This is a genomic window from Paracoccus sp. NSM (assembly GCF_052379855.1).
In the GTDB taxonomy this organism is placed as follows: domain Bacteria; phylum Pseudomonadota; class Alphaproteobacteria; order Rhodobacterales; family Rhodobacteraceae; genus Paracoccus.
The window spans coordinates 330,422-386,039 of sequence record NZ_JBQTCG010000002.1 but is presented as its reverse complement, the minus strand read 5'-3'; the positions used below and the strand labels follow the sequence as shown (position 1 = coordinate 386,039).

General features: G+C 67.8%; 51 protein-coding genes (1 of these 51 only partly in view). 18 read left to right on the top strand and 33 right to left on the bottom strand.

Translation table 11 applies throughout. The annotated features are described in order from the left end of the window. Positions 1–77: 77 nt before the first annotated feature. Positions 78–2,357, top strand: a complete 2,280-nt coding sequence (locus ACTZWU_RS05010; RefSeq protein ID WP_444736252.1) for an NADP-dependent malic enzyme — start codon at positions 78–80, stop codon at positions 2,355–2,357. Positions 2,358–2,586: 229 nt separating this feature from the next. Further along, positions 2,587–4,482, top strand: coding sequence for a propionyl-CoA synthetase (locus ACTZWU_RS05005; protein ID WP_444736251.1), 1,896 nt, complete (start codon positions 2,587–2,589; stop codon positions 4,480–4,482). Positions 4,483–4,555: 73 nt separating this feature from the next. Here the strand turns inward: ACTZWU_RS05005 and aroA are convergent, their stop codons facing one another. After that, a complete protein-coding gene (aroA, locus tag ACTZWU_RS05000; protein ID WP_444736250.1) occupies positions 4,556–5,893 on the bottom strand; it encodes a 3-phosphoshikimate 1-carboxyvinyltransferase in 1,338 nt (445 codons plus the stop codon). Between the two features lie 124 nt (positions 5,894–6,017). On the opposite strand from aroA, the gene ACTZWU_RS04995 reads away from it, so the two are divergent. Then, the gene (locus tag ACTZWU_RS04995) at positions 6,018–6,713 is read left to right on the top strand and encodes a DNA alkylation repair protein (protein ID WP_444736249.1); all 696 of its coding nucleotides are present in this window, start codon (positions 6,018–6,020) and stop codon (positions 6,711–6,713) included. Here ACTZWU_RS04995 and ACTZWU_RS04990 read toward each other — a convergent pair. Continuing rightward, on the bottom strand, positions 6,701–7,195 hold the full coding sequence (locus tag ACTZWU_RS04990; protein ID WP_444736248.1) for a hypothetical protein: 495 nt from the start codon (positions 7,193–7,195) through the stop codon (positions 6,701–6,703). The genes ACTZWU_RS04995 and ACTZWU_RS04990 overlap by 13 nt on opposite strands. Before the next feature lie 149 nt (positions 7,196–7,344). Here ACTZWU_RS04990 and moaA point away from each other — a divergent pair, with 149 nt between their 5' ends. Then, positions 7,345–8,376, top strand: coding sequence for a GTP 3',8-cyclase MoaA (gene moaA, locus ACTZWU_RS04985; protein WP_444736247.1), 1,032 nt, complete (start codon positions 7,345–7,347; stop codon positions 8,374–8,376). Between the two features lie 64 nt (positions 8,377–8,440). On the opposite strand, the gene ispG is transcribed toward moaA, so the two are convergent. The 5 genes from ispG to ACTZWU_RS04960 all read right to left on the bottom strand — a co-directional run bounded on the left by ispG (position 8,441) and on the right by ACTZWU_RS04960 (position 12,256). After that, positions 8,441–9,571: a flavodoxin-dependent (E)-4-hydroxy-3-methylbut-2-enyl-diphosphate synthase gene (gene ispG / locus ACTZWU_RS04980; protein WP_444736246.1), complete on the bottom strand. Its 1,131-nt coding sequence runs from the start codon at positions 9,569–9,571 to the stop codon at positions 8,441–8,443. A 65-nt stretch (positions 9,572–9,636) separates the two neighbouring features. Next, positions 9,637–10,302, bottom strand: a complete 666-nt coding sequence (locus ACTZWU_RS04975) for a thiamine diphosphokinase (protein ID WP_444736245.1) — start codon at positions 10,300–10,302, stop codon at positions 9,637–9,639. After that, the gene (locus ACTZWU_RS04970) at positions 10,299–10,511 is read right to left on the bottom strand and encodes a DUF2842 domain-containing protein (RefSeq protein WP_304617607.1); all 213 of its coding nucleotides are present in this window, start codon (positions 10,509–10,511) and stop codon (positions 10,299–10,301) included. Before ACTZWU_RS04970 ends, ACTZWU_RS04975 begins: the two co-directional genes overlap by 4 nt. 79 nt (positions 10,512–10,590) lie before the next feature. Beyond that, positions 10,591–11,883, bottom strand: coding sequence for an adenylosuccinate synthase (locus tag ACTZWU_RS04965; RefSeq protein WP_444736244.1), 1,293 nt, complete (start codon positions 11,881–11,883; stop codon positions 10,591–10,593). Between the two features lie 157 nt (positions 11,884–12,040). Then, on the bottom strand, positions 12,041–12,256 hold the full coding sequence (locus ACTZWU_RS04960; RefSeq protein ID WP_444736243.1) for a SlyX family protein: 216 nt from the start codon (positions 12,254–12,256) through the stop codon (positions 12,041–12,043). Between the two features lie 56 nt (positions 12,257–12,312). Here ACTZWU_RS04960 and hisS point away from each other — a divergent pair, with 56 nt between their 5' ends. From hisS to hisG, 3 genes are read left to right on the top strand one after another with little or no spacing between them, the layout of a single operon-like run. Continuing rightward, the gene (gene hisS, locus ACTZWU_RS04955; RefSeq protein ID WP_444736242.1) at positions 12,313–13,794 is read left to right on the top strand and encodes a histidine--tRNA ligase; all 1,482 of its coding nucleotides are present in this window, start codon (positions 12,313–12,315) and stop codon (positions 13,792–13,794) included. Continuing rightward, positions 13,791–14,852 carry an ATP phosphoribosyltransferase regulatory subunit gene (locus ACTZWU_RS04950; protein ID WP_444736241.1) on the top strand — a complete coding sequence of 354 codons (1,062 nt, stop codon included), beginning with the start codon at positions 13,791–13,793 and terminating at the stop codon, positions 14,850–14,852. The genes hisS and ACTZWU_RS04950 overlap by 4 nt, the downstream gene beginning before the upstream one ends. After that, the gene (hisG, locus tag ACTZWU_RS04945) at positions 14,849–15,529 is read left to right on the top strand and encodes an ATP phosphoribosyltransferase (RefSeq protein ID WP_444736240.1); all 681 of its coding nucleotides are present in this window, start codon (positions 14,849–14,851) and stop codon (positions 15,527–15,529) included. Before ACTZWU_RS04950 ends, hisG begins: the two co-directional genes overlap by 4 nt. A gap of 9 nt (positions 15,530–15,538) precedes the next feature. Here hisG and ccoS read toward each other — a convergent pair whose 3' ends face one another. The 7 genes from ccoS to ppk2 form a co-directional block, all read right to left on the bottom strand. Continuing rightward, positions 15,539–15,700: a cbb3-type cytochrome oxidase assembly protein CcoS gene (gene ccoS / locus ACTZWU_RS04940; protein WP_444736239.1), complete on the bottom strand. Its 162-nt coding sequence runs from the start codon at positions 15,698–15,700 to the stop codon at positions 15,539–15,541. Between the two features lie 11 nt (positions 15,701–15,711). Beyond that, entirely contained in the window at positions 15,712–17,910 is a 2,199-nt protein-coding gene (locus ACTZWU_RS04935) for a heavy metal translocating P-type ATPase (protein ID WP_444736238.1), read from the bottom strand. Position 17,911: 1 nt separating this feature from the next. Next, entirely contained in the window at positions 17,912–18,376 is a 465-nt protein-coding gene (locus ACTZWU_RS04930; protein WP_444736237.1) for a FixH family protein, read from the bottom strand. A 2-nt stretch (positions 18,377–18,378) separates the two neighbouring features. Further along, positions 18,379–19,809, bottom strand: coding sequence for a cytochrome c oxidase accessory protein CcoG (ccoG, locus tag ACTZWU_RS04925; protein WP_444736236.1), 1,431 nt, complete (start codon positions 19,807–19,809; stop codon positions 18,379–18,381). A gap of 114 nt (positions 19,810–19,923) precedes the next feature. Next, a complete protein-coding gene (locus ACTZWU_RS04920) occupies positions 19,924–20,862 on the bottom strand; it encodes a nickel/cobalt transporter (protein ID WP_444736235.1) in 939 nt (312 codons plus the stop codon). Beyond that, positions 20,859–21,545, bottom strand: coding sequence for a DUF1007 family protein (locus ACTZWU_RS04915; RefSeq protein ID WP_444736234.1), 687 nt, complete (start codon positions 21,543–21,545; stop codon positions 20,859–20,861). The genes ACTZWU_RS04920 and ACTZWU_RS04915 overlap by 4 nt, the downstream gene beginning before the upstream one ends. Before the next feature lie 102 nt (positions 21,546–21,647). Continuing rightward, on the bottom strand, positions 21,648–22,610 hold the full coding sequence (gene ppk2, locus ACTZWU_RS04910) for a polyphosphate kinase 2 (RefSeq protein ID WP_444736233.1): 963 nt from the start codon (positions 22,608–22,610) through the stop codon (positions 21,648–21,650). A 117-nt stretch (positions 22,611–22,727) separates the two neighbouring features. On the opposite strand from ppk2, the gene ACTZWU_RS04905 reads away from it, so the two are divergent. Together ACTZWU_RS04905 and parE are read left to right on the top strand one after the other, a co-directional pair. Further along, positions 22,728–23,384: a glutathione S-transferase family protein gene (locus ACTZWU_RS04905; protein ID WP_444736232.1), complete on the top strand. Its 657-nt coding sequence runs from the start codon at positions 22,728–22,730 to the stop codon at positions 23,382–23,384. A 108-nt stretch (positions 23,385–23,492) separates the two neighbouring features. Next, a complete protein-coding gene (gene parE / locus ACTZWU_RS04900; protein ID WP_444736231.1) occupies positions 23,493–25,451 on the top strand; it encodes a DNA topoisomerase IV subunit B in 1,959 nt (652 codons plus the stop codon). Between the two features lie 67 nt (positions 25,452–25,518). On the opposite strand, the gene ACTZWU_RS04895 is transcribed toward parE, so the two are convergent. Beyond that, on the bottom strand, positions 25,519–25,833 hold the full coding sequence (locus ACTZWU_RS04895; protein ID WP_444736230.1) for a hypothetical protein: 315 nt from the start codon (positions 25,831–25,833) through the stop codon (positions 25,519–25,521). Continuing rightward, on the bottom strand, positions 25,833–26,699 hold the full coding sequence (hemF, locus tag ACTZWU_RS04890; RefSeq protein WP_444736229.1) for an oxygen-dependent coproporphyrinogen oxidase: 867 nt from the start codon (positions 26,697–26,699) through the stop codon (positions 25,833–25,835). The genes ACTZWU_RS04895 and hemF overlap by 1 nt, the downstream gene beginning before the upstream one ends. A 63-nt stretch (positions 26,700–26,762) precedes the next feature. Here hemF and ACTZWU_RS04885 point away from each other — a divergent pair, with 63 nt between their 5' ends. Beyond that, the gene (locus ACTZWU_RS04885; protein WP_444736228.1) at positions 26,763–27,176 is read left to right on the top strand and encodes a hypothetical protein; all 414 of its coding nucleotides are present in this window, start codon (positions 26,763–26,765) and stop codon (positions 27,174–27,176) included. Here ACTZWU_RS04885 and ACTZWU_RS04880 read toward each other — a convergent pair. From ACTZWU_RS04880 to clpS, 3 genes are read right to left on the bottom strand one after another with little or no spacing between them, the layout of a single operon-like run. Beyond that, the gene (locus ACTZWU_RS04880; protein WP_444736227.1) at positions 27,173–27,976 is read right to left on the bottom strand and encodes an SDR family NAD(P)-dependent oxidoreductase; all 804 of its coding nucleotides are present in this window, start codon (positions 27,974–27,976) and stop codon (positions 27,173–27,175) included. The genes ACTZWU_RS04885 and ACTZWU_RS04880 overlap by 4 nt on opposite strands. Then, positions 27,973–29,007, bottom strand: a complete 1,035-nt coding sequence (locus ACTZWU_RS04875) for a class I SAM-dependent methyltransferase (RefSeq protein ID WP_444736226.1) — start codon at positions 29,005–29,007, stop codon at positions 27,973–27,975. The genes ACTZWU_RS04880 and ACTZWU_RS04875 overlap by 4 nt, the downstream gene beginning before the upstream one ends. Before the next feature lie 3 nt (positions 29,008–29,010). Further along, entirely contained in the window at positions 29,011–29,328 is a 318-nt protein-coding gene (clpS, locus tag ACTZWU_RS04870) for an ATP-dependent Clp protease adapter ClpS (RefSeq protein ID WP_304617546.1), read from the bottom strand. A 363-nt stretch (positions 29,329–29,691) separates the two neighbouring features. Between clpS and ACTZWU_RS04865 the strand changes: the two genes are divergently transcribed. Continuing rightward, positions 29,692–31,320, top strand: a complete 1,629-nt coding sequence (locus ACTZWU_RS04865) for a D-alanyl-D-alanine carboxypeptidase family protein (protein ID WP_444736225.1) — start codon at positions 29,692–29,694, stop codon at positions 31,318–31,320. 287 nt (positions 31,321–31,607) lie between these two features. On the opposite strand, the gene ACTZWU_RS04860 is transcribed toward ACTZWU_RS04865, so the two are convergent. The 9 genes from ACTZWU_RS04860 to ACTZWU_RS04820 all read right to left on the bottom strand — a co-directional run bounded on the left by ACTZWU_RS04860 (position 31,608) and on the right by ACTZWU_RS04820 (position 43,364). Next, on the bottom strand, positions 31,608–33,785 hold the full coding sequence (locus tag ACTZWU_RS04860; protein WP_444736224.1) for a TRAP transporter permease: 2,178 nt from the start codon (positions 33,783–33,785) through the stop codon (positions 31,608–31,610). 113 nt (positions 33,786–33,898) lie between these two features. Further along, complete coding sequence (locus ACTZWU_RS04855) at positions 33,899–34,873, bottom strand: TAXI family TRAP transporter solute-binding subunit (RefSeq protein WP_444736223.1); 975 nt, start codon at positions 34,871–34,873, stop codon at positions 33,899–33,901. A 186-nt stretch (positions 34,874–35,059) separates the two neighbouring features. Continuing rightward, positions 35,060–36,415, bottom strand: coding sequence for a sigma-54-dependent transcriptional regulator (locus ACTZWU_RS04850; RefSeq protein WP_444736222.1), 1,356 nt, complete (start codon positions 36,413–36,415; stop codon positions 35,060–35,062). Continuing rightward, positions 36,412–38,253, bottom strand: coding sequence for a sensor histidine kinase (locus ACTZWU_RS04845; RefSeq protein WP_444736221.1), 1,842 nt, complete (start codon positions 38,251–38,253; stop codon positions 36,412–36,414). The genes ACTZWU_RS04850 and ACTZWU_RS04845 overlap by 4 nt, the downstream gene beginning before the upstream one ends. 57 nt (positions 38,254–38,310) lie before the next feature. Further along, positions 38,311–39,114: an ABC transporter permease gene (locus ACTZWU_RS04840; RefSeq protein ID WP_444736220.1), complete on the bottom strand. Its 804-nt coding sequence runs from the start codon at positions 39,112–39,114 to the stop codon at positions 38,311–38,313. Further along, entirely contained in the window at positions 39,111–39,992 is an 882-nt protein-coding gene (locus ACTZWU_RS04835) for an ABC transporter permease (RefSeq protein WP_444736219.1), read from the bottom strand. The genes ACTZWU_RS04840 and ACTZWU_RS04835 overlap by 4 nt, the downstream gene beginning before the upstream one ends. Further along, positions 39,985–41,049 (bottom strand): ABC transporter ATP-binding protein, encoded by a 1,065-nt coding sequence (locus ACTZWU_RS04830; protein WP_444736218.1) that lies wholly within the window; start codon positions 41,047–41,049, stop codon positions 39,985–39,987. The genes ACTZWU_RS04835 and ACTZWU_RS04830 overlap by 8 nt, the downstream gene beginning before the upstream one ends. A 61-nt stretch (positions 41,050–41,110) precedes the next feature. Further along, positions 41,111–42,229, bottom strand: a complete 1,119-nt coding sequence (locus ACTZWU_RS04825; RefSeq protein ID WP_444736217.1) for an extracellular solute-binding protein — start codon at positions 42,227–42,229, stop codon at positions 41,111–41,113. A 202-nt stretch (positions 42,230–42,431) separates the two neighbouring features. Continuing rightward, entirely contained in the window at positions 42,432–43,364 is a 933-nt protein-coding gene (locus tag ACTZWU_RS04820) for a hypothetical protein (RefSeq protein ID WP_444736216.1), read from the bottom strand. A gap of 134 nt (positions 43,365–43,498) precedes the next feature. On the opposite strand from ACTZWU_RS04820, the gene ACTZWU_RS04815 reads away from it, so the two are divergent. The 5 genes from ACTZWU_RS04815 (at position 43,499) to preA (ending at position 48,665) form a co-directional block, all read left to right on the top strand. Continuing rightward, positions 43,499–43,903 carry a PepSY domain-containing protein gene (locus tag ACTZWU_RS04815; RefSeq protein ID WP_444736215.1) on the top strand — a complete coding sequence of 135 codons (405 nt, stop codon included), beginning with the start codon at positions 43,499–43,501 and terminating at the stop codon, positions 43,901–43,903. A gap of 15 nt (positions 43,904–43,918) precedes the next feature. Continuing rightward, a complete protein-coding gene (locus ACTZWU_RS04810; RefSeq protein ID WP_444736214.1) occupies positions 43,919–44,599 on the top strand; it encodes a response regulator transcription factor in 681 nt (226 codons plus the stop codon). Continuing rightward, on the top strand, positions 44,596–45,897 hold the full coding sequence (locus ACTZWU_RS04805; protein ID WP_444736213.1) for a sensor histidine kinase: 1,302 nt from the start codon (positions 44,596–44,598) through the stop codon (positions 45,895–45,897). The genes ACTZWU_RS04810 and ACTZWU_RS04805 overlap by 4 nt, the downstream gene beginning before the upstream one ends. Positions 45,898–45,995: 98 nt before the next feature. Further along, entirely contained in the window at positions 45,996–47,351 is a 1,356-nt protein-coding gene (locus ACTZWU_RS04800; protein WP_444736212.1) for an NAD(P)-dependent oxidoreductase, read from the top strand. Positions 47,352–47,366: 15 nt separating this feature from the next. Then, positions 47,367–48,665, top strand: a complete 1,299-nt coding sequence (gene preA, locus ACTZWU_RS04795) for an NAD-dependent dihydropyrimidine dehydrogenase subunit PreA (protein WP_444736211.1) — start codon at positions 47,367–47,369, stop codon at positions 48,663–48,665. 124 nt (positions 48,666–48,789) lie between these two features. Here preA and ACTZWU_RS04790 read toward each other — a convergent pair whose 3' ends face one another. From ACTZWU_RS04790 to ACTZWU_RS04780, 3 genes are read right to left on the bottom strand one after another with little or no spacing between them, the layout of a single operon-like run. Further along, positions 48,790–50,262 carry a carboxypeptidase M32 gene (locus ACTZWU_RS04790; RefSeq protein ID WP_444736210.1) on the bottom strand — a complete coding sequence of 491 codons (1,473 nt, stop codon included), beginning with the start codon at positions 50,260–50,262 and terminating at the stop codon, positions 48,790–48,792. Further along, positions 50,259–51,404, bottom strand: coding sequence for a heme A synthase (gene ctaA / locus ACTZWU_RS04785; RefSeq protein ID WP_444736209.1), 1,146 nt, complete (start codon positions 51,402–51,404; stop codon positions 50,259–50,261). The genes ACTZWU_RS04790 and ctaA overlap by 4 nt, the downstream gene beginning before the upstream one ends. A gap of 24 nt (positions 51,405–51,428) precedes the next feature. Beyond that, positions 51,429–52,169, bottom strand: a complete 741-nt coding sequence (locus ACTZWU_RS04780; protein WP_444736208.1) for an RNA methyltransferase — start codon at positions 52,167–52,169, stop codon at positions 51,429–51,431. 69 nt (positions 52,170–52,238) lie between these two features. On the opposite strand from ACTZWU_RS04780, the gene ACTZWU_RS04775 reads away from it, so the two are divergent. After that, on the top strand, positions 52,239–52,844 hold the full coding sequence (locus tag ACTZWU_RS04775; protein ID WP_444736207.1) for a thiamine phosphate synthase: 606 nt from the start codon (positions 52,239–52,241) through the stop codon (positions 52,842–52,844). Positions 52,845–52,850: 6 nt separating this feature from the next. On the opposite strand, the gene ACTZWU_RS04770 is transcribed toward ACTZWU_RS04775, so the two are convergent. After that, entirely contained in the window at positions 52,851–53,993 is a 1,143-nt protein-coding gene (locus ACTZWU_RS04770) for an MFS transporter (protein WP_444736206.1), read from the bottom strand. A 1-nt stretch (position 53,994) separates the two neighbouring features. Further along, a complete protein-coding gene (locus ACTZWU_RS04765) occupies positions 53,995–54,999 on the bottom strand; it encodes a 2-hydroxyacid dehydrogenase (RefSeq protein WP_444736205.1) in 1,005 nt (334 codons plus the stop codon). Between the two features lie 248 nt (positions 55,000–55,247). Between ACTZWU_RS04765 and ACTZWU_RS04760 the strand changes: the two genes are divergently transcribed. Further along, on the top strand, positions 55,248–55,618 hold the 5' portion of the coding sequence (locus tag ACTZWU_RS04760) for an SH3 domain-containing protein (RefSeq protein ID WP_444736426.1). The gene runs 118 nt beyond the window's last position; only the first 371 of its 489 coding nucleotides appear in the window; it begins with the start codon at positions 55,248–55,250; the stop codon falls past the right edge of the window.

Here is a 55,618-nt window from a genome sequence, read left to right as displayed (position 1 = left end):
AGCCTGCGACATCGCGTCTGTTCGAGGCCGCGCAAATGGTTTAACGGTAAACCAATTCCGAAACCGGAGGGGCAGAGATGGAAGAACGCAGGCAGGACAGCGCCAGACAGGCGGCCTTGGATTATCACGAATTCCCGCGTCCCGGGAAGCTCGAGATCCGCGCCACCAAGCCCCTTGCCAATGGCCGCGACCTGTCGCGCGCCTATTCGCCCGGCGTGGCCGAGGCCTGCCTGGAAATCAAGGCCGATCCGACGAATGCGGCGCGCTATACCTCGCGCGGGAACCTTGTCGCGGTCGTCTCGAACGGCACGGCGGTTCTGGGCTTGGGCAACATCGGCGCGCTGGCCTCGAAGCCGGTGATGGAGGGCAAGGCGGTCCTGTTCAAGAAATTTGCGAACATCGACTGTTTCGACATCGAGCTGAACGAGCCCGACCCCGAGAAACTGGCCGAGATCGTCTGCGCGCTGGAGCCGACCTTCGGCGCCATCAACCTTGAGGATATCAAGGCCCCCGACTGCTTCATCGTGGAAAGGATCTGTCGCGAGCGGATGAACATTCCGGTCTTTCACGACGATCAGCACGGCACCGCCATCGTGGTGGGTGCGGCGGCCACGAACGCGCTGCGGATTGCCGGCAAGCGGTTCGAGGACATCAAGATCGTCTCGACCGGCGGCGGGGCGGCGGGGATCGCCTGTCTGGACATGCTGCTGAAGCTGGGCGTGAAACGCGAGAATGTCTGGCTCTGCGACATTCACGGGCTGGTCCATGAGGGCCGGGCCGAGGACATGAATCCGCAAAAGGCCGCCTATGCGCAACCCTCGGACAAGCGGACCCTGGCCGAGGTGATCGACGGGGCCGACCTCTTCCTGGGCCTGTCGGGTCCGGGCGTCCTGAAGCCCGAGATGGTCGCCCGCATGGCCCCGCGCCCGATCGTCTTCGCGCTGGCGAACCCCACGCCGGAAATCCAGCCCGACGAGGTGCGCAGCGTCGCCCCCGACGCCATCATCGCCACCGGGCGCAGCGACTACCCCAACCAGGTGAACAACGTCCTGTGCTTCCCCTTCATCTTCCGCGGTGCGCTGGATGTGGGCGCGACCACGATCAATGACGAGATGAAGATCGCCTGCATCGAAGGCATCGCAGCGCTGGCCCGCGCCACGACCGCCGCCGAGGCCGCCGCAGCCTATCGCGGCGAGACGCTGACCTTCGGCCCGGACTACCTGATCCCCAAGCCCTTTGACCCGCGCCTTGTCGGCGTGGTCAGCAGCGCGGTCGCGCGTGCGGCGATGGAATCGGGCGTGGCGACGCGCCCCCTGCCCGACCTGGCCGCTTACAAGCAGAAGCTCGACGGTTCGGTCTTCCGCTCGGCCATGATCATGCGCCCGGTCTTCGAGGCCGCCGCCACCGCCACCCGCCGCATCGCCTTTGCCGAGGGCGAGGATGAACGCGTCCTGCGCGCCGCCAATGCGATGCTTGAGGAAACCACCGATGTCCCGATCCTGATCGGCCGCCCCGAGGTCATCGCCATGCGCGCCGAACGCGCGGGCCTGCCGATCCGCCCGGAACGCGATTTCGAGATCGTGAACCCCGAGAACGACCCACGGTATCGGGACTATTGGGAGACCTATCACAACCTCATGGCCCGCCAGGGCGTCAGCCCCGACATCGCCCGCGCGATCATGCGCACGAACACGACCGCCATCGGTGCCGTGATGGTCCATCGCAACGAGGCCGACAGCCTGATCTGCGGCACGTTCGGGCAGTTCTCGTGGCATCTGCGCTACATCCGCGAGGTTCTGGCCCGCGACGGGCTGCGCCCGCATGGCGCGCTGTCCATGATCATCCTCGAGGACGGGCCGCTTTTCATTGCGGATACGCAGGTTCATCAGGACCCCACGCCCGAGCAGATCACCGAAGCCGTCTGCGGCGCCGCGCGCCATGTGCGCCGCTTCGGCCTGACGCCGCGCGTGGCGCTTTGCAGCCATTCGCAATTCGGCAATCTCGACAGCGCCTCGGGGCGCAAGATGCGCGAGGCGATGGCGCTGCTGGACGCCAAGCAGCCGGACTTCATGTATGATGGCGAGATGCATGTGGACAGCGCGCTCGACCCCGAAATCCGCGCCCGCATCTTCCCGGATTCGCGCCTCAAGGGCGCGGCGAACATCCTGGTTTTCGCGAATGCCGATGCGGCATCGGGGGTGCGCAACGCGCTGAAGATGAAGGCGGGCGGGCTGGAGGTCGGGCCGATCCTGATGGGGATGGGCAACCGGGCGCATATCGTGACGCCCTCGATCACCACACGCGGGCTTCTGAACATGAGCGTTCTGGCCGGGACCCCGGTCGCCCATTACGGCTGATCGCTGCCCCGGGCGAATCGTCCGCGCCGGGGCGCCGCCGAATTTGCAAAGATGGCGCGTGAAATTCGCGACATTTTGCAGCCTTTCCGGTTTTGCAAAAATTGCGCCGCGCAATCACAGCGCAGGCGGGTAAAAACGACTGCGGCAGCGCCCCTCGTCCGCTAACAGAGTTGCGCCAAACGACCCTTCCTGCGTAACAAACAGCCAAGGATGCAGGGAGGGGCATACGATGGCATACCGGGAAATCTACAGCGCCTGGAAGGCAGACCCCGAGCGGTTCTGGCTGGAGGCTGCCAGCGCGATCGACTGGACCAAGGCGCCGGAACGGGCCTATTTCGATCAAGGCCCGGCGGGTGAGTGGTTTGCCGACGCGACCGGCAATGCCTGCTGGAACGCGGTGGACCGCCATGTGGCGGCGGGTCACGGCGACCGGGTCGCAATCATCCATGACAGCCCCATCACCGGAACGATCCGCAAGCTCAGCTATGCCGAATTGCAGGACCGCGTGGCGAGCCTCGCCGGAGCCTTGCGCGCACGCGGCGTGGCCAAGGGCGACCGCGTCATCATCTACATGCCCATGATCCCCGAGGCGCTGGAGGCGATGCTGGCCTGCGCGCGCATCGGCGCCGTGCATTCGGTCGTCTTCGGCGGTTTCGCCGCCCATGAGCTGGCCGTGCGGATCGACGACGCGAAGCCGCGCGCGATCATCGCGGCCTCTTGCGGGCTGGAACCGGGGCGAGTCGTCCATTACAAGCCGCTTCTGGACCGCGCCATCGACGAGGCCGCCCACAAGCCCGATTTCTGCGTGATCTTGCAGCGCGAACAGGAGGTTGCCGCCCTGATCCCCGGCCGCGACCTGGACTGGCACGGCTTTCAGGCGGGCGTGACCCCTGCCGATTGCGAACCGGTGGAGGGGAACCACCCGGCCTATGTCCTCTATACCTCGGGAACGACCGGCCAGCCAAAGGGCGTCGTGCGCCACACCGCGGGTCACATGGTCGCGCTGGCATGGTCGATGCGCCACATCTACGACATCGGCGCAGGCGACGTGTTCTGGGCGGCGTCGGATGTGGGCTGGGTCGTGGGGCACAGCTACATCTGCTATGGCCCACTGCTGGTCGGCGCGACGACCATCGTCTTTGAGGGCAAGCCCGTCGGCACCCCTGACGCGGGCACCTTCTGGCGCATGATCGCGGAACACGGCGTGAAGAGCTTCTTCACCGCGCCCACCGCGATCCGCGCCGTGCGCCGCGACGACCCCGAGGGCGAGCATGTCCGCCGCCACGACCTGACCGGCCTCAGGGCGCTGTTCCTGGCGGGCGAGCGTGCCGATCCCGACACGATCACCTGGGCCGAGCGTCAGTTGGGCGTCCCGGTCATCGACCATTGGTGGCAGACCGAGACCGGCTGGGCCATCGCCGCGAACCCGCTTGGCGTCGAGTTGCTGCCGGTTAAAAAGGGCAGCCCTTCGGTCCCGATGCCCGGCTATGACGTGCAGGTGCTGGACGAGGCGGGCCACCCCGTCGCCCCCGGCACGCTTGGCGCCATCGCCATCAAGCTGCCCCTGCCCCCCGGCACGCTGCCCACGCTGTGGAATGCCGAGGACCGGTTCCACAAGGCCTATCTGTCGCATTTCCCCGGCTACTACGAGACAGGCGATGCGGGCTATGTGGACGAGGACGGCTATCTCTACATCATGGCGCGCACCGATGACGTGATCAACGTGGCGGGCCATCGCCTGTCCACCGGCGCGATGGAGGAGGTTCTGTCGGCCCATCCCGCCGTCGCGGAATGCGCAGTGATCGGGGTGGCGGATGCGCTGAAGGGTCAGGCGCCCCTTGGGCTTCTGTGCCTGAAGAAGGGCGTCGAGACCGCGCCCGAGACCGTCGTGGCCGAGGTCGTGCGGATGGTGCGCGACCAGATCGGCCCGGTTGCGGCCTTCAAGACCGCCTGCGTGGTTGACCGTCTGCCCAAGACAAGGTCGGGTAAGATCCTGCGCGCGACCATGTGCAAGATCGCGGATGGCGAGGCGTTCAAGATGCCAGCCACGATCGACGATCCGGCGATCCTGGACGAGATCACCGTGGCTCTGGCGCGCGTCGGCTATCCCGAGGCGCGGGGGTGAGGGGTCGGCTGGGGGGCGCTGCCCCCCGGCCCGTGCCGGGCCTCCCCCCGGGATATTTCAGTGAAGAAGAAGATCAGGCCTCGGTGAAGCTGGCGCCGAGGCGGGTCATCAGCGGCACGAAGTCAGGGAAGGACGTAGCGATGGGGCTGGCATCGTCGATGCTCACAGGCTGATCGGCGGCGAGGCCGAGGACCAGGAAGGACATCGCGATCCGGTGGTCGAGATGCGTGACCGCCCGCCCACCGCCACACACGCCCGAGGCGCCGTGGACGGTCAGGCTGTCAGGCGTTTCCTCGGTGCGGACGCCGTTGGCCTCGAGGCCGCGGGCCATCGCGTCGATACGGTCGCTTTCCTTGACGCGCAGTTCCGCCACGCCGTTCATCACGGTCTTGCCTTCGGCGAAGGCCGCCACGACCGACAGGATCGGGAATTCGTCGATCATGCTGGCCGCGCGCGAGGCGGGCACCTCGACCCCGGTCAGGCGGCTGTAGCGGACGCGGAGGTCGGCCACCGGCTCGCCGCCTTCACTGCGTTCGTTCTCAAAGGTGATGTCGGCGCCCATTTCCAGCAGGGTGACGTAAAGCCCGTCGCGGGTCGGGTTGCGGCTGACCCCCGGCACAAGGATATCCGAGCCCGGCACGATCAGCGCCGCCGCCACCGGGAAGGCCGCGCTGGACGGATCGCGCGGCACAGCCACCGGCTGGGCGCGCAGTTCCGGGCGGCCTTGCAGCGTGACAACATGGCCATCGGCGGTGGTTTCGGCGTGGATCGTGGCGCCGAAGCCCGCCAGCATCCGTTCGGAATGGTCGCGCGTCGCTTCGGGTTCGATCACGACCGTCTCACCCGGCGCGTTGAGGCCCGCAAGCAGGATCGCGGACTTGATCTGCGCGCTGGCGACCGGGCTGCGGTAGCGGATCGGCAGCGGCTCTGCGGCGCCCTCGATGGTGATGGGCAGGCGGCCGCCCTCACGCGCGGTGATGCGGGCGCCGAATTGCGACAGCGGATCGGTCACGCGCGCCATCGGACGGCGCGACAGGCTGGCATCCCCGATGAAGGTCGCGGTGATCGGCGTCGTCCCCATCGCGCCCATGATCAGGCGTACCCCTGTGCCGGAATTGCCGCAATCGATCACGGATTGCGGCTCGGCGAAGCCGCCCACGCCCACGCCATGCACGGACCACGCACCCGGCCCCAGCCGTTCGACCTGCGCGCCGAATGCGGCCATCGCGGCGGCGGTGTCCAGCACGTCCTGTCCTTCCAGAAGGCCGGTGATCGTCGTCTCGCCGACCGACAGCGCGCCGAGGATCAGCGCGCGGTGGCTGATCGACTTGTCGCCTGGCACCTGCGCCTCGCCCGTCAGCGGGCCTGCGGCGCGAGAGGTCATCGGGCGGGGTTCGGTAGAATGCGACATGGGGTCCCTCGTGTTTTCGCGGGTCTTTTACCGCTACCACCGGAGGCGTGCCACCATCTTCTTGGGGCTGCTTGTGAGGAACGGGCCGCGCGGGCTAGAAGCGGGCCAGCAGACGAGGTGAAGCATGCAAGAGATCGAGGCCCTGCGCGCCAAGGCCGACCCCGACCGCGCCACCCGCGAGGCCGGGCGCCACAAGAGCGGGCGCGAGACGTTGGGCCTGACGCCCGCCGCGATGGCCGAGCAGGTCGCCGAATGGCGCCAGCGCCCGCTGGCGGCGCGGCTGGCCCTGGCCGCCGCCTTGTGGGAGGCCGACCTGCACGAAGCCCGGATGATCGCGCCACGCCTGCTGGCGCAGGCGCGGATCGATCCGGATCAGCCGGTGTGGGATCTGCTGACCCTCTGGCTGCCCGATCTGGACGGCGCGGCGATCGCCGACGGGGTGGCGACCGCCCTGCAGAGGCGCGTCGCCGCCGATCCCGGCCGGATGGACGAAGTCGAGGTCTGGCTGGGGGCGGCGAATCCGTGGATGCGGCGTGTGGCGCTTGCCTCGGCCCTGCCCTTTGCCAAGCTGGTCCATCCCAAGCCCGCCAAGCAGGCCGCGCGCCAGCGGGCCCATGGATGGGCGGCGGGCTTGGCCGGTGATCCGCATGGCGCGGTCCAGCAGGGCGTCGCGGTCTGGCTGCGCACGCTCGCGCCGCGCGACCCGGACGCCGTCGCGTCCTTCATCGAGGCGCATGGGTCCCAGATGAAGCCCCATGCCCTGGCCGAGGCGCGCCGCGCGATGGACGGGCGCGGCACGGTCGACGATCAGGAGCGGTAGACCTCGAGCCGGGGCAGATCGGTCAGGGCCACGCCCAGAAGCTGCATCGCCGACAGCGAGACCTGGCTGCCGGTTCCGCCCGAGGTCAGCGGGATCAGCTCGACCTGGGCCGATTTTCCGGTGGCGGGGTTCACGATACGGCCCATCGCGCGTTCCGTGACCAGAGGCGTGCGGATCCAGAACCCGGCCTCGGCCGGATTGCCGAGCGAGGCGATGGTCGTGCCCAGCCGCGTCTCGGCACGCTCGGCCGGGCGGGCGGCTGCGGCGCGCTGTTCGGCCGTCGTCGTGTCCAGCTGCGCGGGCGTGGCGCGGGCGGCAGGCCGGGGCGCGGGCGCGCGGGTGATGGCGGTCGCGGCGGCGACGGCTTCGGGCGTGGGCGCGGCCGCCGGGGCGGGTGCGACATCCGGTCGCCCGGTCAATGTGCCGGGGGCGCAGGCCGCCAGCAGCGCGGGCAGGATCAGGCTTGGCATTACGCGGGACATGGGCGCCTCTTCTCGGGGGATATGCGGCTTCAGCCTAGACCCGCCCGGCGCCAGCGTCCACCGACAGCACCGTGACGCGCCCGCGACCGGCAAAGGCCCGCCCCCAAAGCAGCCTTGCGTGGTCCCGCCACTCGGCTTACCTTGTCCGGATGGACCAGCCAGCGCCTCTGATCGACCCCTTCGCCCGTCCCATCACCTACCTGCGGGTCTCGGTGACGGATCGCTGCGATTTCCGCTGCGTCTATTGCATGGCCGAGCACATGCAGTTCCTGCCCAAGGCCGACCTGCTGACGCTCGAGGAGCTGGATCGCCTGTGTACGGCCTTTGTGGGCCTCGGCGTAAAGAAGCTGCGGATCACCGGCGGCGAGCCTCTGGTCCGGCGCGGCATCATGGGCTTCTTCCGCGCCATGTCGCGCCATCTGGGCGCGGGCCTTGACGAACTGACGCTGACCACGAATGGCAGCCAGCTGGCCCGCCATGCGGCCGAACTGGTCGATTGCGGGGTCCGGCGCGTGAACGTGTCGCTGGACACGCTGGACGCGGATCGCTTCGCCGCGATCACGCGATGGGGCCGCCTGCCGCAGGTGATGGAGGGGATCGCCGCCGCCCGCGCCGCGGGGCTTCGGGTCAAGATCAACACCGTCGCGCTGAAGGGCGTGAACGAGGCCGAATTGTTCGATCTGGTCCGCTGGTGCGGGGACGAGGGCCATGACCTGACCTTCATCGAGGTGATGCCGATGGGCGATCTGGGCCTCGATGCCGTGGGCGAGGCAGGCGATGGCGGGCGGCTGGACCAGTACTGGCCGCTCTCTGACCTGCGCGCCCGTCTGGCCGAGCGGTTTGACCTGATCGACCTGGCCGAACGCAGCGGCGGGCCCGCCCGCTATGTCCGTCTGGCCCAGACCGGGCAGAAGATCGGCTTCATCACGCCCTTGACGCATAATTTCTGCGAAAGCTGCAATCGTGTGCGCGTCACCTGCACGGGTGAATTGTTCATGTGCCTCGGGCAAGAGGACAATGCCGACCTCCGCGCGCCCCTGCGCGCCAGCCCCGATGATGCAGTGCTGCGCGAGACGATCCGCGTCGCCATCGCGCGCAAGCCCAAGGGCCACGATTTCGACTATTCCCGCCAGCGCGTCGCGGGCCAGATGTCCCGCCACATGAGCCATACGGGCGGCTGATATCCGGGCGCCGGGCGGGGGGTCCGGGGGGCGCGAGCGCCCCCGGCCTTCGCGGGACGCAAGGCTACTCGGCCGCCTCGGGCGCGATGGCCTCGGCCGCCAGCTTCTCGGCGCGCTCCTCGACCAGTTGCACGATATGGTCGATCATCTGCTCGTTCGACATCTTGTGGCTCTGCTTGCCCGCCACATAGACCATGCCCGACCCTGCCCCGCCGCCGGTGAAACCCAGATCGGTCATCAGCGCCTCGCCCGGCCCGTTCACCACGCAGCCGATGATCGACAGCGACATCGGCGTCTTGATGTGCTCAAGCCGCTGTTCCAGCGCCTCGACGGTCTTGATCACGTCAAAGCCCTGCCGCGCGCAGCTGGGGCAGCTGATGATCTGCACGCCGCGCGTCCGCAGGCCAAGCGATTTGAGGATCTCGAACCCGACCTTGACCTCCTGCACGGGATCGGCCGACAGGCTGACGCGGATCGTATCGCCGATCCCCATCCACAGCAGGTTCCCCAGCCCGATGGCCGACTTCACCGTGCCGCCGACGAAGCCCCCGGCCTCGGTGATGCCCAGATGGATCGGCGCATCCGTCGCATCCGCCAGCATCTGGTAAGCCGCCGCCGACAGGAACACGTCGCTTGCCTTCACGCTGATCTTGAATTCGTGGAAATCGTTGTCCTGCAGGATCTTGATGTGATCCAGCCCCGATTCCACCATCGCATCGGGGCAAGGCTCGCCGTACTTCTCCAGCAGGTGTCGTTCCAGCGAACCCGCATTCACACCGATGCGGATGGCGCAGCCGTGGTCCTTGGCGGCCTTTATCACCTCGCGCACGCGGCTTTCATCGCCGATATTGCCGGGATTGATCCGCAGGCAGGCGGCGCCGGCCTCGGCGGCCTCGATGGCGCGCTTGTAGTGGAAATGGATGTCCGCGACGATCGGCACCGGGCTTTCGCGACAGATCTCGCGCAGGGCGCGGGTGGTTTCCTGATCGGGAGCGCTGATGCGGACGATGTCGGCACCCGCATCGGCGGCGGCGATCACCTGGGCCAGCGTGGCCTTGACGTCATGGCCATCCGTGTTGGTCATGGTCTGGACGCTGATCGGCGCGTCGCCCCCCACCGGCACATTGCCCACCATGATCTGGCGCGACTTGCGCCGCTCGATGTTGCGCCAGGGACGGATCGGGTTCAGCGACATGCGCAAGGCCTCCTAGGGTTCGTCCGAGACATAGGGCAGAGACCGCCTTGCGACAACCACCTGCCTCAGCCGCAGGGCACGCCAAGCGCCTCGAGCGCGGAATCGAGACAATCGGGCGGCAGCATCACCAGCATCGGCCCGTCCAGACGCAGGCTGACCGGCCCAAGCGCGCGATTCGAGGTGCCGACGCGCCCGGCAGGCGCGAAATCCAGCCCCTCGATGGGCCATTCCAGCCCCCGGCTTTCCCCCCGCACCGGCCCAAGCGGCCAGAGCGAGACGCGCGTTCCCGCCGCCAGCCGCATATCCAGCGACGCAGGGGCCAGAAAGACGATATCCTCGGCCCCGATCAGGATCACGGGCATCCGCGCCTCGGCGGCAAGGCTGGTCAGCGCGGCAAGGCCGTGATCCAGCCGCCCGCCCAGAAAGCCCACGGCCAGCACGAAGCCCGCGTCGATCCGGCGCAGGCATTTGGTGAAATCGGTGCTGTCCTGTTCGGGGATATGGTGTACGCGCCCGGCCCCGATCAGCGCCCGCGCATCAGGCCCGAGCGAATCAAGATCGCCGATGACAAGATCGGGCATGGCCCCCAGGGCCAGCGCCCGGTCTGCCCCGCCATCGGCAGCGACCAGAGGCGGTGCGCGGCGCAGGGCAGTCTGCAGCTCAGCTGCCGATAGTGCGCCGCCGCCGACAAGCGTCACCCCGCCCGGTACGGCCAGCAGGGGCGCCGTCATTCCCCCTTGCCGACGCCGCGAAAGACGCGCCGGAAGGGCAAGGCCCACAAGACCCCGAGCGCCAGATAGACCAGCACCTCGATCAGGATGGGCTGGCGGCCGAATTGTGCGTCAAGCCAGTTCATCATCGTGACCGCCGCCACCACGTAAAGCGGCATCAGCACGACGAGGACCAGCAGCGACAGCCGCTTGCGTGTCTTCAGTTCCATCATCCCTCCTGTCTTGGCCGGGGGCGACACCCCAGGGGGTCCGGGGGACGGGACGTCCCCCGGCGTCGCGGGACGCAATCTAGTCCGCGAACGGATCCGTCACGAGGATCGTATCGTCGCGCTCGGGACTGGTCGAGAGCATGGCGACCGGGCACTGGATCAGTTCTTCGACGCGGCGGACATACTTGATCGCGGCGGCGGGCAGGTCGGCCCAGCTGCGCGCGCCCTCGGTCGATTCCTGCCAGCCTTCCATCTCTTCGTAGATGGGGGTGACGCGCGCCTGAAGCGCCGCCGCCGTGGGAAGGTAATCGTAGCGTTTGCCGTCGATCTCGTAGCCGACGCAGATCTTCAGCGTCTCGAACCCGTCCAGAACGTCCAGCTTGGTCAGCGCAATGCCATTCACGCCCGAGATCGCGCAGGTTTGGCGCACCAGAACCGCGTCGAACCAGCCGCAGCGGCGCTTGCGTCCGGTGACGGTGCCGAATTCGTGCCCCCGCTCTCCCAGACGTTGGCCGTCCGCGTCATGCAGCTCGGTCGGGAAGGGCCCCTCGCCCACCCGAGTCGTATAGGCCTTGACGATGCCCAGCACGAAACCGATCGCGCCCGGCCCCATGCCAGTCCCCGAGGCCGCCGCGCCCGACATCGTCGTGGACGAGGTGACATAGGGATAGGTGCCGAAATCGATATCCAGCAGAGAGCCCTGCGCGCCCTCGAAGAGGATGCGTTTGCCGGACTTGCGGGCATCGGCCATGATCTTCCAGACGGGCTGCGCATAGGGCAAGAGCTTGGGCGCCACCTCCATCAGGCGGGCCTTCAGCTCGGCCCGGTCGATGGGCGTCGCGCCGAGGCCCGAACGCAGCGCATCGTGATGGGCCAAAAGGCGGTCGAGGCGTGATTCCAGCGTTTCCTCGTCGGCCAGATCAGCGACGCGGATCGTGCGACGGCCGACCTTGTCCTCGTAGGCGGGGCCGATGCCGCGGCCGGTGGTGCCGATCTTGGCCTTGCCCGCGGCCTCTTCGCGCAGGCGGTCCAGATCCTGGTGCAGCGGCAGGATCAGCGGTGTGTTCTCGGCGATCATCAGGTTCTCGGTCGAGATGGCGACGCCCTGCGCGGCCAGCTTGTCGATTTCCGAGAACAGGGCCCAAGGGTCCAGCACGACGCCGTTACCGATCACCGCCAGCTTGTTCTCGCGCACGATCCCCGAGGGCAGCAGCGACAGTTTGAACACCTTTTCGCCGATGACCAGCGTATGGCCAGCATTATGGCCGCCCTGAAAGCGGGCGATCACATCGGCGCGTTCCGAGAGCCAGTCAACGATCTTGCCCTTGCCCTCGTCGCCCCATTGCGCGCCGACTACCACCACATTGGCCATGAACGATCCTTCCGTTCCGCAGTTTTTTCGATCCGGCTCTAGCGCATCGGGCCGGGCGGGGAAAGCCGCTTTGTCGGACCTTGCCGGGGGCGGTCGCCGGGGGCGCTTCGCCCCCCGGACCCCCAGAGGATATTTTCATGAAGAAGAAGCGGGGGGCTCAGTAATGCGGGGGGCGCTGGTCGGCCAGGGGGATGGTGCCGCCCGTATCGGCCTGGCGCTGTGCCTCGGCCTCGAGCAGCAGGTCGAGGCGACGCGCCAGCCGCGTGATCAGCAGGTCCTGGCGCGCGACGATCTCGGACAGGTCGTCGGTGGTGCGCGTCAGATGGGCCAGACCCTCTTCCAGCGCGGTCAGTCGGTCTGCGTTCTTGTCCATGTCGTCCCCTTCCGTTAGAGCAGGCGCGGATTTGGCCCCGTAAAGGCAACAAGACCATGGCGAAAGACCTCAAGAAACAGCCCCGACCCAAGGCCGAGACGCCCAAGGGCTTCCGCGACTATTTCGGCGCGGACGTCACCGAGCGCAAGGCCATGCTGGACCGCATCGCCGGGGTCTATCACCGCCACGGCTTCGATCCGCTGGAAACCAGCGCCGTCGAGACGGTCGAGGCCCTAGGCAAGTTCCTGCCCGATGTGGACCGCCCGAATGCGGGCGTTTTCGCCTGGCAGGAAGAGGCCGTTCCGGGCGGCGGCTCGGGCGACTGGCTGGCGCTGCGCTATGATCTGACCGCGCCCCTTGCCCGCGTGGCGGCGCAATATCGCAACGACCTGCCCAGCCCCTATCGCCGCTATGCGATGGGGCCGGTCTGGCGCAACGAGAAGCCGGGGCCGGGGCGGTTTCGCCAGTTCTATCAATGCGATGCCGATACGGTCGGCGCGGCCTCGGTCGCGGCGGATGCGGAAATCTGCGCCATGCTGGCCGATGCGCTGGAATCGGTGGGCATTGCCCGCGGCGATTACCTGGTCCGGATCAACAATCGCAAGGTTCTGAACGGTGTCCTTGAGGCGGCCGAGGTCCGTGACGATCAGGCCGAGGACGTGCTTCGCCAGATCGACAAGTTCGACAAGGTCGGCCGGGGCGGCGTTCTGGCTCTGCTGACCACCGGACGGCTGGACGACAGCGGCGCGCGGATCGACGGTGTGGGGCTGACCGAGGCGCAGGCGGGGCCCGTTCTGGCCTTTCTTGAAGCCAAGGGTGCCGACAATGCCGCAACGCTGGACAATCTGGCCGCTGCAGTCGGGGCGTCGGCCATTGGCGCCGAGGGCGTGGACGAGCTGCGCGAGATCGCCGCGATGCTGGCCGCGATGGGGGTGGCCGAGGATCGCGCCGTCATCGACCCCTCGGTCGTCCGGGGTCTGGGCTATTATACCGGCCCGGTCTTCGAGGCCGAGCTGACCTTTGAAATTCTCGACGAAAAGGGCCGCAAGCGACAATTCGGATCGGTCGCGGGCGGAGGACGCTATGACGGGCTGGTCGAGCGTTTCACCGGCCAGAAGGTCCCCGCCACCGGCGTCAGCATCGGCGTTGATCGCCTGCTGGCCGCCTTGCGCGCCAAGGGGATGGCGGGCGCCGATGTCGCGGGGCCGGTCGTCGTGACCGTCATGGACCGCGACCGCATGTCGGATTATCAGGCCATGGCCGCCGAGTTGCGCGCCGCCGGCATCCGCGCCGAGGTCTATCTGGGCAATCCCAAGAACTTCGGCAACCAGTTGAAATACGCCGATAAACGCGGCGCTCCGGTCGCCATCATCCAGGGCGGCGACGAGGCCTTGCGCGGCGTCGTGCAGGTCAAGGACCTGATCCTGGGGGCGAAGATCGCGGCCGAAGCCTCGGTCGAGGAATGGAAGGCCCAGCCCGCCCAGACCGAGGTCGCGCGCAAGGATCTGGTCGCCGAAGTCCGCCGGATCATCGGATGACCCCAAAGCGCGACAAACAGGCTTTGGGCCAGCGCGTTCTGGCGCGCTTTCGCGAGGCAGGTGCGCAGGAGATCGCGCCCGATATCCTGCTGCCCGCAGGCGATCTGCTGGACCTCTACGGCGAGGATATCCGCGCCCGCGCCTATGTCACGCAGGACCCGATCCGGGGCGAGATGATGCTGCGGCCCGATTTCACCGTGCCGGTCGTGCAGGCGCATATGGCCAGTGGCGCCGAGCCCGCGCGCTATTGCTATCTGGGCGAGGTCTTTCGCAAGCAGGACATGGGCGAGACGCGCCCCGATAAGCCGCGCGACAGCGAATATCTGCAATGCGGCTTTGAGCTGTTCAGCCGCGATCCCGCCGCCGATGCCGAGGTCTTTGCGCTGTTCCATGACGCCTTGGCGCCTTACGGCCTGCGCGCCGAGACGGGCGATAAGGGCCTGATGCTGGACGCGATCCGGGGCCTTCCGCTGACCCAGGCGCGATCCGAGGCGCTGCTGCACCATCTGTGGCGCCCGCGCCGATTTGCCCACCTGCTTGAGCGTTTCTCGGCACCCGCGACGGCGCGCGATTTCCCCGAGGCGAGTGTGCCCTGGGCCGGGCTGCGCGGCGAGGCCGAGATGACGCGCCGAATCGCGCGGCTGCGCGCCGATGCCGCCGTGGCGCCGCTTGCCCCGGTCTGGTCCGAGCGTCTGGCCCGGCTTTTCGCGCTGCGCGCCCCCGCCCCCGAGGCCCTGCCCGCCTTGCGCAATCTGGCGGAGGACATGCCCGCCATCGCCCCCGCCGTCGCCCGGATCGAAGCCCGGATGCAGGCCATCGCCGCGCGCGGGATCGACCTGGGCGGCGTGGTCTTCGACGCCAGCCACGGCCGCAGCACGATGGAATATTACGACGGCTTCACCTTCAGCTTCCTGGCCGACCGGGCGGGATGGCCTCCTGTCGCGTCGGGGGGGCGCTATGACGCGCTGACCCGCGTTCTGGGGCGCGGCCGCGAGATCCCGGCGGTGGGCGGGATCGTCCGCCCGGGCCTGCTGGCCGAACTGGAGGGGCTGGCATGATCCGGCTTGGCGTGCCGTCCAAGGGGCGGCTGATGGAACAGAGCTTCGACTGGTTCGCCGCGCGCGGCCTGCGCCTGTCGCGGGCCGGGTCCGACCGCGATTATGCGGGCCGGGTCGAGGGGGTCGAGGGCGTGTCGCTGGTGCTGCTTTCGGCGGGCGAGATCCCGCGCGAACTGGCGGCGGGCCGGATCGAGCTGGGCGTGACCGGCACCGACCTGGTGCGCGAGAAACTGGCCGGCTGGCGCGATGTCGTGACCGAGGTCGCACCGATGGGCTTCGGCCATGCCGATCTGATCCTGGCGGTGCCGGAATGCTGGCGCGATTGCCGCGATCTGGACGATTTCGCGGCGATTGCCCGCGATTTCCGGGCCGAGCACGGCTTCCGGCTGCGGATCGCGACCAAGTATCACCGGCTGGTGCGCGCCTGGCTCTCGGCGCATGAGGTTGCGGATTATCAGCTTGTCGACAGCCAGGGCGCGACCGAGGGCACCATCGCCAACCAGACCGCCGAGGCCATTGCCGACATCACCTCGTCGGGCGAGACACTCAGGGCGAACAACCTGCGTATCCTCGACGAAGAGCCGATCCTGCGGTCCCAGGCGACGCTGTTCGCGTCTCGGGGTGCGATGGGGCCGCAGATGCAGGCGCTGTTGCGCCAGCTTGGGCTGGGCGCCTAGGGGCGCCTGTCAGTCAGGCCGCGGCTCGTCATCCCAACGGCTGCTGAGGAAACGCTCTCCGTCGCCATGCGGGTCTTCGAACTGATGTGTCCTCAGCGCCCAGACGAACGCGGTCAGACCGATCGCGCCGAGGCCAAGGGACACGGGGATGAGCATGGTCAGGACGTCCATAGTCTTGCCTTTCAACGATTGAGCCGCAGCGCGTTCAGCGTCACGGTGATAGAGCTGATGGACATGGCCAGAGCCGCAAGAAGCGGTGTGGCAAAACCCGCCAAGGCTATAGGAACAGCAACGACATTATAGCCGAAAGATATAGCGAAATTCTCCCGTATACGGCGAGTTGCCCGTTCGGCTACCGCAACTGCCTCTGCAACTGGCAGTAGATCCTTGCCCGTCAGGACCATGTCGCTTGCCACACGCGCGGCATCCAGCGCCGAGGCGGGGGAAATCGAGGCATGGGCCCGCGCCAGGGCCGCCGTATCGTTCAGGCCATCGCCGACCATCAGCACTTTTGCACCTTGATCGGACAGGCGTCCGACCAGATCGGCCTTGCCGGTGGGGCTGACACCGGCATGCCATTCGGTGATGCCCAGGGCATCGGCCAGATGCGCGACGGCGGCGGGGCGGTCGCCCGACAACAGGATCACGCGCCGCCCGTCCGCACGCAGTTGCGCCACGCATTCCTCGGCGCCGGGGCGCAGGCGGTCGCTGAAATCCAGACGCACCGGCGCCTGGCCCTCGACGGCGAACCAGCTGGACAGCATGGCGCTGTCGCCCTCATCGGCGGCACCCAGCCAGTCGGCGCGGCCAAGCCGCACGCGACGGCCCTGCCACAGGGCCTCGACGCCCTGCCCCGGACGCTCGGTCACGCCCTCCAGCGCAGCCGGTTCGACGTCCTCCATCCCCGCGGCCAATGCACGCGCAAGGGGATGCGAGGAAGCCGCAGCCAGAGCCAGCGCAACCGGCCGCAGCGCCTGCGGCAGATCGGCCCGGACAAGCTGTGGTTGTCCCATCGTCAGCGTGCCGGTCTTGTCGAAAACCACCGTATCGACCTCGGCCAGTCGTTCCAGCGCGGTGCCATCCTTGATCAGCAGCCCTCGCCGGAAGAGCCGCCCCGAGGCAGAGGTAGCCACGGCAGGCACCGCCAGCCCAAGCGCGCAGGGGCAGGTGATGATCAGCACAGCCGCCGCGATGTTCACCGCCAGCCGCAGATCGCCCGAGGCCCAGAACCAGCCCGCGAAACTGGCGAAGGCCAGCGCATGGACGGCGGGCGAATACCCGCGCGAGGCACGCTCGGCCAGCGAGGTATAGCGGCCGCGCGCGCTTTCGGCGGCCTCGACCAGCGCGGTCAGGCGGGCCAGCGAGCTGTCGCGCCCGGCGGCCGTCACGCGGATGACAAGGGGGCCGGTCAGGTTCACCTCGCCCGCCGACAGGATCATGCCCGGCGCGGCGGGAACGGGCAGCGTCTCGCCGGTCAGCAGCGCGCGGTCGATCTCGGAGGCGCCTTCGATGATCTCGCCATCCGCGGGGATCCGGCCGCCGGGCCGCACGCGGATCAGATTGCCCGGGCGCAGGTCCACCACGGGCACGGTTTCCTCGACCCCGTCACGCAGCAGGGTGGCGCGCGGCACCTCGAGCGCGGTCAGTTCGGCCGCCGCCGAACGGGCGATGGCACGGGTGCGATAGTCAAGATAACGCCCGATCAGCAAAAAGAAGCACAGCATCACGGCTGCGTCGAAATAGGCGTGGTGGCCGGAATGGGCGGTCTCGAACACGCTGATCGCGCTGGCCAGGATCAGCGCCAGCGAGATCGGCACGTCCATTCCCAGCCGCCGCGCCTTGAGCGAGGTCCACGCGCTGGCGAAGAAGGGCTGTCCGCAAAAGGCCACCGTCGGCAGCGCGATGGCGCCGCTGATCCAGTGGAACAGGTCGCGCGTCGCGGCCTCGGCCCCCGACCAGACGGCGACGGACAGGATCATGATGTTCATCATCGCGAAACCCGATACGCCGATGCGCATCAGCAGGTCGCGCCCGACCCGGTCGGCGGTGGTCGCGGCCAGCGCGCCGGGGTCAAGCTCGTGCGCCTCGTAGCCGATGCGGGCCAGGACCGGGATCAGGTCATCGGCGCCAAGGCCCGGCGCATCGACCGTGACCCGGCGCAGCGTCAGGTTCACGCGGGCGGCGCGCACGCCGGGATGGGCGGTCAGCGCGTCCTCGACCTGGGTGATGCACAGCGCGCAATGGGCGGTGGGCAGCGACAGGATCAACGCCGAAGTGTCCGGCGTGGCCGCCCGTTCGGCCAGCCGCTGCGCCAGAGGCGCCGCGTCGCAGGCCGGGCAGGCGCTCATCCGGGGGGCGTAGCTTGCGGACAGGTCGGTCATCTCAGCCCCCCTGCCCCACGACCAGATACAGACGCTGGCGGAACAGCGTGCCGTCGCGGTCCACGGCCTCGATATCGGCGTTCCAGTTGCCCGGCGCCAGATCCGCGCTGGCCGACCAGCGGCCAAGCGCCTCGGGGGTCAGGACGGGGCGGATGTCGTCGCGCTGATGGGTCGGGCGGCGCAGTTGCAGGGCCAGCGTCTCGGGAAAGACGCCGATGCCCTGCTGATCGACGATGCGCAGCACCGCGCGCCCGCCCTCGATATCCAGGCTGGCATTCCAGCCAAGGGTCTGCTGTGCCGCGCGCTGGCTGTCGAAATGCTGCGAGGCGATGTAGCTGCTTTTGGTCTCCAGCCCCGGAAAGGTGCTGATCGCGCTGTAGGCCATCACCAGATTGACGCCGATGATCGTGCCAAAGGCCAGAAGGGCGATCCCCAGGACATGCTTGCCGGTCAGTTCGCGCGCCATCGTCAGTTCCTTCCGTGAAAGACGGTCTCGACCTCGTTGCGGGCGGGTCCGTCGCTGTCGGTGACGCCAAGCGTAATCGGCGCCGAGGGGGTGGCCGCCAGCGTCGTGCCGGCCGGGGCGGTCACATAGACGCGCCGCGTCAGGGTCTGGTCGGCGGGCACCAGCAGGCTGGGCTGATCCTCACCCTCGACCGCGACGATCAGCGTCTCGGCGCCCGCGCCGCTGACGGTGACGATGTAGCGCCGCGCCTCGTGCTGCTTGTTGCGAAGCCGCAATTCATAGGCATTGCGGATCGAGCCGTCCGACATGGTGACGTAAAGCGGGTTCCGGACCGGCGAGACGTTCAGATCCACCGCAGAGCGCATGACCAAAGCCACCGCCAGCCCGACGCCGATCGCCGACCACAGCGCGAAGTAAAGCAGTGTGCGCGGACGCAGGATGTGGCGGATCAACGGGCGCGGCGGGTTACCCGCGCGCTCGGCCTCTTCGTCGCGCAGCGCCATGTAGCCGATCAGGCCGCGCGGGCGGTCGGTGCGGTCCATGATTTCGTCGCAGGCATCGATGCACAGGGCACAGGTGATGCATTCAAGCTGCTGGCCGTCGCGGATGTCGATGCCGACGGGGCAGACATTCACGCAGGCCATGCAGTCGATGCAATCGCCGCGCGCGCTGTCGGGGGCGGCCTTGCCGCGCGGCTCTCCGCGCCAGTCGCGATAGGCGACGGTCAGCGTGTCCTCGTCCATCATCGCGGCCTGGATGCGCGGCCAGGGGCAGGCATAGATGCAGATCTGTTCGCGCGCGAAACCGCCGAACAGGAAGGTCGTCGCGGTCAGGATCGCGATGGTGATCCAGGCGACCGGATGGGCGTCCAGCGCCAGAAGATCGCGCGCCAGCGTCGGCGCGTCGGTGAAATAGAAGACCCAGGCCCCGCCCGTTGCCAGCGCGATCAGCAGCCATGTGGTCCATTTGACCAGCCGCAGCCGCGCCTTGGTCCAGGACCAGGGCGCGCGGTGCAGGCGGATGCGGGCATTGCGGTCGCCCTCGATCCAGCGCTCGACGGTCATGAAAAGGTCGGTCCAGACGGTCTGCGGGCAGGCATAGCCGCACCAGACCCGCCCAAGCGCCGAGGTGAACAGGAACAACCCAAGCCCCGCCATGACCAGAAGCCCCGCGACGAAATAGAATTCGTGGGGCCAGATCTCGATCCAGAAAAAGAAGAAGCGGCGGCTGGCCAGATCGACGAGAACCGCCTGATCGGGCATGGCCGGGCCGCGATCCCACCGGATCCAGGGCGTGACGTAATAGATCGCCAGCGTCACCGCCATGACGATCCATTTCAGGTTGCGGAACTGCCCTGAGACCCGTTTGGGAAAGATCGGCTCTCGGGCGGCATAAAGGCTGGGTGGGTCCAGCGGCTCGGTTGACCGGGACATGAGAAGGCTCCTGTTGCGCTTCTCACGTCTAGCGCGGGGCCAGAGCTGATTCCTTGACCTGCATCAAACCGCACCCTGCCCGCCTGCGGCAGGACGCCGCGTCACCAGCTGCCGTCAGACCAGCATCAGCGCCGCTGCCAGCGCAATGAGCGCCCCCGCGCCCAGTTGCATGGCGCCCGGCATCCATCGAGACACCGCCGCCAGAGGCCCCGTCTGCGGCACAAGCGCCAAGCTGCCGCGCCGCGCCCAGACCGACAGGCCCGCGACCGCCACCGTGACCGAGGCCGTGCCCAGCCCCATCGCCACCGTGCCCGCGACGCCCATCGCGAAGATCTCCATCCGCCATGTCAGCAGCAACAGGAACAGTGCGCCCGTGCAGGGCCGGGCCGCGATGGCCAGAACGACCAGCAGCCCGTCGCGGAAGGATCGCGTCTGCGCGACCTGCGCGGGGCTGGGCCCGTGGGCATGGCCGCAACCGCAGGTCTCGTCATGGTGCTGGTGGTCATGCGCCGGGGCGGGCCGCGCCACGTCGCGCAGCATCCGCAGGCCGCGCAACGCGAGCCACAGCCCGACCAGTCCGATCAGCACGGTCGCCAGATCGGCCATGTGCCGTTCGGACAGGCGCGTCAGTTCCTCGCGGCCCAGATCCAGCGCCGCAAGGCCCAGCCAGACCAACAGGATCGCCGTTCCCGCCTGCGCCAGCGAGGACAGCAGCGACAGGACCGCCAGCCGCCCGAAGGGCACCTGGCTGCCATAGCCGTAGCTGCCGATCACCAGCTTGCCGTGCCCCGGCCCCGCCGCGTGAAAGAAGCCATAGCCGAAGCACAGGGCCAGCAGCGTGGCAGCCGCGCCCGGATCGCCCGCGCGCAGCGATTGCAACGCGCCCGCCATCAGGTTCTGCGCCTGCCTTTGACCGGCAGCGGCCCAGGCGGCGATGCCCGAAAGCCCGCCCGACAGCCAAAGCGCCATCAGGGCGAGCCCCGCGACCAGCCCGGTCAGCGCCAGCACGCGGCCCAGCCCGCTTGCGGGGGAACGCAGGCCCGGCGCGCTCATCGGCCTGCTCCGCAGGCGACGCGCATCTCGGGCGCGCCGACGGGGCCGATATTCACGGTGACCATCTCCTCGTCCACCAGCGAGGCTGCGGCCAGTTCGCTTGCCAGCGCCTCGCGCAGGGCGGCGGCATAGGCATCGGCGGCGGCATAGGAATCGCCCGGCCGTAGATCGACGCGGCAATCGTCGCGCCCGCGCAGGACCGGCATCTGCGGGACGCTGAAATCGACGTAGAATTCCGGGTCGTAGACCTGGATGATGGTCTGCGCCTCGCCGGGGATCGGCGCGCTCAGCGCCCGGCGGTGTCGCGAGACGATCTGCCCGCCCTCCAGCGCGACGCTGAAATCGCGCGGTTGCTGCAAGGCGATGCGCCGCCCCTCGACCGCGAGATAGAGCGCGCCCTCGAACGAGGGGTCGGGGCCCCAGTCGAACCCCGCCAGCAGGGCCGCATCCTCGGCGGCAAGACCCCCGCCCGCGACCGGGCGGATACCCTGATCCTCGAGGATCAGCAGAGAATAGAAGGCGTCATAGCGCCATTCGACCTCGACCTCGGCCAGCTGGCCGGCATCGTCATAGTTCAGCCGCAGACCGGCATCGATGAAGACATGCGGATGGGCTGCCGCGCCCGAAGGCGACAGCGACAGTCCCAGTGCCAGTGCCAGCAGGTAGCGTGCAATCCGGTTCATCGCCTGTCCGGTAAAGAGCGTTCACGTCCCAGAAGCCCTTAGCGGGCCGGGACGGTCAAGGCAAATCACCTCGCCGCCAGTGCGGGCGCCGATTGAGGCGCTTCAGTCGCCCTCGGGTGGCGCGGCCAGCAGATGGGCTGCGCCGTGGACGACATGGCTTGCGGGGCCGACGATCAGCGGATCGGGCGATTGCACGATCGCAGGGTCCTTGCCGGGATAGTCCAGCGTGGACAGAAAGTGCCGCATGCAGTTCAGCCGCGCGCGTTTCTTGTCGTTCGACTTGACGATGACCCAGGGCGCGTCGGCGGTGTCGGTGTAGAAGAACATCGCCTCCTTGGCCTCGGTGTATTCGGTCCATTTCCCAAGGCTGGCCTTGTCGATCGGGCTGAGCTTCCAGCGCTTCAGCGGATCAGTCTCGCGCGCGACGAAGCGGCGGCGCTGTTCCTCTTGCGTGACCGAGAACCAGTATTTGTAGAGCCGTATCCCAGACCGCACCAGCATCCGTTCGAATTCGGGCGCCTGACGCATGAATTCCAGGTAATCGTTCGGCGTGCAGAAGCCCATCACGCGCTCGACCCCGGCGCGGTTGTACCAGCTGCGGTCATAGAACACCATTTCGCCCGAGGTCGGCAGGTGCTGGACATAGCGCTGGAAATACCACTGGCCGCGCTCTTCATCGGTCGGCTTGTTCAGGGCGACGACGCGCGCGAAGCGGGGGTTCAGGTGTTCGTTGAAGCGCTTGATCGTACCGCCCTTGCCGGCCGCGTCGCGCCCCTCGAACAGGATCACGAATTTCTGCCCGGTCTCCTGCGCCCAAAGCTGAACCTTCAGCAATTCGGCCTGAAGCTGGGCCTTTTCGGCCTCGTAGGGGCCGCGCGCCATGCGGTGCGGATAAGGATAGCGGCTGGATTCGAAGGCGGCCGGGCGCGGGGTGCGGCGGCGGCGCGGCCGGGGCGCGGGCGCGGCCTCGGGCGCCGTCTCGGGCATCGCAGAGCCGACGGCGCTGTCGGCCGAGGCGGTGTCGGTCGCGGAATTCTCGGGCATGGCAGGGGCGGTGACGTCCATGGGCCTTCTCTCCTGTCAGGTATTGTCACGATCCCGTTACAGGATTTTCGCACGGCCCGCCTTGCGCCAGATCAAGCCCGCGGCCCATGCTGCGCGCATCTGGCGAAAGGACCGCATATGCTGATCATCCACGGCGTCACCCGATCGCGCGCCTCGCGCATCATCTGGCTGTGTCACGAACTGGACCTGCCCTTCGAGCAGCGCCCGGTGATCCAGGCCTACCGGCTGGCCGATGCCACCGCCAAGGGCGCGCCCCTGAACACGCGCAGCCCCGAATTCCTGGCCCTGTCGCCCGCAGGCGCCATTCCGGTGATCGAGGATGAAGGGCTTGTCCTGTCGGAATCGCTGGCCGCGACGCTGCATCTGGCGCGCAAGCATGGCGGGCCGCTTGGACCTGCCGACGCCGCCGAGGACGCGCTGATGCTGCAATGGTCGCTTTATGCCGCCACCGGGATCGAGCCCGACGCCCTGACCATCCAGATGCTGACCCGCCCGCAGGCCGACGCAGGCGACCGTGCGCTGATCGACGACGCGATCTCGCGGCTGGAACGGCCTCTGCGGGTCGTGCAGGACCATCTGGCCGCGCATGGCGGGCATCTGGTCGGCCGGCGCTTCACAGTCGCTGATCTGAACATGGCCGAGATCCTCCGCTACGCCTGGGCCGATCCGCGCATGGCGCGCAAATGGCCGGGCATCGCGGCATGGCTGGCAGGGTGCCAGAACCGCCCCGCATTCCAGCGCATGTGGCAGGCACGACTGGCTGAACCCGCCTGAGGGCGGCGCAAGGGATGGGCCGGGACAGGCGGGCGGCCACAAGCCCTTGCCGCCCTGCCCTGCCGCGTGAGATAAAAGCCGCCAATCAGACGACAGGACGACGAACCCATGGCCGACGATCTTCTTTCCGGCAACGCCGCCAGCGACGCCTATTCCGCATCCTCGATCGAGGTGCTGGAAGGGCTGGAGCCCGTGCGCAAGCGGCCCGGCATGTATATCGGCGGCACGGATGAACGCGCGCTGCATCACCTTGTGGCCGAGATCCTGGACAACTCGATGGACGAGGCCGTGGCGGGCCACGCCACAAGGATCGAGGTCGAGCTTCTTGCCGATTTCAGTGTGGTCGTGCGCGACAACGGTCGCGGCATCCCCATCGACCCGCATCCCAAGTTTCCGGGCAAGTCCGCGCTTGAGGTGATCCTCTGCACGCTGCATGCGGGGGGCAAGTTCTCGGGCGACACCTATCAGACCTCGGGCGGGTTGCACGGGGTGGGCGCCTCGGTCGTGAACGCGCTGTCGGACCTGATGGTCGTGCAGGTCGCGCGCAACAAGGAATTGTTCGAACAGCGTTTTTCGCGCGGCATCCCCGAAGGCCCGGTGGCCCGGATCGGCGCGGCGCCGAACCGGCGCGGCACCACGGTGACGTTCCACGCCGACGAACAGATCTTCGGCCATCACCGCTTCAAGCCCGCGCGGCTGATCAAGATGGTGAAGTCCAAGGCCTATCTGTTCTCGGGCGTGGAAATCCGCTGGAAATCCGAGATCGACGATGGCGAGACCCCCTGCGAGGCGGTATTCCATTTCCCCGGCGGTCTGGCCGATTATCTGGCGGAAACGCTGCACGGCGTGACCACCTATTCCGACCGCCCCTTTGCCGGCAGCGTCGATTTCAAGCGCTTCAACGCGCCGGGCAAGGTCGATTGGGCGATCCACTGGACGCCCTCGCGCGACGGCTTCATCCAGTCCTATTGCAACACCGTCCCCACCCCCGAGGGCGGGACGCATGAAATGGGATTCTGGAACGCGATCCTCAAAGGCATCCGCGCCTATGGCGAGATGGTCGGCAACAAGAAGGCCGCCCAGATCCTGCGCGACGATCTGGTGACGGGGGGCTGCGCGCTGGTCAGCTGCTTCATCCGCGAGCCTGAATTCGTGGGCCAGACCAAGGACCGGCTGGCCACGACCGAGGCCGCCCGTCTGGTCGAGGGCGCGGTGCGCGACCATTTCGACAATTGGCTGGCCTCGGACACGAAATCGGCGGGGGCGATCCTCGATTTCCTGATCCTGCGGGCCGAGGAACGGCTGCGCCGCCGCGCCGAAAAGGAAACCGCCCGCAAGACCGCGACGAAAAAGCTGCGCCTGCCCGGCAAGTTGGTCGATTGCAGCGCCACGAACCGCGACGGGACCGAATTGTTCATCGTCGAGGGCGATTCGGCGGGCGGTTCGGCCAAGATGGCCCGCGACCGCACCAATCAGGCGCTTCTGCCCCTGCGCGGCAAGATCCTGAACGTGCTGGGCGCGGCCTCCTCGAAGATGGGCGCCAATCAGGAGATCAACGATCTCTGTCAGGCGCTTGGCGTTCAGATGGGTTCCAAGTTCAACGTTGATGACCTTCGCTATGACAAGATCATCATCATGACCGACGCCGATGTCGACGGCGCCCATATCGCCAGCCTTCTGATGACGTTCTTCTTCACCCAGATGCGCCCGCTGATCGACAAGGGGCACCTCTATCTGGCCTGCCCGCCGCTTTACCGCCTGACGCAGGGCGCGCATCGCATCTATGTGGCCGACGACGCCGAAAAGGAACGCATGCTGGCCAAGGGCCTTGGCGGGCGCGGCAAGATCGACGTGCAGCGCTTCAAGGGTCTGGGCGAGATGGACGCCAAGGACCTCAAGGACACGACGATGAACCCCAAGACGCGCAAGCTGATCCGCGTCAGCATCGACGATGACGAGGGCGGCGAGACCGGCGATCTGGTTGAACGGCTGATGGGCAAAAAGCCCGAATTGCGGTTCGAGTATATTCAGGAAAACGCGCGGTTCGTGGAGGAATTGGACGTCTGATCAGGGACTTGGCGTTCTGATCAGATAGCCGCGACACGACTGTCCCAACAGCTCAGGCGGCTTTTCTTCACCTGGATGCGGGCACGTCCTGCTGGTTCAGTCGAACGCGAACGTCTTGCCAGATGATCCACCGGATCAGCGGATTTGAATGAATGTGTCCAAACTGGGCCGCCGACAAGAGCGAGCGGTCCAGCAAGTATCTCAGCCCAAGCGACGTGAGTGTGCTGATCAGCCCTACCGGCGCCACAAGGATGAACAGAATGGCGAGCAGATTGAAGATGTCCCGGCTCATCACCAGCATCTTTCCCGCACTTGCCACGAGCAGCACCAGCAGCAGACCCTGACCTGCCAAGATCAGCAGGCTCGCCCGGCGGGTCATCATCAAACCCACTTCGCCAAGGGCGGCAGGCTCATCAGCACCGCATCCGCGTTATGCCCCGTCTCCAGACCGAACTTGGTGCCACGGTCGTAAACAAGGTTGTATTCCGCATAAAGCCCGCGATGGATCAGCTGGGCGTCGCGGTCGGCATCGGTGAAGGGCTGGGTCATCCGCGCCTCGGCCAGGGGCAGGAAGGCGGGCAGGAAGGCCTCGCCCACGGCACGGGTAAAGGCGAAATCGGGCTCCCATTCGCCGGTGTTCAGGTCGTCGTAGAAGATGCCGCCGACGCCGCGCGGCCGGCCGCGATGGGGGATGAAAAAATACTCGTCCGCCCAGGCCTTGAAGCGGTCGTAGTAATCGGCCCCGTGCGGCGCGCAGGCCGTGCGCAATGTGTCATGGAAATGCGCCGTGTCCTCGGGATATTCGAGGCAGGGGTTCAAATCGGACCCGCCCCCGAACCACCATGCGCCCGGCGTCCAGAACATGCGGGTGTTCATGTGGACGGCGGGCGCGTGCGGGTTCTGCATATGCGCGACGAGGCTGATCCCCGAGGCCCAGAAGCGCGGGTCGCTTTCCATCCCCGGCACGCCGCGCGCGGCCATCGCGGCCTGCGCGCGGGGGGCAAGGGTTCCGTGGACCTCGGACCAGTTCACGCCGACCTTCTCGAAGACGCGGCCGCCGCGCATGACCGACATCAGCCCGCCGCCGCCATCGCCCGCGCGTTCCGTGGGGGTCACCTCGAACCGGCCAGGCGGCAGATCGCCCGGGCCGCGATCCTCCAGCGCCTCGAAGGCGGCGACGATCCGGTCGCGCAATTCGCGAAACCAGTGGGCGGCGCGGCGGCGCTGTTCTTCCATGGCGGACCTCATTCGTGATTTGCCTTTGCCGCGTCTCTGCGGCTAGCTGTCGGAAAACCTGTAACGAGACCCGCCATGCCCCGCAACATCACCGGCGCCCTGATCCTTGCCCTGCCGCTGGCCCTGGCCGCCTGCGCCACGCCGCAGGAACGCTGCATCAGCCGCAACACGACGGAATTTCGCACCGTCAACAGCCTCTTGGCCGAGGTCGAGGGCAATCTGGCGCGCGGCTATGCCTGGGACGAACGACAGGTGGTCCGCTCGCGGCTGGCGCAATGCCAGACCGTCACAACCGACCGCGAGGGCAAGCCCGTCGTCACCACCTATGGCTGCTGGCGCGACGAATTGGAGACCGAGCGTTTCCGCGTGCCCATCGACCCGGTCGCCGAGGCGCGCAAGCGCGACGGTCTGGTCGCGCGCCGTAACGTTTTGGCCGCCGGTGCCGAACGCGCGGTCGAGGCCTGCCGCGCCGCCTATCCCGAAGCCTAGAGGATCTGCGCGCCGACCGGATCGACCAGGCTGCGCCCACCATCCACGGTGATGATCTGCCCGGTGACGAAGCGCGCCGCGTCGCTGACGAGGTAATGCACCGTCTCGGCCAGTTCGTCCGGCGGTGCGATCCGGCCAAGCGGTGTCCCGGCGATGATCTGGGCGCGCTTTTCAGGGCTGTCCTTCAGCGTGCATTGCATCTCGTGCGACATGACGCTGGCAAAGCTGACGCCGTTCACGCGGATGCGGTGGGGGGCCAGTGCCAGAGCCAGCCCGCGCACGGCCTGTTCCTGCGCCGCGCAGGCGATGGAATAGCCCAGCATCGAGGGCTGCGGCCGACGCGCGGCCAGGGTCGAGATCGTGACGATGGCGCCGCTTTGCGGGCTGTCGGGCTCGTCCTCGGCCTGACGGATCATGCGGCGCGCGACCATCTGCGACAGGCGCAGCCCGGCCAGCAGGTTCTGCCGCAGCATTTCGTCCAAAGCCTCGATATCGGTGTCCAGCGGGTCGGACGACCGCACGAAGCGATGCGCGTTGACCAGCACATCCACCCGGTCGAACGCGTCGATCGTGGCAGAAAGCAGGTTCGCCATGGCCAGCTTCTCGGCCATGTTGCCGACGAAGCGGCGGACATGGGCGTCGCCCTCGTAATCCGCGACGGCCTGGTTCAGCGCGGCCTCGTCGCCATCGGCAAACATGACATTGGCGCCGCGTTCGGCCAGATGACGCGCGATGGCCAGCCCGACGCCGCGCCCGGCCCCGGTGACGATAGCGGTCTTGCCCTGGATCGACAGGCTCATCGACGCCGCCTTAGCGCCGGTTTCGCGGAGTTCGAGGGTTTACCGGCCTGACCCTTGCCCGCTGCTGTGGCCTCGATCACCTTGAAGCGGTTGTCACCGCCGATCTCGTGGACCTGCCCGAAATGCTGCGCCAGCACGGTTTCGTAGGGAAGGTGACGGTTCGCGACCATCCACAGCCGCCCCGCCCCGGTCAGAAGCCGCGCGGCGGTGGCGATGAAGGCCGCGCCCAGTTTCGGGTCGGCCTGCCGCCCCTCGTGAAAGGGCGGGTTCATCACCACACCGTTCACCGGATCAGACAGGCGGAAATCGCGGGCATCGGCCCAGTGAAAGCGCAGGCGCGGATCGTCCAGATTGCGCCGCGCCAGTTCCAGCGATGCATGGTCGGCCTCGACCAGATGCAGCTGTTCGAGGCCCGGACGCGCCAGCACCTGCGCCGACAGCCAGCCCCAGCCCGCGCCCAGATCGACCACGCGCGTGGGCATCCTCTCTGGCAGGTGGGCGGCCAGCAGGGCCGAGCCCGGATCGATCCCGTCGGCCGAAAAGACGCCCGGGCCGGTCACGAAGCCCGGCGCGACCTCGGCACGGGCGGCGGCCCAGCCTTCGGGCAGCCAGTCGCCTTCGGGCATGGTCACACGAAAGATCTTGCCATGCGCCTTGCTGTGAACCTCGTCCACCGGGGCAAGCGCGCGCAGTTCTCGCAGGATGGCGTCCACGCCGTCGGTCTTTTGCCCGTCGATCCACAGGGCCTCACCCGCAGACAGCCGGCCCGCCGCATCGGCGATGGCCGCGCGCGCCGCAGCCTTGGCGCGGGGCAGGAACAGCAGGACCAGATCGAAATCGCCATCGATGGCGGGATCGACGCGCCAGCCACGCGCCGACAGGCCCTGATGGTCCGGGAAATGGCCCTGAAGGATCCGCGTGCGCGCGGGATCAAGCGAGGTGAGCGGATCAGCGGCGCGCGCCCCGATCACAAGCACCTCGCCTCCGGGATGGCCGTCCGGGAAGGCCAGGTCCAGTCTGGATTGTGTCACGGGCTACTCTTTTTCCATTGTGCATTGCAGCGGATGCTGCTGGCGGCGGGCCAGTTCCATGACCTGCGCCACTTTCGTCTCGGCCACTTCATGCGAAAAGACGCCGACCACTGCCACCCCCTTGCGATGGACGGTCAGCATGATCTCGATCGCCTGGGCATGGGTCATGTGGAACAGGCGTTCCAGCACGTGAACGACGAACTCCATCGGCGTGAAATCGTCGTTCAGCATCAGCACCTTGTACATGGGCGGGCGCTGAGACCTCGTGCGCGGCTTGACCGCGAGTTCGGACTGGTCGTCGGGACGGTCGCTGTCTGTCATCCGGTGGGTCATCTGCGTCTGTGTCGTTTCAACGGGGCGCGTCATGGGCGGCAGGGCCCGCGCCCGGCGCGAAGCTTGCAGGCATGAATATAGTCGAAACCCGCAGGGATGAAAGCCCCCGAGGCCGGGGCCAGCCGTCGCAGCGCCAGCAGGGAAGTCCGGATGAATGGGAAAATATGTCGAATGCGTGGTTTCAAGGAAAATGGCCCCATGCTATTGTCGGTTCATTAACGACGGGCATGCGACAAACGACATGCCCGCAGAGGCAGAGAGACCGAGACAGTGAACCGATTCCTTACCGCATTCCGGTTTTGGGCAGTGGCGTTTCTTGTGCTGCCCATGCTGACCGTGACAATGACGCCCATGGCATCGGCTGCGCCTTTCGCGGCCTATGTGATGGATGCCCGGACGGGGCAACCGGTTTTCCGGCAAAATGCCGATACGCGGCTGCATCCGGCCTCGCTGACCAAGATGATGACCCTCTACATGGCGTTTCATGCCATCGAAAGCGGCCGGGTCCGGCTGGATTCGCGCTTCACGATTTCCAGCAAGGCCGCCAACGAGCCGCCGTCGAAGCTGGGCCTGCGGCCGGGCCAGCAGATCGAACTGCGCTACCTGATCCGCGCCGCTGCGATCCGTTCAGCCAACGACGCGGCGACGGCCATCGGCGAGGGGTTGGCAGGCTCGGAAGAGGCCTTCACCCAGCAGATGACGCAGATGGCGCGCGCCCTCGGGATGAACAACTCGCAGTTTCGCAACGCGCATGGCCTGACCCAGCAGGGGCACTTTTCCACCGCGCATGACATGAGCGTCCTGGGGCGTCACCTTTTTTACGATTTTCCGCAATATTACAACCTGTTCTCGCGTCGCTCGGCCGATGCGGGCGTGGCTCAGGTCGCCTCGACCAATCGGCGCTTTCTGGATGATTACGCGGGCGCGGACGGGATCAAGACGGGCTATACGCGGGCGGCGGGCTTCAACCTGACCGCGTCGGCGCAGCGCGGCAACAAGCGGCTGATCGCGACCGTCTTCGGCGGTACCTCGACCGCGCATCGCAATCAGGTCATGGCGGAACTGCTGGATGCCAGCTTCCCGCGCGTTCAGGACCGCGTGCGAGAGGTGCGGCCGCAGCGTCCGCGCATGTTGAGCCAGGCCACCACCCGCCGCGCCCAGGTCGCGCCGACGCCTGCAACGACCCGGCCCGAGCCGCAGCGCCTGGTGCTGGCAGCCTCGCCCGCCCCGGCAGCCCGTCCAACCGAAGCGGCGCCTGCGCCTTCTGCAAGCCTTGTCGCATCGGCGGCGCCGGTGCCGGACCTGACCGAGGCCCTGCGTCAGGCCGGTGCATCCGTCGCCGCGCCTGCTCCTGTTGCGGGACTGGCCCTGGCCAACAGCCTGCGGCCCCGCGCAAGGCCGGGCAACCGCGTGGCCGAGATCGTCGCCGCAAGCGTGGCCGAGACGCCCGCCGCCTCTGCCAGCTTGGCTGCGCCGGTGCTTGCATCCTCGCTCAGGCCCCGCGCTGCGCCGAACCGCACCGCTGCAACCGGCAATGCGACGACGGCCAGTCTGGCGGCCCCCGCCCCCACTCCCGCCCCCGCCACTGGCGCCGCGCCGGTCGAGGCAGCGCCCGCGGGCAGCCTTGGCCTTGAAAGCTCGCCCCCGCCTCGCCCCCGCTCTGAGACGGTGATCCTGGCTGCGATGGGCGAAGGCGATCTGGGCAACCCCGAGGCGCTGGAAATCGTGCGGCGGCCGGCCGATTCAGGACGCAACTGGGCGGTTTCGCTTGGCCTCCACACCTCTCAGGCCGAGGCCGAGCGCGTGCTGCTGAGCCTTGCGCTGCAAGATGGCGGCATTCTTGCCGCGGCCCAACGCAACATCGCCGATACGCGGCGTGGTTTCGACGCGCAATTCGTCAACCTGACCCGCGCCCAGGCCCAGCTGGCCTGCGAAAGGCTTCAGAGCCGGGCGCGCGACTGCCAGGTGATCGGTCGCTGAACGGCTGATCGAATACTGATCAGGAAAGGCGCGCGGCGAAGGCCGGGCGCCTTTTTCATTGGCTGGTGGCCTGTCCCCGATAATCCGCGCCGCGCCCGCCATGTCCTTGGCGAACCCGCGCCCCTCGAATGGGCGACCCGCCGACCAATAGCCCCGAGCCTGTACCCAGCCGCAAGGCGGCCATCCCCCGACCGACCCGGTGCCATTCCTTGTCGCAAGCGCCGCGCAACGAAAAGGGGCGGACCCGCAGGCCCGCCCCATTTCATTCTCGCTGTCATCGGAACGGATCAGTCCGTCTGACCCCGGACAAGTGCGCCTGGCGTCACCATCTTGCGTTGCCACAGATACAACCCCGCAGCGACCGACAGCCCGACCAGATCTGTCAGCCATCCGACCGAGATCATCGACAAGGCCGCCGCCAGCAGGATAAGCCGCACGATCATCGCAGCCGGCCCGAAGAAGTAGCCGATGACGCCCGCCGACAGCAGGAACATGCCCAGAAGCGCCGTCGCGGTGGCGTGAATGATGTCCATCGTCTCGCCCTGCATCAGCAATTCGTGCGAGTTGAAGAACATGAACGGCACGATGAAGGCGGCAAGGCCCAGCTTGAAGGCCTCGACCGAGGTCTTCATCGGATCGGACCCCGACAGCCCCGCCCCCGCATAGGCGGCAAGCGCGACGGGCGGCGTGATCGCGGACATGACCGCGTAGTAGAAGACGAAGAAATGCGCGACCAGGACCGGAACGCCAAGGCTGATCAGGCCCGGCGCCACGACCGCCGCCGCGACCGCATAGGCCGCCGTCGTCGGCATCCCCATCCCCAGGATGATCGAGATGCACATGGCGAAGAACATCGCCAGAAGCTGGCTTTGCCCCGCGATGGTCAGCAGCAGCGCCGAGAAACGCGCCCCCACGCCGGTCAGCGCGATGACGCCCACGATGATGCCAGCCGCCGCGCAGACCGCGACCATCTGGATCGACATCTTGGCGCCCAGTTCCAGCGCGCGGAAGATCTGGACCGGCCCCATCTTGTGCGGCGTCAGCCAGCTGACCATGGCCGCCGCGGCCATCCCCATCGCACCCGCCCGGATCACGGAATAGCCCGCAAACAGCGTGTAGATCAGGATGATGATCGGCAGGAACAGATAGACCTGCTTCACCAGCACGTCGAAGCGCGGCAGTTCCGAACGCGGCAGACCCTTCATGTTCAGCTTCAGCGCCTGAAGATCGACCATGAAATAGACCGACACGAAATACAGCAGCGCCGGGATGATCGCGGCGATGACGATGTCGGTATAGGGAATGCCCGTCACCTCGGCCATGATGAAGGCGCCTGCGCCCATGATCGGCGGCAGGATCTGCCCGCCCGACGAGGCCGTCGCCTCGACCGCGGCAGAGGTCTTGGGCGAATAGCCGACCTTCTTCATCAGCGGGATGGTCAGCGAGCCGGTGGACACCACGTTGCCCGCCGAAGTGCCGTTGATCATGCCCATCAGGCCCGAGGCGAAGACCGCGACCTTGGCCGGGCCGCCCCGCGCCTGACCGGCGCAGGCAAAGGCGAAGTTCACGAAATAGTCGCCCACCTTCGAGGCTTGCAGGAAGGCGGCGAAGACGATGAACAGGATGATGTAGGTCGAGCTGACCGCGATCGGATCGCCCAGCACACCCTGATCGGTGAAGATGTAGGTGAAGAACCGGGTGGCCGTGTAGCCGCGATGGTTCAGGAAGCCCGGCAGCCAGGGCCCGAGGAAGCTGTAGGCGATGAAGACACCGACGATGACGACCAGCGCCAGACCCGTCAGGCGACGCGCCAGTTCCAGGATCAGCAGGACGCCGGTCAGCGCCGCCCACAGATCGCCGGGCTGCGCCATGCCCGTTCCGGCCCGCATCCGCAACGCGCCCACGACGAACAGGATGTAGCCCATGACCGCGATCGCGGCGAGGCCCAGCAGCATGTCGGGCAGGTGGATGCGCGTGCGCGTCCGGGTCGAGAACAGCCAGCCCGACAGGATCGCGGCCGAGGTGCCGATGACCAGCGGCAGGCCGTAGGTCTGGAACACCATGCGCGGCGGTTGCGCGGCGCCCGCCAGCCACCAGCCGCCCCAGGCATAGGCGACCATCAGGAAGCCGTAGCCGATGCCGCCGACCGCGACGGCCAGCAGCGCCAGCTCCAGCGGGCCGCGCGGCCGGTCCTCGGTCTCGGTCGCGGTTTGGCTGAGGGCCGAATAGGTCAGGAAGCCGATCAGCAGCCCCCCGCAGAGGTGGAACATCCGGTAGGTCCAGGTCTCCAGCGGGTAGAAGACCATGACCACGAGGTGAAAGATCGTATAGGCGGCGGCGAGAACCGCGATCAGCATCCCGGCGCGACCCTGGGGGTCTCGCTGGTTGGATGCCACCGGCTCGTCATCCACGCCTTGCGCGATGACGGGCCCGGTTTCTGCCGATTGGGCAGCTTGGGCTGACATGTTGGGGTCTCCGTCGGCGCGGGCGCGTGATCGGTTGACCGCAGCCGGGCCGTTCATGGATTATGAAGGACCGGAGGCCCCGGGTCGGGGCCTCCGGCAAGGTCGGATCGCGATCAGCCGCGCAGTTCGGCCGGGATCTCGATGCCCTTTTCGTCGAAATAGCGCAGCGCGCCGGGGTGATAGGGCAGGAAGGTGTTCTTGTCGGCGTTTTCCGGCAGGGTTTCGGCCGCGGTCGCGTGAATCTGCATCATCGCCTCGTTGCTCTCCATCACCAGCTTGGTGATCTCGTAGGCCAGGCTTTCGGGCATGTCCTCATGCGCGATGGCAAAGTTCCACATGGCGACGGTCAGGTGCCCTTCGGGGAAACCCTGATAGAGGCCGCCCGGCACGTCAAAGGCCGACACTTCGGGCAGGGCTTCCAGGATCTGGTCGCGCTGTTCCTCGGTGAAGCCGAAGATGTTGACGGGGTTTTCCGCCGCAATCTGGGCGAAGGCGCTGATCGGCACGCCGGCAGCAAAGGCGAAGGCGTCGATCAGGCCGTCCTTGACCTGGCTGGTGGCGTCATTGGCGCCCGAATAGCTGATATTGGCCTCGACGCCCAGAACCTCGAAGAAGCGCGGCCAGTAGGTCGCCGCCGTGCCGCCCGCCGGGCCGACCGAGACGCGCTTGCCGTTCATGTCGGTCACGTTCGCGATGCCCGAGGATTGCAGCGCCACCGCCTCGAACGGGGTCTGATACATCGGGAAGAGCGCGCGCATCGACGAATGTTCGACGCCCGGCGCCAGTTCGCTGTTGCCGGTCCAGGCCTCGTAGGCCGGGCCCATCGTCACCAGGCCGATCTGGTGATCGCCGGTCTCGACCAGGGTCGCGTTCTGCACCGGACCGCCCGTCACCTCGGCCGAGGCGTTGACGCTCAGGCTCTGCGTGATCAGGCCGGCAAGGCCGGTGCCATAGATGAAGTAGGTGCCGCCCTGGCTGGCCGTGCCGATCGTCAGGCTCGAGGGCCAGTCCGAACGGTCCTCCTGGGCGAAGGCGGGCGACAGGGCAAAGGCGGCGGCGGCCGCGATGGCGGCTGTGGTCAAACGCATGAAATCCTCCCGTTGGAATCGGGGCTGGGCGCGTGTCGCCTCCCCCGAGAACGGGTCCAGCTAGCGGCTGCCATGCGTCTGGCGCAATTCCGCCATGCAGGCCGGGATCAAATAATTAACACTCTCGGCGGCGTGATGGGTGGATTCGGTAACATCCGCCCTTGGGGATGTGTGGGAATCCTCCCATCAAGAAGCATCATCCTCGACCGCATCGACGTAATGGGTCTTGTCAATACGGTATTTCTGCATCTTTTCGTAAAGCGATTTGCGCGACAGACCGAGCGTTTCATAGACCGGCTTCAGCCTGCCGCCATGCGCCGCCAGCGTCGCGACGATCAGGTCGCGTTCAAACGCGGCGACGCGATGGGCCAGCCGCATCTGTTCGGGGCTGCCCTTTTCGGCGGGCTGCAAGGCGATGCCAAGCGCGTGGCGGTCGGCGGCATTGCGCAATTCGCGGACATTGCCCGGCCAGTCGCGTTCGGCGATCTCGGCCAGCAATTGCGGCGGGACGGAAACGGGCGGGCGGCGATGGCGGGCGGCGGCCTCTTGCACCAGCTTGATGAACAGTAGCTGCACATCCTCGCGCCTTGCCGACAGGGGCGGCACGTTCAGCGTCACCACGTTCAGCCGATAGAGCAGGTCCGCCCGGAACCGGCCCGCCGCGACCTCGTGCTCCAGCGGGCTGCGCGAGGTGGCGATGAAGCGGACGTCCAGCGCCCGGTCCTCGTTGGCGCCCAGGGGCGAGATGACGCGATCCTGCACCACGCGCAGCAGCTTGCCCTGCATGTCCCAGGGCATCGAGCCGATCTCGTCCAGAAGAATCGTCCCGCCACGCGCATGTTCGAACTTGCCGTAACGCGCCCGAAGCGCGCCGGGGAAGGCGCCGGCCTCGTGGCCGAAAAGCTCTGATTCGATCAACGCGGCGGGCAAGGCCGCGCAGTCGATGGCGATGAAGGGCTTGCGGGCGCGGGGCGACAGGTCATGCAGCGCGCGGGCCACGACCTCCTTGCCGGTGCCGGTCTGACCGACGATCAGCACATCGGCCTCGGTCGGGCCGATGGTGCGAAGGCGGCGGCGCAGATCGACCATCACGTTCGAGCGGCCGACCAGCCGCAATTCCAGATCATCGGCCTGCCCCGCCGCCGCCCGCAGCACGCGGTTTTCCAGCACCACGCGGCGATATTCCAGCGCCCGGTCCACGATCTTGGACAATTGCCCGGTATCGAAGGGCTTTTCGATGAAATCATGCGCCCCCTCGCGCATCGCGCGGACGGCAAGCTGGATGTCGCCATGCCCGGTCAGCAGGATCACGGGGATCTCGGCGTCGATTTCGCGGATGCGGTTCATCAGGGTCAGCCCGTCCATGCCGGGCATCCGGATGTCGGTGATGACGATGCCGTCAAAGCCGAAGCCCACACGGTCCAGCGCGGATTGCGCGTCGGGCAGAGCCTCAATCTCGAACCCGTCCAGGTCGAGGGCCTGCGCGGTGGACAGGCGCATGTCCTCTTCGTCATCGACCAGCAGGATGCGGCCACGGCTCATGCGACGGCCTCGTTCGGGGCAAGGCGCGGCAGGTCGATCTGGAAACAGGCGCCACGCGGCTGACGCAGGACCCGAAGTTCTCCGCCGAAATCCTTGATGATGTTGAAGGAAATCGACAGACCAAGGCCAAGGCCCGCGCCCACCCCCTTGGTCGAGAAGAACGGGTCGAAGATGCGTTCCTCTAGCCCCGCCGGAATGCCCGGCCCGTTATCGGAGACGTCCAGAACCAGCCTGTCGCCCGCCTCGCGCAGGGTGATGCGGATGACGCCATCCTCCTGCCCCTCCAGCGCGTCCAGCGCGTTCGACAGCAGGTTGACGATCACCTGCTGGAACCGCACCGCGCCCGCCCGCAGCAGGATCGGGCCTTCGGGCAGTTCGGTCTCGATCCGGGTCGGACTTTTGCCCATGCGCCAGGCGATCACCTCCAGCGCGTCGGGCAGCACATCCTGCAGGTCGATCACCGCCAGTTGCGAATTGGGCTTGCGGGCAAAGTTTCGCAGGGTGCGGCCGATCTCGGTCATGCGGTCGGTCAGGCCGATGATGCGGCCGACATTCTCGCGCGCCTCGGGGGCGCGGCCCCGGTCCAGCAGCGTCAGCGCGTTCGAGGCGAAGTTGCGCACCGCGCCAAGCGGCTGGTTCAGTTCATGCGACAGGGCCGCCGACATCTGGCCAAGCGCCGCCAGCTTGGCCGATTGCACCAGATGGCGCTGCGTGCGGCGCAGTTCCTCCTCGGTCGCGCGGCGTTCCGAGACCTCAGCCTCGAGGCGGGTGTTCAGCGCAGCCAGTTCGCGGGTGCGTTCGGCCACGCGGGTCTCAAGCTGGCTCTGCGCCTCGCGCTGCAATTGCAGCCGTTCGCGCAGCCGCGCCCGGCGCTGCGCCAGCGCAAACAGCCCCGCCACGCTGAGCCCCAGCAGCAAGAGCGCCCCGACCGAGGCCCAGAAAGCCTGCCGATAGGCGGGCGCCGTGTCCAGAAGCACCTGCACCGTCCAGCCCGCCTCGGGCATGGGTTCCGAGATGACGACGAATTCGCGCATCCCCTCGGGCAGGTCCAGCCGCATCAGGCGGTGGTCGCCGACCCAGCCCAGCTTTTGCAGCGGCAAGGGCTCAAGCGCCTGATTGTCGTAGCGCCGCGTTTCCGCAACCCGCATCCGGGCCGAGGGCGACAGCGCCGAAAAGGCCCGGAAATGCCAGTCGCGGCGGCTGGCCAGAAAAACGACGCCCTCGGCATCGGTGACGATGATCTCGTATTCGGCGGCCCGCCAGCTATCCTCGATCGCGTCCACATCGACCTTGAGCGCCAGCACGCCCACGATCCGCCCACGGTCCCGCACCGGCGCGCCGAAGTAATAGCCCCGCTTGCCCGAGGTGGTGCCAAGCGCGAAGAACCGCCCCTTGCCCCCTTCGGCGGCTTCGCTGAAATAGGGCCTGTAAACAAAGTTCTGGCCGACAAAGCTGACATCGTCATTGAAGTTGCTGGCCGCGACGGTCGTGCCGTCCAGCCGCATCACATAGCTGTCCGAAAGGCCCATCATCTGGTTCACATGACGCAGATAGAGGTTCGCCGCCGCGATCTGGGCACGGGTGGCATCCTCGGCCAGCGCATCGGCCAGCAGCTGCTCATAGGCGATCAGCTCAGGCAGGCGTTCGTATCGGGCCAGCTCGCCCCTCAGGCCGGACAGGGACAGGCGCAGCACGTTCTCGCCCTGCGGGACCGAGGCCGTGATGAAGGCGCGGCCAAGCTGGGCCGCCCCCACCGTCAGCACCAGCGCGGCCAGCGCGAGGACCGCGCCGGTCAGCGCAAGCCGCCGCCCCCATCGTTTGTGCCTGCCGCGCGTCATCAAGCCTTCCGCCATTCCTGCGCCATGATTGCGCGCCGCACGGCCGCGGGCAAGCCTTCAGCCGCGCGGACGGGCGGCCTGACGGCGGCGCGCGATCTCATAGGCGATGGCGCCCAGCACGGTGGCCACGATGATAACCAGCGCCAGCGCGTTCACGGCAGGCGTCAGCCCGGTGCGGACCTTGGTGGCGATGAACACGGTCAGCGGCGTCTCGAAGCCGCGCACGAACAGGGTCGTGTTGTAGTTCTCGATGGATTGCAGCACCGCCAACCCGCCCGAGGCCAGCAGCGCGGGCTTGAGGAAAGGCAGCGTCACGCGCCGGAACACCATCCCGCGCGATGCGCCAAGGCCAAGCGCGGCCTCTTCCTGGGTGCGGTCGAAGCGTTGCAGGCGCGCCATCACCATCAGCATGACGTAGCAGATGATAAAGGTCGATTGCGCCAGAACGATCAGGAACACGCCCCCGCCAACGCCCAGCTGGCGCCAGAGGATCAGCGTGGAAATCCCGATCACCACGCCCGGCGTCAGCAGCGGCGAGACCATCACCGCATAGGCGAAGCTGCGCGCCCGGGCATGAAGCGAGGTCAGCACCAGCGCCGCCGCCGTGCCGACCGGCACGACCACCACCACCACGCAAAGCGCCACCAGAACCGAGGTCCACAGCGATTGCCACATCGCCCGGTCGGCCCACATCGCTGCGAACCAGTCGGTCGTGGTGCCCTGCCACGGGATCACGGTCGGAAAGCGGCTTTCGTTGAAGGCCGCCGCCCCCATGATGATCAGCGGCGCAAAGAGATACAGCGCAAAGACCGCGAGATAGAGGACGAAGAGTCCCCTGAAGATCCGGTCCGCCACGCTCATTTCGCCACATCCGCCAGATTGACGCGCGCGATCCGCAGCGTGATCAGAACAACGGCAAGGCACAGGACCAGCAGCACCAGCGCATAGGCCGCGCCGCGATTCCAGTCTCCGCCCTCGAAGAACCAGTTATAGATGATCTCGGTGAACCATCGGCTGCCGGGCGAACCCAGAAGCGCGGGCGCCACATAGCTGCCCGCCGCCAGCATGAAGGTGAAGACGAAGCCCGTCGCGATCCCCGCCTTGGCATGGGGGATGACCACGCGGGTATGAATGCGCCAGGGCGATGCGCCCAGGTCGCGCGCGGCCTCGACCTGCGCTTTTTCCAGCGATTCTATGGCGTTGTAGATTGGCAGCAGCATGAACAGGATATAGGCATAGACCATCGCCGCCAGCACGCCGCCGTCCCCTTGCCAGCGGATCGGCGCGTCGATCAGGCCGATATTGGTCAGCAACGCGTTCAGCGGCCCGCGATAGGCCAGGATGATGAACCAGGCCAGCGTCCGCAGGACCTCGTTGATGAAGAAGGGGATGATGATCAGCAGCAGCGCGACCGAAAGCTGCCCGGTCGTGGCCCGCTGCGCCATCCAGAAGGCGATGGGGTAGCAGACGAGGAATGTCACCAGCGCGACCAGCGCGCTGGCCCAGATCGTCTTGAGGAAGATCGCGCGATGCGTCGCCTCTCCGGCGAGATAGGTGATGTTCGACAGCGAATAGGTGTCGTCCGGGCCCCCGATCGCCGCGGGCGGCAGGTTCGGGCGCAGGGCGTAGTCGATCATCATCAGGTTCGGCGCCAGAACCATCCCCGCCAGCCAGATCAAGACCAGCGACACAAAGACCGTCGAAAGCCAGGGGCCGAAGCGGCCATAAAGATCACGCATCGCCCAGCACCACCGCATGTTCGGGGGCAAAGCCGAAACGCGTCTCGGCGCCCGGTGCCGGCGCGTCGGCAAGCCGGGTCGAGGGGACAGAGGCCGCCAGCGCCGCGCCATCGGCGAAACGCCCGTGGACCAGGGCAAAGGCGCCCTCGAAATCCACGCGTTCGATCCGTGCATCCAGCGCATTGACCGGATCGCCGGGCATCAGCGCCTCGGGTCGGATATAGATCGTGCCCTGCGCGCCGGTGCGGGCGCCCTGCCCCGCCCGGCCCGTCAGGATGCCAAGCGCCGTGTCGATCCGCGCGCGCCCGTCCTGCACATCCGAGATGCGGCCCGAAATCGCGTTCGTCTCGCCCACGAAACGGGCGACAAAGGCGGTGGCGGGGTTGTCGTAAAGCTCGCGCGGGGTGGCGACCTGCTGCAACAGGCCCGCCGACATCACGGCCACGCGGTCGGACATGGCCAGCGCCTCGGACTGGTCATGCGTGATGTAGATGAAGGTGACGCCGGTGCGCTTTTGCAGCGCGCGCAGCTCGGCCCGCATGTGTTGGCGCAGCTTGAGGTCCAGCGCGGACAGGGGCTCGTCCAGCAGCAGGACGCCCGGCTCGACCGCAAGGGCGCGGGCGATGGCCACGCGCTGGCGCTGGCCGCCCGACAATTCGCCCGGCATCCGGTCGCCGTAACCCTCCAGCGCGATCAGGCGCAGAAGCTCATCGGCCTTGCGGCGGCGTTCCGCCTTGCCGACGCCGCGCGCCTCGAGGCCGAAGGCGATGTTTTCCCAGACACTCATCAGCGGGAACAGCGCCAGCGACTGGAAGATCATCGCGGTCGGGCGCTGGTTGGGGCCAAGGCCCTTCATGTCGCGATCCCCGATCAGAACGCGGCCCTCGGTCGGTTCGATGAAGCCCGCGATCATCCGCAGGATCGTCGTCTTGCCGCAGCCCGAAGGCCCGAGGATCGAGAAGAACTCGCCCTGTTCCACCTTGAAGCTGACATCGCTGACCGCGCGGGTCGTGCCGAAGGTCATGCCGATCTGGGCAAGTTCGACCGAATGGGACATGGGGTCTCCTGCATGTGAAGGGGGCGGCCTGCGCCGCCCCGGTCGTGTCTTGGGTCAGGGATCAGGCCGACAGGAAGCGGTCCTGATATTCGTTGCGCTTGGTGATATACCAGCTTTCCTGAATCGGCCACCACCACAGCTTTTCAAGCGCATCGCCCGGATAGGCGGCGGCAAAGAAGGCCTTGGCCTCGTCCGAGATCAGCTGGTCCGAGCCCACCGCGGTCGAGTTGATCGAGGTCGCGTTGGTATACATCGCGCCCGCTTCCGGCGTCAGGAACCAGTTGATGAAGGCATAGGCCGCATCCAGGTTCTCGGCGCCCGCGGGGATCGACAGGCCCTCCATCCAGGCCAGCGCGCCTTCCTTGGGCGCGATGAAGCCGATGGGCAGCCCTTCGCGGGCAAGACCCGCCGCGCTGCTGTCCCAGGTCTGGCCGATATTGGCGCCGTTGACGCGGAAGGCGGCCTGCGCCTCGTTCTCGTTCGACCAGAACTGGATGATGCTGGACTTGCGGGCGATGGCCTCGGCCAGGATCACGTCGAAGATTTCGGTCTGCGCGTCGGGGTCGGTGAAGGCGTCCAGCAGCGGGCGCGGCAGACGGCCCTCGGCCTCAAGCCAGAGGCCCAGGCCGATCAGCGAGGAATGGCCGCGCACGGTCGCCTGCGCGCCCTCGGCCCACAGATCGCCATAGGACGCGGTGCCGTATTCCAGCGGTTTCTGGTCGCGGTCGAAGGCCAGCGCCTCGGTGCCCCAGTCGGTCGGCACCTGATAGCGCGAGCCATCCACCACGGCGCCCAGATTGACCGAGTTTTCCCAGGCGCTCGGCAGGACGCGGTCCACCTCGATGCGCGATTCGTCGATGGGCTGGACCAGACCGAATTCGACATAGTTCGGCACGCGGTCCACGGTCGGCCAGATCAGGTCGAACCCGCCGCCATTATTCGCGCGCAGCTGGTTCAGCAGCTCGTCATTCGTGCCATAGGGGGTGTAGTTCGTGGTAATCCCGGTGGCCTCGGTGAAGGCGCCAAGGATTTCGTCATTCAGATAGCCGGCCCAGGCGAAGATATTCACCGTTCCCGCGCCCTGCGCCATGGCGCGCCGCGCCAGATAGGGCGAGGCCAGCGTGACCCCGGCGGTCGCGGCGGCACCGCGCAAAAGGCTGCGACGATTCATGCGATTCATGGAAAGAACCCTCCTGTCTGTGGTCAGTCCCGCTGTCTAGCGCCGCCTCGCGACGATTGCGTGACGGCTGTTCCGCAGCCGGTCAGGCGGGATGCTAGCCCGACAATCCATTTTCGGAAAGCCTGCAATTCGCTGATCTGCCGCGCAAAAGCGAAAGGGCCGCGAAAACGCGGCCCCGGTTGCACAACTGCCCTGACGGCAATCAGCGCGCGGTCTCGCGCAGGATCTCGCCCCCCGGGTCCAGTTCCAGCGTCACCGGCTCGCCATCGGGGTTGGTGGCCTGCAAGGACAGGCGCGGGCCGCGCTGCTGCAAGAGACCAAAGCCGCCATACCCCGCATCCGAAAGGCGCTGGCTGATCGCCACCGTGTCGATCTGGGCGGCCGGGCCGCCCATCGGGTGGCGATGCTCGCCGTGACGGCCATGGTCGCGACCTTCCATGCGGCCCTCCATACGCTCTTTCATGCGGTCATGCATCCGGCCACGGGGGTGGTCGTCATCGTCGTCACCGCGAAAGCGCAGGACCGCGCCCGAGGCGTCCAGCTGCGCACCCATCCGCGCGCCCGAGCCGTCGCGGCCCCGCAGGCCGTAGCGGTCGCCCTCGGCCCGGATGCCGTTGAGGCTGGCGAAGGTGCCGAAAATCTCGGCATTGCGCACGGCGGGGGGCAGGATCTCGTCCACCAGTGCCTGAGGCAGGGCGCCGCGCTCGGTCTGGGCGCCAATCAGCCGGGCGGATGAAGGGTCGAACCGCAGCTTCATCTCGGCGCCATCGGCATCGCGGCCCTCGATCTCCAGATACCGGGAATCGGTCTCGATCTCGGTGACGCGGGCCAGAAGCGCAATGCCAGGATGGGCGCGAACAGGTTCGGGCAGCGCGGCCTCGATCAGGGGGGCAGGCAGGGTGCCGTCATCGGCCTCCAGCTTGACCAGATTGCCCGCCAGGTCAAAGCGCGCCTCGATCTCGGTCCCGTCGGGCAGGCGGCCCTCGTATTCGCGTTCGCCGTCGCGCTTGGTCTCGACGCCGAGGCTGCCCAGATCCAGCCCCTGAAGCAGCGGCGGCAGGTCCTGCGACAGCGCGGGGCCTGCGGCCAGAAGGGCAGCCATCGCGGTGGCCAGGGCAAAGGGTTTCATCGTCATCTCTGTGGTCCTTCGTGCAGTGGCGGGCCGAATCGATCCGGCCCCTGACAAGCCCGGTCTAGCGCCAGGCTGCCGAACGGGATGCCAACGCGCCATTGGGTTTTCGTTTCCCCGCAATCGGCGATGATGGGGCCATGATCCGCGTGATTCTGCCCCTGATGCTGACGGCCATGCTGCTGTTGTCCCTGCCCGCCCAGGCGCAGGCGGTCCCGCCCGACCTCGAAGCGCGGGACAGCGAGGCATGGAACGACCCGGCGGGGGCGGATGTCTGGACCGATGCCTTCCGACCGATGCCCCTGCACGAGGCCGCCGCAAAAGTGACAGTGCGCTACGAGGGTCGGCTGATTGCCGCCCGCACCACCCCGCCGACCCCCGGGGAACGCGACATGGGCGCCGATCTGGTCTATCACTTCCGCCTGCTGACGCCCGGCCGCATGGCGCTGGACATCCGCATGGATGCGCGCGATGGCCGGTTTCTCGACGTGACGGGCCGGGGCCAGATGCAGGCCCGCCGCGCCCCTGCCACCGAACGCCCCTGAGCAAAGGACCAGCCGATGCGCGCCCTGATCGTCGAGGATGACCCGACCCTGTCGGCCCAGCTGGCCGAGGCGATGGCGGGGGCGGGCTTCGTGACCGACCGTGCCGCCGACGGGACCGAGGGCGAGTTTCTGGGCGCGACGGAAAGCTACGACGTGGCGATCCTCGATCTGGGGCTGCCCGGTCTCTCGGGGCTGGAGGTGCTGACCCGCTGGCGCGATCAGGGCATTGCGATGCCGGTCCTGATCCTGACCGCGCGGGGCGACTGGACGGACAAGGTCGCGGGCTTTCGTGCGGGTGCCGACGATTACGCGGTCAAGCCCTTCCGCCTGGACGAGGTCGTCTTGCGCGCCCAGACCCTGATCCGGCGCGCGGCGGGCCATGCCCGGCCGGTGATCCGGGCGGGCGCGCTGGTCCTTGACGCGCAGCTTGGCGTCATCACCCGCGACGGCGTGGCGCTGCGCCTGACGCCCTTCGAGGCGCGGATCCTGACCTATCTGATGCACCACCAGAACCGCATCGTCAGCCGGACCGAATTGTCGGACCACCTCTACGAGGCCGATTCCGACCGCGACTTCAAATCGATCGAGGTCGTGATCGGTCGCCTGCGCCGCAAGATCGGCGATGGCGTGATCGAGACCCGGCGCGGCGAGGGTTATGTGCTGCATTCCGACCCGGCCCGGATGGGGCGTGCATGATCCGCTCGATCCGGGGGCGGCTGCTGGTTCTGGGCGCGGTCTGGCTGACGGCGGCGCTGCTGGCGGCCTTCGTGATGATCGCGCATCTCTTGCGCGATTTCGTCACCGACCGTTTCGACGCCGAGGCCGCCGCCGCAGCCGACGCCCTGACCGCCCGGATCGAGACCGACGCTGCGGGCCGCGTCACCCTGAACGGCACGCCTTGGGACGCGCGTTTCTCGCTGCCGCTCTCGGGCTGGTATTGGCAGGTCGATGCGGGGGGCGTGGCGGTGGCGCGGTCGGCCTCGCTGCTGGACGGGCGGCTGGCCGGCCCCACCGACGAAGCGACCGGCACGCCCGGTCTTGGGGCCGATGGCGCACCGCTGCGCGTGATGCGCCGCAGTTTCGGCATCCCCGATAACGACGCGCCGATCACGATTACCGTGACCGCCCCTGTTTCGGAAATCCGGGCAAGTCTGGCGCAGATCATCCGGCCTCTGGCGCTGGCGCTGGCCGCGCTCTGGCTGGGTCTGGGGATCGCGACGCTGGTGCAGGTGACGGCAGGGCTGCGCAGCCTGGACCGTCTGCGCGACGATCTGACGGGGGTGCGGGCGGGCCGGGCCGACCGGCTGGCCTTGCCCGATGTCAGTGAATTGCGCCCCCTTGCGGCCGAGATCAACGCCGCCCTCGACCAGAATACCGCCCTTCTGGCGCGCTCGCGGCAGCATCTGGGCAATCTGGCCCATTCGCTGAAAACGCCCCTGACCGCCCTGTCGAACGAACTGCCTGAAAATCACCCGGGACAGGCGCTGCTGGCGCGGATGGACCGGCTGATCGGCTGGCACCTGCGCCGGGCGCGTCAGGCCGGGCCGGGCCTTCTGGGACAGCGCAGCCCCGTCGCGCCGGTGATCGACGACATCCTGCTGGTCCTGCGCTGGCCGATGGCCGACAAGGGGATGCGGGCCGAGACCTCCTGCCCCTCTGATCTGGCCTTTGCGGGCGAACGTCAGGACCTTGAGGAGATGATCGGCAATCTGGCCGAGAACGCGGTGAAATGGGGCGCCTCGCGCATCGGCATCCACGCCACCCGGCAGGGCGACCGCCTGCGCCTGCGGATCGAGGATGACGGGCCGGGCATGTCGCCCGACCGCGCGCCCCGCGCGCTTGTCCGGGGCGCGCGGCTGGACGAACAGGGGCCGCCCGGCGCGGGGCTGGGCCTGGCCATCGTGGCCGATCTGGCCGCGCTTCATGGCGGATCGCTGGATCTGGGGCGCAGCGCATGGGGCGGGCTTGCCGCGACACTGGACCTGCCTGCCTGAAATTTCCGCAAACCCGCGCCGCAATAATTTTACCATTTGATAAAAAATCGGACCTGTGTCAGCCTGATTCCATCAACAGGGAAAGCCAGGAGACGCAAATGTCCCAAGCAAGATTGTCGCCCGGCGTCGTGCCGGGGCGGCTGACGCCCGATGCGCTGGCCGCGAATTTCCGCGATGTCGCGCCGCCCTTGGACCGTCACGAGGCGCATGTCGCCGCCGACCGCTGCTATTTCTGCCATGACGCGCCCTGCGTCACGGCCTGCCCGACCTCGATCGACATTCCGCTGTTCATCCGCCAGATCGCGACCGGCACGCCGGATGCGGCGGCGCGGACGATCTTTGACGCGAACATCCTTGGCGGGATGTGCGCCCGCGCCTGCCCGACCGAGAACCTGTGCGAAGGCGCCTGCGTGCGCGAGACCGCCGAGGGCAAGCCCGTCCAGATCGGCGCGCTGCAACGCTATGCGACCGATGGCCTGATGGCCAAGGGCGTGCATCCCTTCACCCGCGCCGCGGCGACGGGCCGCCGCGTGGCCGTCGTCGGCGCGGGCCCCGCGGGCCTTGCCTGCGCGCATCGTCTGGCGATGAAGGGCCATGACGTCGTGATCTTCGAGGCGCGCGAGAAACCGGGCGGGCTGAACGAATACGGCATCGCCAGCTACAAGGCGGTTGATGATTTCGCCCAGTCCGAGGTGGATTGGCTGCTTCAGATCGGCGGGATCGAGATACGCCACGGCCAGCGCCTTGGCGACAGCATCACGCTGGAGGGGCTGCGCGCCGAATATGACGCGGTGTTCCTGGGGATGGGTCTTGGCGGCGTGAACGCCCTGCGCGCCGAGGGCGAGGATCGCCAGCACGTGCTGGACGCGGTCAGCTTCATCCGCGACCTGCGCCAGAGCCGCGACCTGACCGCCCTGCCCGTGGGCCGCGACGTGGTGGTGATCGGCGGCGGCATGACGGCCGTGGACGCCGCCGTGCAGGCCCGCCTGCTGGGGGCCGAGAATGTCACCATCGTCTACCGCCGGGGGCAGGACCGCATGTCGGCCAGCCGCCACGAACAGGATCACGCCACCGCCAGCGGCGTGCGGATCATCTGCAACGCCGCCCCAGTCGCCGTCCACGGCAATGGCGCCGTGGCCGAGATCGAGTTTGCCTACACCGAGGACGGACCCTCGGGTCTGGTCCTGACCGACCAGCATTTCCGGCTGAAGGCCGACCAGGTCTTCCGCGCCATCGGCCAGCGTCTTGACGGCGCTCCCGAAGGCCTGACGCTGGAGGGCGGCAAGATCGCCATCGAGGGTCCGGGCCGGACCTCGATCCCCGGCGTCTGGGCGGGCGGCGATTGCGCGCTTGGCGGTGACGACCTGACCGTGACCGCCGTGGCCGAGGGCCGCGACGCGGCCGAAGACATCGACGCGCGCCTGTCCGGGCGCGCCACCCCTGGCGCAGCGTAAGGAAAGGGCGGACCCATGGCAGATCTGCGCAGCAATTTCATCGGCATCAAGTCACCCAACCCCTTCTGGCTGGCCTCGGCCCCGCCGACCGACAAGGAATACAACGTCCGCCGCGCCTATGAGGCGGGCTGGGGCGGCGTCGTCTGGAAGACGCTCGGCTCTGAAGGGCCGCCGGTCGTCAACGTGAACGGGCCCCGCTACGGCGTGATCCACGGCGCCGACCGGCGCGTTCTGGGCATCAACAACATCGAACTGATCACCGACCGCCCGCTGGAGGTGAACCTGCGCGAGATCAAGTCGGTCAAGCGCGACTATCCCGACCGGGCGCTGATCATTTCGCTGATGGTGCCCTGTGACGAGGACAGCTGGCGCGACATCCTGCACCGGATCGAGGATACCGGCGCCGACGGGGTCGAGCTGAACTTCGGCTGCCCGCACGGCATGGCCGAACGCGGCATGGGCTCGGCCGTGGGCCAGGTGCCCGAATATATCGAGATGGTCACGCGTTGGGTGAAGAAACATTCGCGCATGCCCTGCATCGTGAAGCTGACGCCGAACATCACCGATGTCAGGAAACCCGCCGAGGCCGCGAAACGGGGCGGGGCGGATGCGGTCAGCCTGATCAACACGATCAACTCGATCACCTCTGTCGATCTGGACCTGTTTGCGCCCCAGCCCACCATCGACGGCAAGGGCAGCCATGGCGGCTATTGCGGCCCGGCGGTGAAGCCCATCGCCCTGAACATGGTGGCCGAGATCGCACGCTCTGCCGAAACGCGCGGCCTGCCCATCAGCGGTATCGGCGGCGTGACCACCTGGCGCGACGCGGCCGAGTTCATGGCGCTTGGCGCGGGCAATGTGCAGGTCTGCACGGCGGCGATGACATACGGGTTCAAGATCGTGCAGGAGATGATCTCGGGCCTGTCTGATTATCTGGACGGGCACGGGATGGAATTGTCCGATCTGATCGGCCGCGCCGTCCCGAACGTGCGCGACTGGCAGGATCTGAACCTGAACTACGTCACCAAGGCGGTGATCGACCAGGATGCCTGCATCAGCTGCGGTCGCTGCTATGCCGCCTGCGAGGATACCAGCCACCAGGCGATCGCCATGAAGCCGGGCCGCGTCTTCGAGGTGATCGAGGAGGAATGCGTGGCCTGCAATCTCTGCGTCGATGTCTGCCCGGTCGAGAACTGCATCACCATGCGCGAGCTTGAGATCGGCGAAATCGACAAGCGCACCGGCATCCCGCGCGGCGAATACGCGAACTGGACGAGCCACCCGAACAACCCGATGGCCCGCGCCGCCGAGTGATCTGCGTCCCGCGACCGCCGGGGGGCTTTGCGCCCCCCGGACCCCCCGCAGGATATTTTCATGAAGAAGAAGGCAGCGGCGGGCGACTGGTCTTCTTCTTCATGTAAATATCCGGAATACGACGTCAGAGGGCGTAGATTCGGGTAAATTTCCGCTCGAGATAGGTCAGCAGAGGTTCGGGCGAGACGCTGCAGTCCGAAGCCTGTTCGACCAGCGTCGCGGGCTCCATCAGGCCACCATGGCGCTGCAGGTTTTCACGCAGCCATTCGGTGCCGGGCGTCGCGTCTCCCTGGGCGAGCGCGTCGTCCAGATCGGGAACGGCCTTGCGCAGGGCTTCGTTCAGGCAGCCAGCGTAGACATTGCCGAGCGCGTAGGTCGGGAAGTAGCCGAAGAGCCCCACCGACCAGTGGACATCCTGCAGGACGCCATTGGCCGGGCGGTCCACCGCCGCGCCGAAATCGGCCAGGAAGCGGGCATTCCACGCCTCGGGCAGGTCGCGGACATCGAGGCGACCTGCAATCAGGTCGCGTTCCAGATCGAAGCGCATCATGATGTGCAGGTTGTATTGCACCTCGTCAGCCTCGGTCCGGATGAAGCCGGGGGTGACGCGGTTCACGGTCGCGTAGAAGGCGTCCGCATCGGCGATGTTCAGGCCGTCGAAAGCGTCCGACATGCGATCGAAGAGCCAGCCGGTGAAGGCTCGGCCCCGGCCCATCTGGTTTTCGTAGATACGGCTCTGGCTTTCATGGACGCCCATGGACACGCCCCGCCCAAGTGGCGTGAAGGCGTGGTCGGGGTCGATCCCCAGTTCATAGCTGGAATGGCCGACCTCGTGGATCGTGGAATAGAGGCAGTTGAAGGGATCGGTCTCGACGACCCGCGTGGTGATGCGGCTGTCCTGCCAGCGCCCCGAGCTGAACGGGTGGACGGCCAGGTCGATCCGGCCGCGCGACCAGTCATAGCCGAAGGCCGTGGCGCAGGCGCGGGCAAGGCGCAGCTGGGTTTCCTGCGGGAAGTGCCCGGTCAGGGGCTGCGGCTGGCGGGCCGCGCCCAGCACCGCGTCGCGCAGAGCGACAAGCCGCGGGCGCATCGCGTCGAACAGGCTGGCAATGGCCGCGCCGGTCATGCCGGGTTCGTAATCGTCCAGAAGCGCGTCATAAAGATCGCCGCCATCGGCCAGGCAGGCGGCCTCTTCGCGCTTCAGCATCAGCACGTTGTCCAGCGTCGGCAGGAAATCCTGCGGCGCGTCCTTGGCGCGGGCCTCGGCCCAGATGCCCTGCGCCAGCGAGGTCGTGCGCGCGAGTTCCTCGGCCAGACGCGCCGGGATGCGGCTGGTTCGGCGGAAATCGCGGCCGATCAGCTCCAGCGCGCGGGTCTCGGCCTCGGTGCGGGGGGTGGAGGCCTCCAGCCATTCGCCGATGCGCGGATCGGTGCGGCGTTCGTGCAGCACCGATTCCATCGCCGCCATTTCCTCGGCCCGCTGTTCGACGGCGCCACGCGGCATCACCGTCTCCTGGTCCCAGCCCAGGCGTTCGGCCACAGAGGACAGCGCCTCGGTCTGGCGCTGGAACGCCATCAGATGGTCAAGCGCGCTCATGCCCGTGCCTCGCGGATCGAGGTTTCAAAAGGATAGCGCGCATGGTGGCGCGCCCGCAGGATCGCGGCGAACAGGACGACCGCGCCGAATTGATGCGTCAGCGCCAGATGCAGCGGCGAGGCGTGGATCACGTTCAGGATGCCCAGCCCGATCTGCGCGGCCATCGCGACGATCATCACGCTGAAGGCCCCGCGCGTCACCGGATGGGGCGAGCGGCGCGCCTTGAGCCAGACCACCACCGCGAAGATCGCCAGCAGATAGCCGGTCATGCGATGGATGAACTGCACCAGCGCCGGGTTCTCGAAGAAATTGCGCCAGCCGAGCGTCGCATCCCAGATCGAGGCAGGGATCCATTCGCCGCCCATCGTGGGCCAGCCCGTATACATGCGCCCCGCATCGATCCCCGCGACCAGCGCGCCCAGGATGATCTGCACGAAGGTCAGGTGCAAAAGCCCGGTCGAGATGCCGAAAAGCCGCGCATCGCCCGCGCGGCGGGCGCGCAGCAGCTCGGCCTCGGTCCGCGAGAGTTGCAGCACATACCAGGTGATCAGGCCCAGGATCAGGAAGGCGATGCCCAGATGCGTGGCCAGCCGGTAGGAGGCCACGCGCAGCATCCCCTCGTTCAGGCCGGAACTGACCATCCACCAGCCGATCGCGCCCTGCAGCCCGCCAAGCGCGCCAAGGCCCAGAAGGCGCGGCGTCCAGGCCGTCGGAATGCGCGAGGTCGCCCAGAAGAACAGGAAGCCCAGACCCCAGACCAGCCCGACCACGCGGCCCAGCTGCCGGTGCCCCCATTCCCACCAGTAGATGAACTGGAATTCCGACAGCGACATGCCGCGGTTCAGTTCCTGATATTGCGGGATCTGGCGGTAGAGGTCGAATTCGCGCTGCCAATCAGCGGCGTTCAGGGGCGGAATGGCGCCGGTCACGGGGGCCCAGACAGTGATCGACAGGCCCGAACCCGTGAGCCGCGTGGCGCCGCCGATGACGATCATCGACAGGACCAGAAGGAACAGAACGCAAAGCCATGCACGGATGGCGCGGCGCGCACCGCGCGGGCGGGCGTCGATCATGCCGGTCGTCGTGGCGGGGCGGGAAGCTGCCGGGTCCGAGACTTCCTGAAAGACAGGGCGCTTGGCCATCGCTTGGCTCCTTTCGGGCGGAGGTTACTGGCCGCCGGGTCGGCGGGTCAACTGGCGCAGGATGCCGTGAAGGATGCGCACATCGCCGCGCGTCAGGGCAAGGCGCGACCACATGTTGCGCAGGTTCAACCGCATCGAGGCCGCCTTGGTTTCGGGAAAGAAGAACCCGGCCTCGGTCAGGCGCTCGTCGTAGTGATCGCCCAGACGCTCGATCTCCAGCCGGTCGGCCATTGCCTCGGCATCCTCGCGCCCGGCATGGGGGGCGGGTTCGGGCGGCAGGATCTCGCGGCCGTATTCGTAGCCCATCAGCAGAACGGCCTGCGCCAGGTTGATCGAGGGGAAATCGGGGTTCACCGGCACGGTCACGATGGCGTTGGCGCGCGCGATGTCGTCATTTTCCAGCCCGGTCCGTTCGGGGCCGAAGATGATCGCGCTGCGACCGGCCCTTGCGCGGGTCTCGGCCATCGCATCCTCGGGGTTCAGGACGGGCTTGGTCAGCTCGCGCCCGCGCGCGGTCGTGGCATAGGCATATTCGATGCCCTCCATCGCGGCGGCCAGCGTCGGATAGACCTTGGCCTGATCCAGCACCCGCCCCGCCGCGCCCGAGGCCATGGCGACGGCCTTGGGGTTCGGCCAGCCGTCTCGCGGCTCGACCAGACGCATCTCGGTCAGGCCGAAATTCAGCATCGCGCGGGCGGCCGCGCCGATATTCTCGCCCATCTGGGGGCGGACAAGGATGATGACGGGGTGACGATCAGACTGCATGTCCGCGCAATAGTCCGTCTGGCGGCGGGCGGCAAGCTGCGCTATCTGCGACATAAAGGAGACGCGCGCATGAGTGATGCCCCGCAGCTTTATCTGATGACCCCCGCCGGCGCCCAGGCCTCGGCGCTCGGCCCGCTTCTGGCCGAGGTGATGGACCGCTTCCCTGCGGCCTGCCTGCGCATTCGCGCCGGCGCCGAAGAGGACGAGCTGGGCCGCCTGGCCGATCTGGCCCGCGAGATCGCCCATGCCCGAGACGTGGCCGTGGTGATCGACGACCATGTGAAACTGGCGCAGCGGCACGGCCTCGACGGGGTGCACCTGACCGACGGCGCGCGCAGCGTGCGCTATGCGCGCAAGGAGTTGGGCGATGATGCGATCATCGGCGCCTTCTGCGGCGCCTCGCGCCACGAGGGGATGAATGCGGGCGAGCATGGGGCCGATTACGTCAGCTTCGGCCCGGTCGGCGCATCGGCGCTCTATCGTGGCGAACCGGCGGAACTGGACCTGTTCCAGTGGTGGTCCGAGATGATCGAGGTTCCGGTGGTCGCCGAAGGCGCCATCACGCGCGAATTGCTGGCCAGCCTGTCGCCCGTCACCGATTTCGTGGCCATCGGCGCCGAGATCTGGTCCGAGCCCGACCCGCTTTCGGCGCTGACCGCGCTTTGGGGGGGCTGAGGTCCGTCACCGCCCGGCGTCGAAATCCGCGCTGGCGGCCAGATGCGACAGCGCCAGCGGGATCGTCAGCAGCACGGCAAGGCCCAGATAGATCGCCGAGAAACTGACGCTTTCGGCCAGAAAGCCGATGGCGCCGGGCGCGACCAGAATGCCCGAATAGCCCATCATCGTCACGACCGACAGGCCGATCCCCGCCGCCAGGCCCGGCACGTTGCCCGCCGCCGAAAAGGCGATGGGGACCATGTTGGCAATCCCGATCCCGGCCAGCGCGAAGCCCACTATGGCCAAGGGCGCCGAGCCCGCCAGACCCGCCACGGCCAGCCCCGCCATCGCGGCAAGCGTGCTGAAGCGCAGCGTCCTGACCGCGCCCAGCCTGCGCCGGATCAGGTCGCCCAGAAAGCGCATCGCGGCCATCGTCGCCGCGCAGGCCGCAAAGCCCCAGCCCGCCACCGCCAGCGAAGCCCCCAGTTCGCGCTGCATATAGACCGCCGCCCAGTCGAGGATCGCACCCTCGGGGATCATCGCCATCAGCGCCATCACCCCGATCAGATAGGGCAAGGGCGTGCGCGGCAACCGCAAGGGCGGGCGCGCGGCGCCCGGCTCGGGGCCGTCCTCGATCACGCGGCGCCGGACGACCAGCAGCACCAGCGCGAACAGGGCCGAGACGGCGACGGCATGGGGGATTTCTCCGAAACGCTGGATCGCCATGCCGCCTGCGCCTGCGCCCGCAAAGGCGCCAAGGCTCCAGAACCCGTGGCAGGATGACATGATCGCCCGGCCCCGCGCGCGCTCGACCGCGACGGCATTGGCGTTCATCGCCACATCCATGCCGCCGATCAGCCCGCCGAACAGCGCCACGGCGGCGCCGACCGTCCAAAGATCGGGCGCGGCCGAGATCCAGATCAGCGCGGACGCGACGCCCCAGGCGGCGATCCGGACGGCCCGCGCCGAACCGCGCCGCGCGACCATCGCGCCGAAGACCGGCATCAGGCACAGCGAACCTGCGCCCAGCATCAGGACCAGAATGCCAGCCACAGCCTCGGAAATGTCCAGCCGCGCCATCAGCGCGGGGATCTTGGGCGCCCAGCTTCCGACCAGAAGCCCGTTGACGAAGAACAGGGCCGAAACGGCGATGCGATAGGGGTCCACGTCACACCATGGTTGGCAGAACGACATCGGGCGGCGTCTGCCCGTCGGCCATGCTGCGGATATTCACGATCACACGCTCGCCCATCTCGATCCGGCCCTCGATCGTGGCGCTGCCCATATGCGGCAGCAGCACGACATTGGGCAGGGCGCGCAGGCGCGGGTTGATCTCGTGCCCGCGCTCGAAGACGTCAAGGCCCGCGCCCGCAATCTCTCCGGCGCGCAACATCCGGGTCAGAGCGTTCTCGTCGATCACCTCGCCGCGCGACGTGTTCACCACCACGGCCGAGGGCTTCAGCAGCTTCAGCCGCCGCGCATTCAGCAGATGATAGGTCGAGGGCGTATGCGGCACGTTCACGCTGACGATATCCACCCGGCCCAGCATCCGGTCGAAACTGTCCCACCAGGTCGCGTTCAGCGCGGCCTCGATCTCGGGGCGCAGGCGGCGGCGATTGTGGTAATGGACCTCCATCCCGAAGACATTGGCGCGGCGCGCGACGGCCTGCCCGATCCGGCCCATGCCCAGAATGCCAAGCGCCCGCCCCCGCAGCCGCCCGCCCAGAAGCGCGGTGGGCGACCAGCCGTTCCAGTTGCCGTCCTGCATCTCGGCCAGACCTTCGGGGATGCGGCGCGTCACGGCCAGGATCAGCGCCAGCGCCATGTCGGCCGTGTCCTCGGTGGCGACGCCCGGCGTGTTGGTGGCCACGATCCCCAGATCGCGCGCGGCCAGCACGTCCAGATGGTCCATCCCCGACCCGTAATTCGCGATCAGCCGCAACCTGTCGCCCGCCTCGGCCAGCATCGAGGCGTCGATCCGGTCGGTGACCGTCGGCACCAGCACGTCGCAATCGCGCATCAGCGCGACCAGTTCGTCGCGCGACAGGCGCCGATCATCGCGGTTCAGCACGCAGTCGAACAATTCGCCCATGCGCCGTTCCACCGGCTCGGGCAGATGACGTGTCACAGCCACCCTGGGCCGCGACCCGGTCAGGGGTGCGCGCATCGGCATCATCACCTCATTTTCTCGCAACCGTGTCGGCGGCGCCCTTTCCATGAGGGGCCGCTTTTGGCAAACTGCCCGCGACAGGGGACGGACACAAGACCCCGCGAACAGGGCGCAGAGGCCCGGGCAGGAACGGAAGCGGACGGATGACAGCACGGATGACGAAACCCGGCCAGCGTTTCGGGACAACCTGGCTTGGCGCCTGCATGGCGATGCTGATCCTTGCCGCACCGCTCGCGGCGGCACCGATCCGCATGACCGCCCCTGCCGATCCCGCCCCCCTGATCCGCACCCAGTCCGAGGGCAACCAGATCCAGCGCGGCCCGGTCACGAACCTGCCCCTGCCCCGCTATGTCAGCCTCAAGGGGAACGAGGGCAATGCAAGGCGCGGCCCCAGCCTCTCGCACCGGATCGACTGGGTCTTTCGCCATGCCGGGATGCCCTTGCGCGTGACGGCGGAATTCGGCCATTGGCGCCGGGTCGAGGACAGCGACGGCGCGGGCGGCTGGGTGCATTACGCGCTGCTGTCGGGCGTGCGCACGGTCCTCGTCTCTCAGGACATGCTGGAACTGCGCACCCGCCCCAACCCGAACGCCGATGTCGTCGCCCGCGCCGAGGCCCGCGC

Excerpts from the sequence above, each read along its gene's own strand:
- ACTZWU_RS04930 (WP_444736237.1), bottom strand. The coding sequence starts at position 18,376 with ATGGCGCGCGAACTGACCGGCAAGCATGTCCTGGGGATCGCCCTTCTG.
- ACTZWU_RS04820 (WP_444736216.1), bottom strand. The coding sequence starts at position 43,364 with ATGACGATGAAACCCTTTGCCCTGGCCACCGCGATGGCTGCCCTTCTG.
- ACTZWU_RS04790 (WP_444736210.1), bottom strand. The coding sequence starts at position 50,262 with ATGAGCGCGCTTGACCATCTGATGGCGTTCCAGCGCCAGACCGAGGCG.
- ACTZWU_RS04880 (WP_444736227.1), bottom strand. The coding sequence starts at position 27,976 with ATGAGCCTGTCGATCCAGGGCAAGACCGCTATCGTCACCGGGGCCGGG.
- ACTZWU_RS04975 (WP_444736245.1), bottom strand. The coding sequence starts at position 10,302 with ATGACGGCGCCCCTGCTGGCCGTACCGGGCGGGGTGACGCTTGTCGGC.
- hemF (WP_444736229.1), bottom strand. The coding sequence starts at position 26,699 with ATGAGGTCCGCCATGGAAGAACAGCGCCGCCGCGCCGCCCACTGGTTT.
- ACTZWU_RS04865 (WP_444736225.1), top strand. The coding sequence starts at position 29,692 with ATGGCATCGGCTGCGCCTTTCGCGGCCTATGTGATGGATGCCCGGACG.
- ACTZWU_RS04970 (WP_304617607.1), bottom strand. The coding sequence starts at position 10,511 with ATGGAACTGAAGACACGCAAGCGGCTGTCGCTGCTGGTCCTCGTCGTG.
- ACTZWU_RS05010 (WP_444736252.1), top strand. The coding sequence starts at position 78 with ATGGAAGAACGCAGGCAGGACAGCGCCAGACAGGCGGCCTTGGATTAT.
- ACTZWU_RS04905 (WP_444736232.1), top strand. The coding sequence starts at position 22,728 with ATGCTGATCATCCACGGCGTCACCCGATCGCGCGCCTCGCGCATCATC.
- hisS (WP_444736242.1), top strand. The coding sequence starts at position 12,313 with ATGGCGAAAGACCTCAAGAAACAGCCCCGACCCAAGGCCGAGACGCCC.
- ACTZWU_RS04855 (WP_444736223.1), bottom strand. The coding sequence starts at position 34,873 with ATGCGTTTGACCACAGCCGCCATCGCGGCCGCCGCCGCCTTTGCCCTG.
- ACTZWU_RS04835 (WP_444736219.1), bottom strand. The coding sequence starts at position 39,992 with ATGCGTGATCTTTATGGCCGCTTCGGCCCCTGGCTTTCGACGGTCTTT.
- ACTZWU_RS04935 (WP_444736238.1), bottom strand. The coding sequence starts at position 17,910 with ATGACCGACCTGTCCGCAAGCTACGCCCCCCGGATGAGCGCCTGCCCG.
- ACTZWU_RS04800 (WP_444736212.1), top strand. The coding sequence starts at position 45,996 with ATGTCCCAAGCAAGATTGTCGCCCGGCGTCGTGCCGGGGCGGCTGACG.
- ACTZWU_RS04805 (WP_444736213.1), top strand. The coding sequence starts at position 44,596 with ATGATCCGCTCGATCCGGGGGCGGCTGCTGGTTCTGGGCGCGGTCTGG.
- ACTZWU_RS04775 (WP_444736207.1), top strand. The coding sequence starts at position 52,239 with ATGAGTGATGCCCCGCAGCTTTATCTGATGACCCCCGCCGGCGCCCAG.
- ispG (WP_444736246.1), bottom strand. The coding sequence starts at position 9,571 with ATGTCGCTGAACCCGATCCGTCCCTGGCGCAACATCGAGCGGCGCAAG.
- ACTZWU_RS04825 (WP_444736217.1), bottom strand. The coding sequence starts at position 42,229 with ATGAATCGCATGAATCGTCGCAGCCTTTTGCGCGGTGCCGCCGCGACC.
- ACTZWU_RS04830 (WP_444736218.1), bottom strand. The coding sequence starts at position 41,049 with ATGTCCCATTCGGTCGAACTTGCCCAGATCGGCATGACCTTCGGCACG.
- ACTZWU_RS04860 (WP_444736224.1), bottom strand. The coding sequence starts at position 33,785 with ATGTCAGCCCAAGCTGCCCAATCGGCAGAAACCGGGCCCGTCATCGCG.
- ACTZWU_RS04950 (WP_444736241.1), top strand. The coding sequence starts at position 13,791 with ATGACCCCAAAGCGCGACAAACAGGCTTTGGGCCAGCGCGTTCTGGCG.
- ACTZWU_RS04995 (WP_444736249.1), top strand. The coding sequence starts at position 6,018 with ATGCAAGAGATCGAGGCCCTGCGCGCCAAGGCCGACCCCGACCGCGCC.
- ccoG (WP_444736236.1), bottom strand. The coding sequence starts at position 19,809 with ATGTCCCGGTCAACCGAGCCGCTGGACCCACCCAGCCTTTATGCCGCC.
- ACTZWU_RS04765 (WP_444736205.1), bottom strand. The coding sequence starts at position 54,999 with ATGCCGATGCGCGCACCCCTGACCGGGTCGCGGCCCAGGGTGGCTGTG.
- ACTZWU_RS04990 (WP_444736248.1), bottom strand. The coding sequence starts at position 7,195 with ATGTCCCGCGTAATGCCAAGCCTGATCCTGCCCGCGCTGCTGGCGGCC.
- ctaA (WP_444736209.1), bottom strand. The coding sequence starts at position 51,404 with ATGGCCAAGCGCCCTGTCTTTCAGGAAGTCTCGGACCCGGCAGCTTCC.
- ACTZWU_RS04840 (WP_444736220.1), bottom strand. The coding sequence starts at position 39,114 with ATGAGCGTGGCGGACCGGATCTTCAGGGGACTCTTCGTCCTCTATCTC.
- ACTZWU_RS04960 (WP_444736243.1), bottom strand. The coding sequence starts at position 12,256 with ATGGACAAGAACGCAGACCGACTGACCGCGCTGGAAGAGGGTCTGGCC.
- ACTZWU_RS04845 (WP_444736221.1), bottom strand. The coding sequence starts at position 38,253 with ATGACGCGCGGCAGGCACAAACGATGGGGGCGGCGGCTTGCGCTGACC.
- ACTZWU_RS04780 (WP_444736208.1), bottom strand. The coding sequence starts at position 52,169 with ATGCAGTCTGATCGTCACCCCGTCATCATCCTTGTCCGCCCCCAGATG.
- moaA (WP_444736247.1), top strand. The coding sequence starts at position 7,345 with ATGGACCAGCCAGCGCCTCTGATCGACCCCTTCGCCCGTCCCATCACC.
- ACTZWU_RS04915 (WP_444736234.1), bottom strand. The coding sequence starts at position 21,545 with ATGAACCGGATTGCACGCTACCTGCTGGCACTGGCACTGGGACTGTCG.
- ACTZWU_RS04815 (WP_444736215.1), top strand. The coding sequence starts at position 43,499 with ATGATCCGCGTGATTCTGCCCCTGATGCTGACGGCCATGCTGCTGTTG.
- preA (WP_444736211.1), top strand. The coding sequence starts at position 47,367 with ATGGCAGATCTGCGCAGCAATTTCATCGGCATCAAGTCACCCAACCCC.
- ACTZWU_RS04810 (WP_444736214.1), top strand. The coding sequence starts at position 43,919 with ATGCGCGCCCTGATCGTCGAGGATGACCCGACCCTGTCGGCCCAGCTG.
- ccoS (WP_444736239.1), bottom strand. The coding sequence starts at position 15,700 with ATGGACGTCCTGACCATGCTCATCCCCGTGTCCCTTGGCCTCGGCGCG.
- ACTZWU_RS04920 (WP_444736235.1), bottom strand. The coding sequence starts at position 20,862 with ATGAGCGCGCCGGGCCTGCGTTCCCCCGCAAGCGGGCTGGGCCGCGTG.
- ACTZWU_RS04850 (WP_444736222.1), bottom strand. The coding sequence starts at position 36,415 with ATGAGCCGTGGCCGCATCCTGCTGGTCGATGACGAAGAGGACATGCGC.
- hisG (WP_444736240.1), top strand. The coding sequence starts at position 14,849 with ATGATCCGGCTTGGCGTGCCGTCCAAGGGGCGGCTGATGGAACAGAGC.
- clpS (WP_304617546.1), bottom strand. The coding sequence starts at position 29,328 with ATGACAGACAGCGACCGTCCCGACGACCAGTCCGAACTCGCGGTCAAG.
- parE (WP_444736231.1), top strand. The coding sequence starts at position 23,493 with ATGGCCGACGATCTTCTTTCCGGCAACGCCGCCAGCGACGCCTATTCC.
- ACTZWU_RS04895 (WP_444736230.1), bottom strand. The coding sequence starts at position 25,833 with ATGATGACCCGCCGGGCGAGCCTGCTGATCTTGGCAGGTCAGGGTCTG.
- ACTZWU_RS04885 (WP_444736228.1), top strand. The coding sequence starts at position 26,763 with ATGCCCCGCAACATCACCGGCGCCCTGATCCTTGCCCTGCCGCTGGCC.
- ACTZWU_RS04965 (WP_444736244.1), bottom strand. The coding sequence starts at position 11,883 with ATGGCCAATGTGGTGGTAGTCGGCGCGCAATGGGGCGACGAGGGCAAG.
- ppk2 (WP_444736233.1), bottom strand. The coding sequence starts at position 22,610 with ATGGACGTCACCGCCCCTGCCATGCCCGAGAATTCCGCGACCGACACC.
- aroA (WP_444736250.1), bottom strand. The coding sequence starts at position 5,893 with ATGTCGCATTCTACCGAACCCCGCCCGATGACCTCTCGCGCCGCAGGC.
- ACTZWU_RS05005 (WP_444736251.1), top strand. The coding sequence starts at position 2,587 with ATGGCATACCGGGAAATCTACAGCGCCTGGAAGGCAGACCCCGAGCGG.